Origin of the sequence: Prescottella subtropica, assembly GCF_005434945.1 — a bacterium.
GTDB lineage: Bacteria > Actinomycetota > Actinomycetes > Mycobacteriales > Mycobacteriaceae > Prescottella > Prescottella subtropica.
The window spans coordinates 1-57,266 of the sequence record NZ_SKCH01000024.1 but is presented as its reverse complement, the minus strand read 5'-3'; the positions used below and the strand labels follow the sequence as shown (position 1 = coordinate 57,266).

Here is a 57,266-nt window from a genome sequence, read left to right as displayed (position 1 = left end):
AGAGTTACGGCGGCCATAGCGGAGGGGAAACGCCCGGTCCCATTCCGAACCCGGAAGCTAAGCCCTCCAGCGCCGATGGTACTGCACTCGACAGGGTGTGGGAGAGTAGGACACCGCCGAACACCTTTTCAGTGAGGGCCCCCACCAATAGGTGGGGGCCCTCACTGCTTTCTGTACCCCTTTTTTTGTGGTGGGCCCGGAACCCGCCGGCGGCATCTACGGAGAAAGCAGCATCATCGACACCGATCGCAAGACATCAGACGTCTGATGATTGTAGAATTTCGACAGTGGAGGTGAGTTCGATGATCGAACCGGGGTTGCGGAGGGGTCCGTTGGTTCCGCAGGTGGAGGCGCTGTTTCGGGGGCGGATCGAATCGGGTGACTGGGCCCTGGGTGATCGCCTGCCCAGTGAGACGGATCTCGCCGTCGAGCTGGGTGTCGGACGGTCCTCGGTGCGGGAAGCGGTGCGACTGCTCGTCCGGGACGGGCTGCTCGACGTACGGCACGGCGTCGGGACCTTCGTCGTCGAGGCTCTCGACGACGCGACCCTGGAGCGGACGTTGCGGCGGGCTCGGCTTCTCGAGGTGCTGGAGGTGCGGCGCGCGCTCGAGGTCGAGGCGGCCCGGTCGGCGGCCGAACGGGCGCGACCGGAGGATCTTGCCGATCTCCGCCGGCAGGTAGCCGAGCGGCATGCGCGTCGGGAATCCGGGGCCGAGGCATTCGTGACCGCCGACCTCGACTTCCACCGGTCGGTGGTGGCGCTGGCCCGCAACTCCGTCCTCACTGCGTTGTTCGACACCGTCCGTCCGATATTGCACAGCGCCCTCGTCGACATGGTCGTGGGCGAGCCACACGTCCCGGACACCAGCCATTCCCACGACGTCCTCGTCGACGCCCTCGAATCCGGTGACGGTGCGGCCGCGGTGGCGGCGACCGTCGCGAACCTCGACCCGATGATTGCGTCGTTGCACGGCGGAAGGAGAGGCACGTGACCTCCACGATCGACGATGCGCCGGTATTGCGCACCGACGGCGTCCACCTGGTGCGGGACGGGCGAGCAATCCTGAGCGACATCGACATTCGCGTCGAGCGTGGTCAGCACTGGGTGCTGCTCGGCGCCAACGGCGCCGGCAAGAGCACGCTGCTGGGATTGCTGGGAGCGGTCACCCATCCCACCCGCGGTACGGTCCACGTCCTCGGGCACCGTCTCGGGCGGGTCGACATGCGTGAGCTGCGGGCACACATCGGGCACGTGAACCCGCGGCACGCGATCGACCGTCCGTTGACCGTCCGCGACGTGGTCCTGACCGGGCTGACGAACACACCCGAGTTCGTGCAGCGGTGGCAGCCGTCGGACACGGACCGTGCCCGGGCGGCGGAGCTGATCGCGATGATGGGGATGTCGTCGCGCATCGACGCCCGCTGGCCGGTGCTCTCCCAGGGAGAGCGGGGACGGGCACTCATCGCGCGGGCCCTCATGCCGCAACCACCGGTGCTGCTGCTCGACGAGCCGGCCACCGGACTCGACCTCGCGGCCCGCGAGCAGCTCCTCACCGCGCTCGACGACATGCGGGCGCAGCATCCGGAGATGGCCAGCATCCTCGTCACCCACCACATCGAGGAGATCCCGACCACCACCACGCACGCGGTACTGCTGCGGGACGGGCGGGTCACCGCGCAGGGGCGGGCGGTCGAGGTGATCACCACCGAACGCATCACGGAATGCTTCGATCACCCGATCGACATCGTCTGCCACGGCGGTCGGTATGCGGCGCGGTCCCGTCCCGCACCCACGAACCCCGAGGTGTGAGACGAACCTCACCCGTGTACATACCGGCCGCGCAGCGTATAAATACATCTTGTGTCTAAGGTGTTGTCCGCGGCGGAGTCGACGTACCGCGAGGTGAAGGAACTGATCCTCTCGGGCGAGCTGCCCGGTGGGGAGCTGATCAGTGAGGGCGAGATCGCGTCGCGCATGGGCGTCAGTCGCACGCCGGTACGCGAAGCCTTCCTCCGACTCGAAACCGAAGGGTGGATGCGGCTGTATCCGAAGCGCGGTGCGCTCGTCGTGCCCGTCGCCGAGGGTGAGGCCGAGCACGTCGTCGACGCGCGTCGGCTCGTCGAGACGCATGCCGCCGAGGCCGTCGCCGCCGATCCGCGTGCCCGGGACGCACTTGTCGCGGCCCTGCGGGAGAACCTCGACCGGCAGCGGGAACTCGTCGGGGCCGGCGGGGACGCTGCGGCGTTCAGCCTGCTCGACGCCGATTTCCACCGCACGCTGGTGCGGGCGGGCGGCAACCCGCTGCTCGAATCGTTCTACGACACTCTGCGGGAGCGGCAACGCCGGATGACCGCACACTCGCTGGCCCGCGACCCCGAACAGATCACCAAGATCGTCGACGACCATGCGCGTCTCGCCGACCTCATCGCGGCCGGGGACACGACCGCGTTCACGACGGCCGTCCGCACCCACATGCGTGAGGTGCATGCACTCGGGCAGGGAGGCCGGCGATGACCACGACCCGCGACGACACCGCCGCCGCGACCACCACCGCCGCACCGAGGTCGTCCGTCCGGCCCTGGATGCTGGTCGCGGCCGGCATGTTCGTGGTCGCGTGGGGCGGCAACCAGTTCACGCCGCTGCTGGTGATGTACAAACTCGACCACGGTTTCACCCAGGTCGTGGTCGACACGTTCCTGTTCGCGTACGTGTTCGGTATCGTCCCGGCCCTGCTGGTCGGAGGCCCGCTGTCCGACCGGCTGGGGCGTCGTCCCCTGATGCTGCCGGCCCCGTTCGTTGCCGCGGCGGGATCGCTCGTCCTGGCGGTCGGGGCGGACTCCGCGCTGGGGCTCACCGTCGGGCGGGTACTGTCCGGGACGGGCCTCGGACTCGGTATGGCTGTCGGGGGCAGTTGGCTCAAGGAACTGTCGATACGCCGATACGACCCGTCGGCTCGTGCGGGAGTCGGCGCACGCCGCGCCGCAATGAGCCTGACCGCCGGATTCGGTATCGGCGCCGGCGTCGCGGGCGTTCTCGCGCAGTGGGGGCCGTGGCCGAGCGCTCTCGCGTACGGCATCCACGCCGTGCTGGCGCTCACGATCGGCGTCGCGCTGCTGCGGGTTCCGGAGACCCGGTCCGCGACACCGAAGTCCCGGCGGCAACCGCTGCGCGACGACCTGAAGATCCCGGCCGCCGGGCACCGGCGGTTCCTGTACGTCGTCGTGCCCGTCGCCCCGTGGGTGTTCGGGTCGGCGGCCTCCGCGTACGCCGTCGTCCCGGCCCTCATGACCAGCCGCGCCGGTGACGCGCCGGTCGCCTTCTCTGCGCTGCTGTGCATGGTCGGACTCGGCTCGGGGTTCGCGATCCAGGCGCTCGGACGTCGGATCGACACCCCGCGCAACGCGCGCGCCGTCGCGGTGGCACTGGCCGTTCTGGTGCTGGGGATGACGATCGCGGCGATCACCGCGAACGTCCTGACGATCCCGATGGCGATCCTGGCGTCCGCCGTCCTCGGTTGCGGCTACGGCCTGGCCCTGGTGTCCGGGCTGCAGGAGATCCAGCGGATCGCCGGGCCCGACGACCTCGCCGGACTCACCGCCGTCTTCTACTCGCTCACCTACCTCGGCTTCGCCGCGCCCGCGGTGATGGCGATGATCGTCGAGATCGACCCCACCCTCACCTACCCGACGATGTTCGTCGTCGGGGCGATCGCGGCCGCCGCGTGCCTGCTGCTCGTGCTCGTCGCATGGCGTCGGCACCTGCCGGAGCCGATCGAGGCTGCGTCAGAGCGGCGGTAGCGCCGACGCCGACAGCCACGCGTCCCACAGCGGGCGCAGTGGCTCGTCGGTGAAATGCGCTGCCAGATCGGTGAATTGCTCGGTGGACACCGTCGCATGCCGGTACCTGGTGGTCCAGTCGCGCAGCAGCGAGAAGAACGCGTCGTCGCCGATCCGCCGCCGCAGCACGTGCAGGGTCAGGGCGCCGCGCTTGTAGATGCGGTCGTCGAACATGTCCCGCGGCCCCGGATCGCCGAGCACGATGTCCTGTGGTTTTCCGGCCAGCCCGCGATACGCCGCCAGGGCGTGGGTGTGGGCATCGGGCCCACCGGAATGCTCCGACCACAACCACTCCGCGTAACACGCGAAGCCCTCGTGCAGCCAGATGTCCTTCCACGTCCCGAGCGTGAGACTGTTGCCGAACCACTGGTGGGCGAGTTCGTGCGCGACGAGACGCTCCGAACCGCGTCGGCCGTCGCAATGATTGGCGCCGAAGATCGACAGGCCCTGCGCCTCGATCGGAATCTCCAACTCGTCACCGGTGACGACCACCGAATAGTCGTCGAACGGGTACGGGCCGAACAGCTCCTCGAAGACATCCATCATCTGCGGTTGGCGGGCGAAATCGTGGTCGAACGGCTCGCGCAGCTCGGCGGGATGAAGCGCGTGCACCGGGACCCGGGAGCCGTCCTGGCGTCGTCGTACGTACGGGCCGATCTGCACGGTCGCCAGATACGTGGCCATCGGCTCGGACTGCTCGTACACCCACGTGGTCTGGCTGGCCTTGGTCTGCTTGCGGACCAGCTCACCGTTCGCGACCGCATGGTACGGCGAGTCGGTGGTGATCGAAATCCGGTAGCTTGCTTTGCAACTCGGGTGGTCGTCGCACGGGAACCACGACGGCGCCCCGTTCGGCTGGCTCGCCACCAGGGAACCCTCGGACAGCTCCTCCCAGCCGACCTCCCCCCACATGCTCGTCACCGGCTGCGGATTGCCCGCGTATTGGACGGTGATCGCCAGCGCCCCACCGGCCGGGATCTTCTGCGGTGGGGTGATCGTCAACTTGCCGTCGCGGTGCGCATACTTCGCGCCGCGCCGCCCGTTCACCGACACCTTCGCCACCTGCATCGTCTGTGCGAGGTCGAGGGAGAAGCGGCCCCGGACGTCGGTGGTGGTCGCGGTGATCGACGCCTTCCCGGCAAGCCGGTTGCTGTGCACCTTGTACGTCAGCTCGAGGTCGTAGCGGGACACCCGGTAGCCGCGGTTCCCGGACCCGGGCAGGTACGGGTCGATCGGCTCGTCCACCTTCATCGGGCACCGCCGTCCGCGGTGTTCCCCGACACCGGATCATTCCAGGGCGCAATGGGATTGCCCTGCCAGCGGGTCGACGCCGGGACGACGTCGCCGCGCATGACGAGGGACGCCGGACCCACGGTGGCACCGTCCCCGAGTCCGGCCGCGGGCAGTGCGACGCAGTGCGGGCCGAGGGTGGCGCCGGCGCCGAGGGTGACGGTGTCCATGGACATGATCCGATCATGGAACAGATGCGTCTGCACGACGCATCCCCGTTCCACCGTCGCACCGTCCCCGAGCGTCACCAGGTCCGCCTCGGGCAGCCAGTACGTCTCGCACCAGACGCCGCGGCCGATCGTCGCGCCGAGACCGCGCAGCCACACGTTCATCACGGCCGTGCCGTTCGCGCCGCGCGCGAACCACGGGGCCGCGACGGTCTCGACGAACGCGTCGGACACCTCGTTGCGCCACACGAACGAACTCCACAGCGGATGTTCGACGACCCCGATCCGGCCGACGACGAGCCACTTCGCGGCCACCGAGATCAGGCCGGCGACTGCACCCGCCACCATCAGGACCAGGCCGGAGGCGACCGCCGCGAGCTCGAACCCGCCGACCGCCACCAGTTGAGCCAGCGCGAACAGCACGGACAGGCCGATCCCGAACGTCACCGCCACCGGGATCAGCCGGCAGGTCTCGACGACCGCGCGGGCGATCTTCAGCCGCAGCGGCGGGGCGAACGTGCGGGACGCGTCGGACTCGCTCGCGGCGCGGCGCAACCGGACCGGCGGGCTGCCCAGCCACGACGACCCCGACTTGGCCTTGCTCGGCGCCGCAGACAGCACCGCCACCAACCCGTTCTTCGGGACTCGTCGTCCCGGACCGGCCATCCCCGAGTTGCCGAGGAACGCGCGCTTGCCGATCTTGGCTGGTTCGATGCGCATCCAGCCGCCGCCGAGTTCGTAGCTCGCGACCATCGTGTCGTCGGCCAGGAACGCGCCGTCCGCGACCGTCGTGAACTTCGGCAGCACCAGTGCCGTGGAGATCTCGGTGCCGCGGCCCACCTTGGCGCCCAACAGTTTCAGCCACAGCGGTGTCAGCAGGCTCGCGTACAGCGGGAACAGGAACGTGCGGGCCGAGTCCATCAACCGTTCGGTGGCCCAGGCCTGCCACCCGACCCGGCTGCGGACCGGGTGGTAGCCCTCGGTGAGCCCGATCGACAGCAGGCGCACCGCGATCACCGTCAGCGCCGCGAACACGAACAGGCTCAGCACGGTTGCGGCCGGCAGGACCGTCAACGCCCGCCCGAACGCGTCACCGAGACCGTCGGCGCCGCGCACCCGCCACCCGACCACGGCGAGACCGGAAGCCAGACCGAAGATCGGCATGCCCGCCAACAGCACGGACGTGACACCGAAGATCGGCACCCACTGCGTGGCCCGCGGTGGTGTCTCGGAGGGCCACGGATGCGTCGCCTTGCCGATCTTGACGGCGGGGGAGCCGGCCCAGTGCTGGCCGGCCTTGACCTTCCCGAACACCGCCGACCCCGGCGCCACCTCGGCGCCGCGGCCGATCCGGGCGCCCGGCAGCAGCGTCGACCGGGCCCCGATCGCGGCACCCTCACCGATCCGGATCGCGCCGATGTGCACGACGTCGCCGTCGATCCAATGCCCCGACAGGTCCACTTCGGGTTCGACGGAGCAGCCGTCGCCGAGTTCGAGCATGCCCGTCACCGGGGGCAGGGTGTGCAGGTCGACGCCGCGTCCCACCTTCGCGCCGAGCGCGCGGGCGAAGTACAGCATCCACGGCGCCCCGGACAGGTTGTCGGCGCCACTCGCCTCGACCAGGCGCAGCGCGACCCACAACCGGAGATGCTCCGGCCCGCCGCGCGGGTACGTGCCCGGTTGCAGGCGTCGGAGCAGCAGTCGGGCCCCGGCGACCGCGATCGTCATGCGGCCGATCGGGGTGATGAACGCGACGAAGGCGAGCGCCACCCACCACCACGACAGGGTGGGTGCCCAGTCGACGTCGAACCACGACAGCACGTTCCCGGCGATCGCCAGCCACGTCACCCACTGCAGGCCGGTCAGTGTCATCAGCGGCACGGTCGCCGCGATCTGCGCGGCCTGCGCCCGGCGGGGTACCGGGGCGACGCGGCGCGGCGCGGAGGTCACGGTGGGGGACAGTTCGTCGAGGAACCCGGCGAGCGACGCCAACCGCGGACGGTCGTACAACTGTGCGACGGTCACCTCCGGGAAGCGTTCCCGCAAGGCGGTGACGAGCTGCGCCGCGGACAGCGACCCGCCGCCCATCTCGAAGAAATCGGCGTCCGGGCCGCGGACGGCCGCGCCGAGGATCGACGACCACAGGCCCGCGACCCACGCCGCGGTGCCGTCCAGGCCCAGCGTCTCCGGATCCTGCTCGGTGCCCGGCAGCGGCCACGGCAGCGCGCTGCGGTCGACCTTGCCGGACGTGCGGGTGGGCAACTCGTCGACCAGCGCAAGTCGCGGCACCAGAGCGGCGGGTAGCTGTTCGGACAGCTGCTCCCGGGCGGCGTCGACGTCGAAGTGCGGGTCGGTACTGGCCAGATAGCCGACGAGGATCGCGGTGCCGGCGGGGGTGCGCCGGACCGCGGCCGCCGCCCCCGCGACACCGGGCAGGTTCTGCAGCGCGTTGTCGACCTCACCGAGCTCGATGCGCCGGCCGCCGATCTTGACCTGGTCGTCGGCGCGGCCCTGGAACAGCAGGCCCGCGGTGTCGAGGCGGACCAGGTCGCCGCTGCGGTAGGCGCGGTCCCAGCCGAGAGTCGGCATGGGAGCGTACTTCTCGGCGTCCTTCACCGGATCCAGATATCGCGCCAGGCCGACACCGCCGATGACGAGTTCCCCGACCTCACCCTCGGCGACCGGTTCCCCGGACGCGTCCACCACCGCGAGATCCCAGCCGTCGAGCGGCAACCCGATCCGCACCGGACCGGTGCCGTCCATCAGGGCGCCGCACGCGACGACGGTGGCTTCCGTGGGGCCGTACGTGTTCCACACCTCGCGGCCCGGCACCGCGAGCCGTTCGGCCAGCTCCGGCGGGCACGCCTCACCGCCGAAGATCAACAGCCGCACCGCTTCCAGCGCCTCCGCCGGCCACATCGCCGCGAGGGTCGGGACCGTCGAGACGACCGTGACGTCCCGAGAGACCAGCCACGGACCGAGATCCATGCCACTGCGTACCAGCGAGCGCGGCGCGGGCACCAGCGTCGCGCCGTGCCGCCACGCCAGCCACATCTCCTCGCACGACGCGTCGAACGCCACCGACAACCCGGCCAGCACCCGATCGCCGGGACTCAGCGGACTGTCCTGCAGGAACATTCGCGCCTCGGCATCGACGAACGCGGCCGCGTTACGGTGCGTGACCGCCACCCCCTTCGGGGTGCCCGTCGACCCCGACGTGAAGATGATCCAGGCGTCGTCGTCGAGTGTCGGACGGCGCACCTCGGCGGCACCGGTGCGGGCCGGGGCCGTACCCGGTCGAATCCCGTCGCCGGTGAGGATCGCGGCCACCCGGGCCTCCCCGAACACCAGTTCCGCCCGCTCGTCCGGGTCGTCGGCGTCGACGGGCACGTACGCGGCCCCCGCCGCCAGCACCGACAGGATCGCGACGTACAGCTCGCGGGAGCCGGACGGCATCCGCACCCCGACCCGGTCACCGGCGCCGACCCCGGCGGCGGCGAGTCGTTCTGCACCGGAAGCGATCTCGCTCAGCAGTTCGCGGTAGGTGAGCGGCGCGTCACCGTCGTCGACCGCGATCGCGTCGGGATGCGCCGCGGCTGTCGCCTCGAGGATGTCGACGAGCGTGCGCGGCGCGGGCGCGTGCGGCGACCGGAGGAACACCTCGGGGATCGCCGAACGTCGGCCCGTGTCGGAAGCGGAGCGGAGGGGCACGGCTGAAGTCCTGTCCTGCTGGTCTGTATCGATGCTGCTGTCGCGCAGTTGTCTCATCTCCGGGTTGCCGTTCGGTGAACGGGCCCGTCACCAGTATCCGGGTTGACAGCCCCCGAAACGTTCTGCCATTCTCGTCGCCAGGTCACGAGTACCAGCGTCAAGCCCCGGCTAGCTGGTCGGCAACCCTCCAACCGCGGTGGGGTGCTCCGGGTGACGACCAGGCCATCGTCCACGAGGACATGGCAAGCGCGGACTCCGATGGCGTCTCACAGCCGACGGGCCCCGGGACTCGAAGGATGTTGTGATGACCGCTGTACTGGCCGCTACCTGTTCCACCGCCCCGCTCGCCCGGGTGTCCGGCTGTGACACGCAGGTTCCGCTGATCGGCGGCGGCACCTGCACCTACGCGAACTTCGACTACGCGGCCAGCGCCCCCGCCCTCGCGCAGGTCACCGACCGCCTCCAGGAACTGCTGCCGTTCTACGCCAGCGTCCACCGCGGCGCCGGCTACGCCTCCCGGGTGAGCACCGACGCCTACGAGAGTGCCCGCGGATCCGTCGAACGTTTCGTCGGCACCGACACCGACCAGGTGGTCGTCTTCACCCGCAACACCACCGACTCGCTCAACCTGCTCGCGAACTGCGTGCCCGGCGACGTCGTCGTCCTGGACATCGAGCACCACGCGAACCTGTTGCCGTGGAAGAACTCCCGTGTCGTCGAGGCCGCGGACACCGTCGCCGAGACCATCGCCCGGATCGACGCCGAACTGTGCGCCGCCCCCGCCGCCCTGCTCGCGGTCACCGGCGCGTCGAACGTCACCGGCGAGGTGCTGCCCATCACGGAACTCACCGAGATCGCGCACCGCCACGGCGCACGCATCCTCGTCGACGGCGCCCAGCTCACCCCGCACCGTCGCGTGAACCTCGCCGCGACCGGCGTCGACTACCTGGCCTTCTCCGGCCACAAGCTGTACGCGCCGTTCGGCGCCGGTGTCCTCGTCGGCCGCCGCGACTGGCTCGACGCCGCCGAGCCCTACCTCGCCGGTGGCGGCGCGGTGCGCGAGGTGACCCTCGACGAGACCGTGTGGGCGCAGGCCCCGGCCCGGCACGAGGCCGGCAGCCCCAACGTCCTCGGTGTCGCCGCGCTCGCCGCCGCATGCGATGCGCTGGCCGCGTTGGACTTCGGGCAGGTCGTCGAGCACGAGCGGGTGCTGTCCACGCGCCTGACGGACGGACTCGCCGAGATCGACGGCGTGCACCTGCTGCGGCTGTGGGCGGACGCCCCCGACACCGTCGGCATCGTCACGTTCACGATCGACGGCTACGAGCCCGGCCAGATCGCCGCCTACCTGTCCGCCGAACACGGCATCGGTGTCCGCGACGGCCGCTTCTGCGCGCACCCCGTCCTCAACCGGATCGGTCTCGGTGGCGGCGCCGTCCGCGCCAGCCTCGGCCTCGGCACCGGCTCCGACGACGTCGAACGTCTCATCGCCGCCGTCCGGCAGCTCGCCGCCGGCCAGGCCACCTGGAACTACGGCAAGACCGACGGCCTGTGGAACCCGGTCCCCGAGACCCGCGGCTTCTCCACCGGCACCGCCGGTGCCGCCGAGTGCGTCTGACCTGCTGACTACCGGTCGAGAGGGGTCGGCCGGTGGTAGCCGCCCTCGTGGTAGAGCAGCGGCGCCGACGCGGCTTCGTCGTCGTTCTCGTTGTGGAGGCGGGTGACCAGACCGATCACCAGCGTGTGATCGCCCGCGGGAATCAACTGGTGCACCGTGGCACGCATCCAGATCGGGGTGCCGTGCAGCACCGGCTCACCCGTCTCGAGCCGCGCCCACAGTGATTCGTCGCTGAACCGTTCGGCGGCCGTGCGGGAGAACCGCTGCGACAGGTGCTGCTGGTGCTCACCGAGCAGATGCACGACGATCGAGTCGGCCGCGTGCAGCGCGTCGATACTCGACGAGTTCAACGCGATGTTGAACGAGATCAGCGGCGGATTCATCGACAGCGACGCGAACGACGTCGCCGTGAAACCCACCGGACCGTTCGGTGAATCGAGCGTGACGATCGTGACACCGGCCGGATGCCGCCGCATCGCCGCCTTGTACTCGTCGTTGCCGATCCCGCCCTCGGCGGGGACGACGGTGAGGTCGGGGGTGTTCTCGACAGGCTGTGACAAGACAATTCTCCGATTCGAACCAGGTTGCGGCTGCCCGCCACTATAGGGGCGGGCCCATCGGTCAACCAGGGTTGTGCTCACTGAGCGGACCGGGTTTTCCCACGTCGACGGCGAGCCCCGCAGTGACCCGCAGCAACTCCGGAAACGTCGTGCGGAACACCGTCTCGGGATGCCCCGCCGAGGCCCACAGATCCGGGAACTCGGCGAGCTTCTCGTCGAGATACGTCGGCAGATTGGTGGGATGCCCCAGCGGGGCGACCGCGTCGAGAGGCTGACCCGTCACCTCCGCCGCGACGTCGGGCGGCGCCGGCACCAGCGTGCCCTGCAACCGCTCGCCCGTCGCCGCGATGTCCACCGCGTGCGTCCCGGACACCAGCAGCAGCACCGGTTCGTCGTCGAGCAGGAACACCCGCGCGTCGACGACGGACCCCACGTCGACACCCAGCGCCGCCGCGACTTCCGCCGCGTTACGTGCCACCGGCCGGCTGACGATCACCCCGTGATGGCCGCGCGCGATCAACGTGTCGGCGACGTGCGCCGCACTGGGATGCAGCAGCCTGGGCATGCACTCAGAGTAGGACTAGTTCGCGTCGACGACAGGCGTATCGACAGCCGACTTCCGGGACCGCCAGGCCGTGCAGCCGAGCAGCAGGGCCGCACCGATCGCCGTGTAGAGCGCCAGCGCCGCCGCCGGCTGGCCGAGCCCCACGTTGTGGAAGTACACGATCGACCGCACACCCTCGGTGCCGGCTCCCGGCGTGATCCACTTGCCGATCGCCGCGTAGAAACTCGGGATCACGTTCGCGCCGAACGCGCCACCGGCACTCGGGTTGCCCAGCACCACGAACACCGCGATCGCGAGCGGCACCGCGACGACACCGACCGCCGCCCGCAGACCCATCGTGAACAGGCCGGTCGCGAACACCACGCCCGTACCCAGCAGCCACAGCGGGAACCAGTGTCCGGCGAACGTGCCCAGCAGATGCGTCGTGATGAGCGCACCGAACGCACCCGAGACGGCCGAGTAACCGAACATCACCGCGATGTGGGTCCACGCCTGCCGACGCGTCGACGGGGCCCCCAGGAACAGGCCGATCGCCGCCGCCAGCAGGTAGCCGCCGACGACCCAGCCGATCGACAGGTAGAATCCCGACAGACCGCGGTTGTCGTGCGCGCCGACCGGGATCTCGTCCCGCACGATCAGCTGCCGGTCCTGGTCCGCGGTCACCTCCGTGAACACCGCCTCGAGCGCCGACGCGATGGAACTGCCGCCCGCACTCGCGGTGAACAGGGTGTCCGTGCCGTTCGCCTCGAGCACGTACGCGCCCTGGATCTCCCGATCCCGCAGCAGTTGCCGCACCTCGGCGGTGCCGGTCACGGTGCGGGCGTCGAGCGGATGCCCGTCGATCGTGTCGAGCCTGTCGACGGCCTGCTCGGCGACGGTCGCGGGCACACCGGGACCGGCGACGACCGCGACCGCGATGTCGCGTGGCGTCGGCTGATGGAACGCCGCGACGTAACTGAGGATGAACCCGAGTTGCAGGGCCAGCACCCCGGCGACCAGTACGGCCATCACTGTGCGGCGGCCGTAGCGGTCGACCAGGTTCTCGGGTGCCTGCGCGGCGGCCGGGGTGGGGGCCGTCTCGGTTGTCGTCGTGGTCACGCGTGTCCTCGATGTCGTCTTCGTGGATGTCGTCCGGGGTCGTGCGGTTTCGACCGATCTTGTCGATACCGCGGGTATTGAATACCGTAGGTATCGTGACTGGGAGTCGTCAAGACGAAGTGACCGTGTCGGTGCGTCCGGGACGGGACGTCGTCCGCGCCCGACTCCTCGAGGCGGCGGCCGAGGAATTCGCCGAACAGGGATTCGCCGGGGCCCGGCTCGCGGAGATCGCGCGCCGCGCCGGCTTCACCAAGGGCGCCGTGTACTCCAACTTCGAGTCGAAACAGGACCTGTTCGCCGAACTGTTCGCGCAGCGCTCCCTCGACCTCGCCGGACGGGTCCTCGCCGAGATCGCCGGCCTCGCCCTTGCCGACGCCGTCGGCAAGGGCGGCGCCACGATCGCCTCCGCGCTCATCGCCGACTCCGAATGGTCGCTGCTGGTCCTCGAGTTCGGCGTCCAGGCGGTGCGTGACCCCGTCGTCAAACAGGCCTACCTGCGTGAACGGCGTTACCTGCGTGGGCAACTCGTCGAACTCATCGCGGAGAAGGCCCGCGAATGGGACGTCGACCTCGACGTCCGGACCACCGCGCTGTCGCTGACCGCGCTCATCTCGGGTCTCGTGCTCGAGCACACCGTCGACCCCGAACAGGTCGACCAGCAGGCCATGGGAGCGGCGGTCACCGCACTGTTCGCGGGGGCTGTCGCACGGGCGCAGCGGAAAGCTACTCTCGGGTAATGACGGAGCAGCAGAGCTGGAAGGCGTTCGCTGTCGAACGCAAGGACCACGTCGTGCAGGTGACGTTGACCGGCCCCGGCAAGGGCAACGCGATGGGCCCGGACTTCTGGGAGGAACTTCCCCGGGTGTTCGCCGCTCTCGACGCCGACCCCGACGTGCGGGCCGTCGTCCTCGCCGGCTCCGGCAAGCACTTCTCGTTCGGACTCGACCTGCCCGCGATGAGCGGCGAGTTCGGCGCCGTCCTCGCCGACAAGGCACAGGCCGGTCCGCGCACCGACTTCCACAACCTGATCAAGCGGATGCAGGCGGGCGTCAACGCCGTCGCCGACTGCCGCAAACCCGTCGTCGCGGCGATCCAGGGCTGGTGCATCGGCGGCGGCGTCGACCTGATCTCGGCCACCGACATCCGCTACGCGAGCACCGACGCGAAGTTCAGCATCCGCGAGGTCAAGGTCGCGATCGTCGCCGACATGGGCAGCTTCGCCCGACTGCCCGCGATCATCGGCGACGGGCACCTGCGGGAACTCGCCCTCACCGGCAAGGACATCGACGCCGCCCGCGCCGAGAAGATCGGCCTCGTCAACGACGTGTTCGACGACGCCGACGCCGTCCTCGCCGCCGCACACGCCACCGCCGCCGAGATCGCGGCCAACCCGCCGCTCGTCGTACACGGCATCAAGGACGTCCTCGACCACGGCCGATCCGCCGCGGTGCACGACAGCCTCCGCTACGTCGCCGCCTGGAACGCGGCATTCCTGCCGTCGGAGGACCTCACCGAAGCGATCACCGCCGTCTTCCAGAAACGTCCGCCTGAGTTCCGGGGGCGCTGACCGGACTCCCCATACGGCGGAGCGCCCTCGACCGAACCCGGTTCGGTCGAGGGCGCTCTCGTCGGTGCGTCAGTTCTCGGGCCAGACCATCGAACCGCCGAGCACGTTCTTCAGCAGATCGCCGATCACGGGGATCAGCGTTTCGACGACGTCGAAGGAATCGGAGAGCGAACCCATGAATACTCCTGAATTTCGTTGTGGTGGGGGATGGTCCGGTACTACTGGCCGGGATTGGAGCTCTGCGCGTCCGAGCTGATGCCGGACAGCGAACCGCTCTGCACGCCGCTGAAGAATGCGTGCAGGGCATTGAGGAACGTGGTGAGGTTCTCGGCCGAGGTCATGGGGATTCTCCTTGTCGAACAGGGGGTGCGGCGCGGATCGCGCTGCACGGGAGGGGGAACGGCGTCAGTTGCCGACGCTGAGGGTGTCGAGCGCGAGCATCGCCTTGAGGACCGGCATCAACTTCGTGAGTCCGAGTGAGAAGTTCGCGTTGTTCATCTCGAGCAGTTTTTCGACGGAACCCATCCGGGCGCCTCCTTCGTCGGTGATGTGGGAAGAGTCGACCGCGGACGGGTCAGCTGAGGCCGAGCGAGCCGAGCGAGCCGGCACTGAGGCCGTCGAGTTGCTTGATGGCGTCGAGCAACGGCTTGAGGACCAGGAACTTCATCTGGTTGCCCGGGTCGGTGACGCCGTTCTGCTGGAGCAGGTTGGTGAGGGATCCCATGCCGCTTCTTTCTTCGTCGAGCTAACGGTGATGATCGATTTGTAACAGGTTCTAACGCTTGTTCGGGGTGAAACGAGCGAAAAATCCCGATCGGTATCGAACCGGTGGCGTCCGGCGTGGCGTCGGGCGCAAGCCGTGGACTGCTGCGAGGATCGCACCCGCCACAGAATGCGGCACACGATCACGAGGTGGGGGCCGATGTGACGACTGCAGAGAACTCGGAGAAGACGACCCGGACGATGGCGTTGCCGACGCTGTCGGCGATGGTGGTCGGGTCCATGGTCGGGGCGGGCGTGTTCTCGCTGCCCCGCAACTTCGGCCAGGCCACCGGCGGACTCGGCGCACTGATCGCCTGGGCCGTCGCCGGCACCGGAATGCTGATGCTGGCGTTCGTGTTCCAGTCGCTCGCCGTCCGTAGACCCGACCTCGACGCCGGTGTCTACGCCTACGCGAAGGCCGGGTTCGGCGAGTACCTCGGCTTCTTCTCGGCATTCGGATACTGGGCCAGCACGTGCGTCGGCAACGTCAGCTACTGGGTGCTCATCAAGTCGACGCTCGGCCAGGTGCTGCCGATCTTCGGGGACGGCAACACGATCTGGGCGGTGCTGCTGTCGACCGTCTGCATCTGGGCGTTCCACTTCATGGTGCTGCGCGGCGTCCAGGAGGCCGCGACGATCAACAAGATCGTCACGGTCGCGAAACTGGTGCCGATCCTGTTCTTCATCGTCGTCGCACTGTTCTTCTTCGACGCCGGAATCTTCGCCGACAACTTCCTGGGCGGCGATGCCTATTCCGAGTCGCTGTTCGAGCAGGTGCGTGCCACGATGCTGGTGACCGTGTTCGTGTTCCTCGGCATCGAGGGTGCCAGCGTGTACTCCCGCTACGCCCGCAAACGCGAGGACATCGGTCGCGCCACGGTGCTCGGATTCCTCAGTGTGCTGGCCATTTTCGCGTCGGTGACGATGGTCGCGTACGGCATCATGCCGCGCGACGACCTCGCGGCACTGCAGCAGCCGTCGATGTCGCAGGTGTTCGAGTCGATCGTCGGCACCTGGGGTGCCTGGTTCATCAGCATCGGTCTGATCGTCTCGGTCCTCGGCGCCTACCTGGCGTGGACACTGATGGCCTCCGAGGTGCTGTTCGTCGCCGCGAAGGACCGCGACATGCCGTCGTTCCTGTCCCGGGTCAACGACCGCACCGTCCCGGTGGTCGCCCTGCTGTTCACCACCGTCCTCATCCAACTGGTGCTGTTCACGACACTGTTCTCCGACGACGCGTTCACATTCACGCTCAAGCTGTGCAGTGCGCTGTCACTGGTGCCGTACCTGCTGGCCGCCGCGTACGCGCTCAAGCTGGGTTGGACCCGCGAAACCTACACCGACATCCAGCCCGAGCGGCGCACCCGGGAACTGGTGTTCGCCGGGATCGCCACCTTTTACACCGCATTCATGATCGTCGCGGCCGGGCTCGAATTCCTGCTGCTCTCGTGCATCGTCTACGCCCCCGGCACCATCCTGTTCGCTCTCACCCGACGCGAGGCGGGCAAGCGCCTGTTCTCACCCTGGGAAGCGGCACTGTTCGTGGCCGTGACCCTCGGCGCCATCACCGGAATCGCCGGTCTCGCGACCGGTGCCATCACGATCTAGGAGTAGCGAAACGATGTCTGCACCCGCAACCTTCGGCGTCCACTCGGAAGTGGGCACCCTGCGTAAGGTCCTCGTCTGCGCGCCCGGTCTCGCGCACGAGCGGCTCACCCCGTCCAACTGCGACGACCTGCTGTTCGACGACGTGCTCTGGGTGCAGAACGCCAAGCGCGACCACTTCGATTTCGTCACGAAGATGCGGGACCGCGGCATCGAGGTCGTCGAACTGCACAACCTGCTCACCGAAACCCTCACCGAAACCCTCGCCGTCCCCGGCGCGAAGGCGTGGATCCTCGACCGCAAGATCGTCGCCAACGAAGTCGGCCTCGGCCTGGTCGACGACGTGCGCGCCTACCTCGACCAACTCGACGACCGCACCCTCGCCGAATACCTGATCGGCGGTCTCGCCGTCGCGGACCTGCCCGCCGACTTCCGACCCGCCTACATTTCCCTGGCCCGCGAGCAGACCGGTGTCCGTGAATACCTGATGCCGCCGCTGCCGAACACCCTGTACACCCGCGACACCACGTGCTGGCTGTACGGCGGCGTCACCCTCAACCCGCTCTACTGGCCGGCCCGGCACGACGAGACGCTGCTGATGAAGGCGATCTACCGGTTCCACCCGGACTTCACCGGCGCGAAGATCTGGTGGGGCGACCCCGAACAGGACTGGGGCCAGGCCACGTTCGAGGGCGGCGACGTCATGCCGATCGGCAACGGTGCGGTCCTCGTCGGCATGAGCGAGCGCACCTCCCGGCAGGCCGTCACCCAGGTGGCGCAGTCACTGTTCGACGCCGGCGCCGCCGAACGCGTCATCGTCGCCGGCATGCCGAAACTGCGTGCCGCGATGCACCTGGATACCGTCTTCACGTTCGCCGACCGCGACCTCGTCACCGTGTTCCCCGACATCGTCGACGGCATCCACACGTTCTCGCTGCGCCCCGGCGACAAGGGCGTGCCCGAGGTGACCGAGGAATCCAAGCAGTTCGTCGACGTCGTCGCCGAGGCCCTGAACTTCGACAAACTGCGCGTCGTCCCCACCGGCGGCGGCTTCTACGCCAACGAGCGCCAGCAGTGGGACAGCGGCAACAACCTCGTCGCCGCCGAACCGGGCGTGGTGTTCGCGTACGACCGCAACACCCACACCAACGCGGCGCTGCGCAGGGAGGGCGTCGAGGTCATCACCATCGTCGGCGCCGAACTCGGCCGCGGCCGCGGCGGCGGACACTGCATGACCTGCCCGATCGTGCGTGACGAAGTCGAGTTCTGAGATACCGGCGGTCGGTGTTGCGCCGTCAGATACGGCGCAGCACCGACACCACCTTGCCGAGGACGACGGCGTTGTCGCCGTCGATGACCTCGTAGGCCGGGTTGCGGGGCTCGAGGAACACGTGACCGCTGCGGCGCCGCAACACCTTCACCGTCGCCTCGCCGTCGATCATCGCGGCCACGATCTCCCCGGACTGCGCCTCGTCCTGCCGGCGCACCACCACGGTGTCGCCGTCACAGATCGCGGCGTCGATCATCGACTCGCCGCGCACCCGCAGCGCGAACACGGTGCCCGACCCGGTGAACTCCCGCGGCAGCGCCAACATCTCGTCGGCATGCTCCTCCGCGAGGATCGGTGCGCCCGCCGCGATGTCGCCGACCACCGGCACCGGCACCGAACTCTCCGACGCCCGGCCCACCCCGGAACCGGCGAGGAACGGGCGCACATCCAACTGGCGGGCCATCGCCGTGCCCCGGCGCAGGAAACCCTGCTCCTCGAGGCTCCGCAGATGCCGCGACACCGTCGACGTCGACCGCAATCCCACCGCGTCCGCGATCTCCCGGGTACTCGGCGGGCACCCGTGCCCTGCCACCCAGTCCCGGATCGCCAGCAGGATCCGCTGCTGACGGGGCGGCAGGGCGTTGGCGTCGAGGCCACCGAACATCTCGAGATCGTCGTAACCGGTCACCCGGCGAATCGTAGTGCGGGCCGCCGACACGCCCGAAATACGGAAAGGGCGGGGCCGACGATCGTCGGCCCCGCCCTTTCTCGGGAAGTACGTGCGGCTCAGTGACCGCCGTTGGTCTTCAGCCGCTCGACGGCCTCCGCGATGACCTTCTCGGCCTCGGCGCGGCCGACCCAGTCTGCACCGGTGACGTGCTTGTTCGGCTCGAGATCCTTGTAGTGCACGAAGAAGTGCTTGATCGCGTCCAGTTCGAACTGCGAGACGTCCGCGAGATCCTGGACGTGGTCCCAGCGCGGGTCGCCCGCGGGAACACACAGCACCTTGTCGTCGCCACCGGCCTCGTCGACCATCTTGAACATGCCGACCGGGCGGGCCTCGACGATGACACCGGGGAACACCGACTCGGGCAGCAGCACCATCGCGTCCAGCGGATCGCCGTCCTCGCCGAGCGTGTTCTCGATGTAGCCGTAATCGGCCGGGTACCCGAACGAGGTGTAGAGGTAGCGGTCCAGCTTCACGCGGCCGGTCTCGTGATCGACCTCGTACTTGTTGCGCTGGCCCTTGGGGATTTCGATGGTGACGTCGAACTCCACGTCGTGTCCTCCACTGTCTGAGTCTTCCGGCTGTCGCCGATGCCCCGCCCGGGTAGACGGTTCGGGAAAAGGTTAGCGGGTCGGCGATACTGTGTGATGCGGGTGCTGGATGCTGCCCGGTTCGGTGAGATGCGGTTCGGTGGGATTCGGAGGGACGTTGGCGACCGAGGCAAAGAAGAAGATCGGCATCCTGGCCGGACGCCGCCGCCGCCACGTCCGGATCCTGCTGGCACTGGCCACGGCCGCAGTCGTCGCCGGCGCGGGCACCACGATCGTGCTCACCCAGCGCGGCACCGCGACCGCCGCGCAGGACGCCGCCACACTGCCACCGCAGCCGGCGCTCGTCACCGCGACACCGCAGGTCGCACCGCTGTCCGAGGACGCCCCCGCCCCCACACCGCAGGCGCTGGCCGCGGCACTCGACCCGGTCGCGGCGAACCCGGCGCTCGGCAACTTCACCGGATCCGTCACCGACGCCCGCACCGGTGCCGTGTTGTGGAGCCGAGGCCCCGACACCCCCATGACACCGGCGTCGACCACCAAGATCCTCACCGCCGCCGCGGCGATGCTGAGCCTGCCGCCGGACCACCGCGTCACCACCGAGGTGGTGCAGGGGTCACGTCCCGGGGAACTCGTCCTCGTCGGCCACGGCGACCCCACCCTCACCGCGCAACCCGTGGGGCAGCCCGGCTACTACCCGGGCGGCCCGCGCATCGTGGACCTCGCCGACCAGATCCGTCGTTCCGGTACCGCCGTCGACAGCATCGTCGTCGACACCGGCGCCTACACCGGGCCGGCGCTGGCGCAGGGCTGGATTCCCGACGACGTCGCCGCCGGCTACATCGCCCCGATCGAACCTGTCATGCTCGACGGCGCCCGATCCGATCCGCTCGCCGACGAACCCCCGCGCAGCGCCACCCCGGCCCTCGACGCCGGCCGCGCGCTCGCCCAGGCTCTCGGCGTCGACCCGGCCCGCGTCACGCTCGGCACCGCCACCCCCGACACCGACCGCGTCGCGAGCGTGCAGTCCGCACCGCTGCGGGAACGCCTCGGCGTGATGATGCGCCGCTCCGACAACATCCTCGCCGAGACCATCGCCCGCGAGGTCGCCGCCGGGAAGAACGCCGAACGCTCGTTCGCCGGGGCCACCGAAGCGGTCGTGCAGGTCCTGTACGACGCCGGATTCAAGACCGACGGGGTGACACTGCACGACGGCAGCGGCCTGTCCGTCGACGGACGTATCCCGGCCCGTCTCCTCGACGCCGTCCTGGCCGCCGCGGCCGGAGAGTCGGAGCCGCGGTTGCGGCCGATGCTCGACGACCTGCCCGTCGCGGGCGCCACCGGCACCCTGTCCGACCGGTATGCGACCGGGGACCGGGTCGGTGCCGGCTGGGTGCGCGCCAAGACCGGCACACTGTCGGTGGCGAGCGCGCTGACCGGGTACGTCGTCGACGTCGACGGCCGGGTCCTGACATTCGCATTGATGTCCAACGACCGTCCGCCGGGGGAGAGTCGGCCCGCGCTCGACGCGGTCGCCGGCGCCCTGCGGCTGTGTGGGTGCAGGTGAAGTGAGGTGACGGTGTCGGAGTCGGACAGCGGATTCGGCGGCGCGGTGGACTGGCGCCTGGCCGCGCGGACCGGTGCCCGCCTGGCTCCCGCCGCCCCCGCCACGTCGCGGTACACGGCGGAGACGATCGTCACCGCCCTCGAAGACGCGTCGGTGCGCGCCGAAGGCCCCGTCCGGGACGTCACCGGCCTCGCCGACGGGCTGCCGATCCCGCCCGCCCGCGTCGTCGACCGAGCCGGCTGGATCCACGCGGCCGCACAGTCCATGGCGCACCTGACCGGCACCGACATCGATGCCGCATCGCGCACACTGCTGTCCGGGAAACCGGGCGGGGTGCAGGCCGGGGCGATGCTCGCGTACCTGTCGTCGGCGATCCTCGGACAGTACGACCCGTTCACCGGCGAGCACGGCACGCTGCTGCTCGTCGCCCCCAACGTGCTGCAGGTGGAACGCACCCTGAAGGTGCCGCCCGCCGACTTCCGGTTGTGGGTGTGCCTGCACGAGGTCACCCACCGCGTCCAGTTCTCGTCCGCCCCCTGGATCGGCGACCACATGCGCGCATCCGTCGCCACGCTCGGAGAGGCGACCGACGAGCCGATGACCGAGTTCGTCTCCCGGCTGTCGGGGGCGCTGCGGGAACGGCGCCGCGGGGAGGATCTGCCCGCCGACCAGCGCGGCATCATCGGCCTGATCCGGGCCACGCAGGCGCCGCCGCAACGCGACGCGCTCGACCGGATGCTTGCGCTCGGCACCGTCCTCGAGGGGCACGCCGACCACGTCATGGACGCCGTCGGCCCGGCCGTGGTGCCGTCGGTGACACGGATCCGGGCGGCGTTCGACGCCCGCCGGCAGCGTCGCACCAATCCGGTGCAGCGACTGTTGCGGGCCCTGCTCGGCATGGACGCCAAGATGGCGCAGTACGTGCGCGGCAAGAAGTTCGTCGACACCGTCGTCGACCGGGTGGGCATGGAGCGGTTCAACACGATCTGGACCGGACCCGACACACTGCCGACGCTCGACGAGATCGAATACCCCGACGCCTGGATCGCCCGGGTCCTCGGGTGACGCTGCTGCCCGAGACGCCCGCGATCCTGGAGGTGCGCCGCGCAGTCCGCGGGTGGCTGGCCCGGCACGCCCCGGCCGGGACGGTCGTCGTCGCCCTGTCCGGTGGCGCCGATTCCCTCGCATTGACGGCGGCCACGGTCGCCGAGGCTGCTGCGGTGCGGGCCCTCGTCGTCGACCACCGACTCCAGGCCGGATCGGGGGAGGTGGCCGCCGCGGCGGCGGCCCGCGCGCTGGCCCTCGGCTGCGCTGCCGCCGATGTGGTCGGGGTCGACGTCACCGGTACGGGCGGGCTCGAGGCCGCCGCTCGCACCGCCCGGTACGCCGCCCTCGACACCGGCCGCGACGGCCGGCCCGTCCTGCTCGGACACACCCTCGACGACCAGGCCGAGACGGTGCTGCTGGGACTGGCCCGCGGCTCGGGCAGCCGGTCGATCCGCGGCATGGCCGACTACACCGCCCCGTGGGGTCGGCCGCTGCTGGGGGTGCGGCGGTCGGTGACCCGGCAGGCGTGCCGCGAACTCGGACTCGCCCCGCACGAGGACCCGCACAACGCGGATCCGTCGTTCACCCGCGTCCGGTTGCGCACCGAGGTGCTGCCACTGCTCGAGGACGTCCTCGGGGGCGGGGTCGCGTCCGCGCTGGGGCGCACGGCCCGGCAACTCCGCGAGGACGGCGACGTGCTCGACGCCCTCGCCGGGCAGGCGTACGCGGCAGCACGCGTCGGAGACGGTGGCCCCGGCGAACTCGCGGTCGAGCGACTCCACGAGATCCCCGTCGCGGTCCGGCGCCGGGTGTTACGGTCGTGGCTCCTGGACTGCGGCGCAAAAGCCTTGACCGACAAGCAGTTACGGTCTGTCGACGATCTCGTCGGCCGCTGGCACGGGCAGGGCGGGGTCGCGGTCGGCGGCGGCCGGCCGGGAGTCAGGTTGGTTGCATCCCGTCGGCGTGGCAGGCTGTCGACGGGGTTCGTGAACGACTGAGAGGAATGCTCCGTGTACGAGGGCGACATCGCATCGGTACTCATCTCCGAGGAGCAGATCAAGGAGCGGACGGCCGAACTGGCCGCGGCGATCGCCGAACGCTATCCGGTCGGAGCACCCGAGGGCGATCTGCTGCTCGTCGGTGTCCTCAAGGGCGCGATCTTCTTCATGACCGACTTCGCGCGGGCGCTGCCGATCCCCACCCAGATGGAATTCATGGCGGTCAGCTCCTACGGATCGTCGACGTCGTCGTCAGGTGTCGTGCGGATCCTCAAGGACCTCGACAAGGACATCGCCGGCCGCCACGTCCTCATCGTCGAGGACATCATCGACTCCGGGCTGACGCTGTCGTGGCTGATGCGCAACCTCAAGACCCGCAACCCGGCGTCGCTCGAGGTCGTCACGCTGCTGCGTAAGCCGGAGGCCGTCAAGGTCGACGTCGAGGTCGCGCACGTCGGCTTCGACATCCCCGACGAGTTCGTCGTCGGCTACGGCCTCGACTACGCCGAGCGCTACCGCGACCTGCCCTACATCGGCACCCTCGAACCCAAGGTGTACGGCGGATAGCCGCTGCCGGACACGACCCGTTCGAGTGCCCGCAGATCCTCCTCCAGCAGGCGGAACAGCCAATACACGAACACGAACGCGGCCACCCCGCCGACGCACAGCACCCGCACCGCGTACACGACGAGGGAGATCTCGTCGGGGGACAGGAACGTCACCCCGGCCACCCCGACGAGCGGCACCGACGCCGCGACCGCGAGGTACATGGTGCTGCGGCGGTCCAGGCCGCGTAGCCGACGGTCGTCGCTGCTGCTGGTGATGCCGTGCGGCAGCAGCGACGGGTACAGGCAGCGCACCGCGTAGAACGTGACCAGGAAGAACGGGTACGCGACCGCGACGGCGCCGCACACGATCTGCGACCCGAGGAAATGCACGTACGCGCCCTGCGGCAGCCCGCCGGCCGCGATCTGCAGGGACACCGGGAACGCGACACCGGCGATCAGCCACAGCGCGAACACCACCGCGACGATCCGGTCACCCATCAGCAGTGTGTCGGCGCGGGCCCGGGCCAGGGCGGTGGCGTCGTAGCCGCGGCCGCGCCGCAGACCACGGGGCACCGTGACGACGTTCCGGAGGAAGTACAGGCACACCACGATCCCGAGCGGGAACACGATCGAGTTGATCACCTGCGAGATCTCGCCGAACCGCTGCTGCGCCTCCGCCGACAGCTCGTCGATGATCAGCGTCTTGTTGTGGTGGTAGTTGTACAGCGCCGCCAGCGTGTTCGGGACGCCCACCCCGAGCGCGACGATCGGCACCATCCACGGCCGCAACCGGTACCGCCAGCTGCCGCGGGGCGGGTCGACGAGGTCGCGGGCCCGCGCGTCCAGGCACAGGTCGAACTGCTGGGCCAGCTCGGCGCCCGTCGACCAGCGGTCGGCAGGGTCCGGGGCCAGACAGGTGAGCAGGACCCGGCGCAGCGCCGCCGGGCAGTCGTCGGGCAACGCGTCGACCAGCGCCGGGGCGACCGGGCGCCGGCGCAGCGCCAGCATCCGCCCGAGCGACGTCGCGGACTCGCCCGCGTCGGGCTCGTCCGTGAACGGCCGGCGTCCGGTCAACAGTTCCCACAGCATCACCCCGAGCGCGAACAGGTCACTGCGGACGTCGAGGTCCCCGGCCGAACCCGGAAGACCCGGATGGCACGCCTCGAGCTGCTCGGGTGACATGTACGCCAGCGAACCCCCGAAGTAGGCGACCGGGCTGGTCCCGACGACCCGGTCGCTGAAACTGATGTTGAAGTCGGCGAGCTTGGGCACCCCCTCCGCGGTGAGCAGCACGTTCGCCGGTTTGATGTCCCGGTGCAGGACGCCGCGGCCGTCGGCGTAGTCGAGGGCGGAGGCGAGCCGCCGGCCCAGCCACGCGACCGTCTCGGGCCACGACAGGGCCGCCACCTCGGCGCGGACACTCGAACCGCTCGGCCGCAGCTCCCCCTTGCGTTCGAGCACCGCATCGACCGACTCGAGCAGGAACCGGCCCGAGTCGGGGCGGTCGTCGCCGTGCAGGTCGCGGAGCCGGTGGACGACGTCGAGCAGCGTGCCGCCCGGCACGTACTGCATGTACAGCAGCTTGAGGGAACTGTCGGGAAGCCGCCGCTGATCGAAGACCCGCACGATGTAGTCGTGGTCGAGTTGGGCGAGGGTCTGCGGTTCGGTGCCGTGATCGTGGGAGATCTTCACCGCCACGATCCGCTGCATCGACCGCTGCCGAGCCAGGAACACCCGCGCGAACGACCCACGTCCGAGCGCGGTCACCAGATCGAACTCGTCGACCCGGTCGCCGACGTCCACCCGGTCGAGCGTCTGCCGCACCCCCGGCTGCGCGACGAGCGTGCTGCGGTAGGTGTCGGTGTCCGCGCCCTCGATCAGTCCCGTGTGCTCGGGGAACTCGCGCAGCAACGCGTCCGTGTCGACCGGATGCCCGCCGCGTCGGCGCAGGTGCATGTCCTCGTAGACGAGGTCCGGCGGGAGCGGCGTCAACTCCGGGAATTCGTCCCGATACGCCGTCAACGGCTTCTGCCGGTTCGCGTGCAGCAGCCGATATTCGAGATCGACCTTGACCAGTTCGACGAGCGCGGCCCGCCGCAAGGCGTCCCCGGCGGGCAGCCCACCCGGCAGGAACGCCTCCAGATCCGGGCCGGGATCGTCGGCGCCGACCGAGTCCCACGCGGTCGCCAGGCGCGCGACGACGTCGGCGAGGAAGGACACCGTGCGAGAACCGTCCATCACTCGTCACCGTCCGGGGAAGGGGAGCGCGGTGGGGTGGGCGGGACTCACCCCTCGGGTTACTCGAAATACTATCGCCGGCCGCGGCATACTCGGCAGGTGCGAGATCCCGACAAAACTGCCGGTGACGACCTCACCGCCACTGCCATCGCCGCCCGGGTCCGGGCCGGAACGCTGTCCCCGGTCGACGTCGTCGACGACGCACTGCGCCGCATCGAGCAGCGGGACCCGCCGATCCGGGCGTTCGTGCGCGTATTCGGCGACCGTGCCCGCGCCGAGGCCGCGGCCCTCACCGACCGCGCCGACCTCGCGGACCTGCCGCTGGCCGGGGTGCCCGTCGCGATCAAGGACAACGTCCCGGTCCGCGGCGAACCGATGCGCGACGGCTCCGCCGCCACCGACCCGACCCCGTCCGCCCGCGACCATCCGACCGTCGCCCGGTTGCGGGCCGCCGGTGCGATCCCGGTCGGGCTGACCGCCGTCCCGGAACTGTGCGTGTGGGGGTCGGCCGACTCCCCGGGCGTGATCACCCGCAACCCGTGGAACCCGGACCTGGTGCCGGGCGGCTCGTCCGGCGGATCCGCGGCCGCGGTCGCCACCGGCATGGTCCCGATCGCGTTGGCCGCCGACGGCATGGGATCGATCAGGATCCCGTCCGCCGCGTGCGGTGTCGTCGGCCTCAAACCCGGCCGCGGACTCGTCCCCGCCGAACTGGGCGCGCACTCGTGGTTCGGACTGTCGGAGAACGGGCCGATCGCCGCGACCGTCGAGGACACGGCCCTGATGCTGTCCGTGCTCGCCGCGGATCCGGGGCTCGCCCGCACCTCGCCGCCGCGTCCGCTGCGGATCGGTGTCGCGGTGGGGACCCCGTCCCCGATCGTCCGCGTCGACCGGGAATGGGCCGACGGGACGCGGGACGCCGCCGGCGCCCTGGCCGAGGCCGGGCACCACACGACGGCCACCCGCATCCCGTACCCGCCGACGATGGCCGTCGCCTTCACCCGGTGGCTGGCGGGCACCGCGTCCGACGCCGCCGGCCTCGACCCGGCGCTACTGCAGCCGCGTACCCGCCGGCACGCGGCGATCGGGCGGGCTGTCGAACGCGCCGGACTGGTCCGCGACGGGCAGGTCCGGCGACTGCAGCAGCGGATGCTGCACTTCTTCGCGGACTTCGATGTGGTGTTGACACCGTCGCTCGCGCAGCCCCCGATCCCGGCGCTCGCGTGGAGCGAGAAATCATGGGCGGCCAACGTCGCCGCGAACGTCCGCTACGCCCCGTTCAGTGCGCTGTGGAACGTCCTCGGCTGGCCCGCCGCGACCGTGCCGGCAGGGATGCACTCCCACTCACGGACACCCCTCGGTGTGCAGGTCGTCGCACCCCCGGGCGGCGAGACCACGGTCCTCGCCGTCGCCGCCGAACTCGAGCGCCTCCGACGGTGGCCACGACACTGTCCGATGTGACATCCGGCACGAACAGTGCCGCCCGGCCACGATTCGCGCCGCGGCGGGAACCGAACCGGGGTCGTCGTGCGTTGAAAACGGTGACGTCACCCGTCGGGGACGGTCGGCCGCGGACACGCGTCGAGCGTCGTCGTCACGGTAATCTGAGGTGTCCGGACTGCCGGGCCCGTGCTACCGAGTTGCCCGCACTACCGAAAGGACCGGCCACCCGGGCCGAACCTGTATGAACCGCAAGACAGTGTTCCGCAATGTGGCGATCGTCGCCGGCGTCCTGCTGGTGATCTACGCCTTCAGTTACTTCGGCAACGACACCCGCGGCTTCAAATCGGTCGACACCTCGGTGGCGATCGCGCAACTCGACGCGAAGAACGTCGACAAGGCGCAGATCGACGACCGCGAACAGCAGGTGCGGTTGTGGCTCGACAACGGCAACGACGCGACCGGTGGTCAGAAAGAGATCATCGCGAAGTACCCGGCGGCGGCGTCCGAGCAGATCTTCGACAAGGTCGCCGCGTCCGGCGCGGAGAAGTTCAACACCAGCGTCACGCAGGAGAGCTGGCTGACGTCGATCCTGCTGTTCGTGCTGCCGATGATCATCCTGCTCGGCATCTTCTACTTCGTGATGAGCCGCATGCAGGGAGGCGGCCGCGGCGGCATGATGGGCTTCGGCAAGTCGAAGGCCAAGCAGCTGTCGAAGGATCTGCCGAAGACGACGTTCGCGGACGTCGCCGGCGCCGACGAGGCCGTCGAGGAACTCTACGAGATCAAGGACTTCCTGCAGAACCCGTCGCGCTACCAGGCGCTCGGCGCGAAGATCCCCAAGGGCGTGCTGCTGTACGGCCCGCCCGGCACCGGTAAGACGCTGCTCGCGCGGGCCGTCGCCGGCGAGGCCGGGGTCCCGTTCTTCACGATCTCCGGCTCCGACTTCGTGGAGATGTTCGTCGGTGTCGGCGCCTCCCGCGTCCGCGACCTGTTCGAACAGGCCAAGCAGAACAGCCCGTGCATCATCTTCGTCGACGAGATCGACGCCGTCGGCCGCCAGCGTGGCGCCGGCCTCGGCGGCGGCCACGACGAGCGCGAGCAGACTCTCAACCAGCTGCTCGTCGAGATGGACGGCTTCGGTGACCGCACCGGCATCATCCTGATCGCAGCCACCAACCGCCCCGACATCCTCGACCCGGCACTGCTGCGGCCCGGCCGATTCGACCGGCAGATCCCGGTCGGCAACCCCGACCTCGCGGGTCGCCGCGCGATCCTGAAGGTGCATTCGCAGGGCAAGCCGCTGGACCAGCACGCCGACCTCGAAGGGCTCGCGAAGCGCACCGTCGGCATGTCCGGCGCCGACCTGGCCAACGTCGTCAACGAGGCCGCGCTGCTCACCGCCCGTGAGAACGGCGCCGTGATCACCGAGGCGGCGCTCGAGGAGTCCGTCGACCGGGTGATCGGCGGACCGCGCCGCAAGAGCCGGATCATCTCCGAGCACGAGAAGAAGATCACCGCATACCACGAGGGTGGGCACACGCTCGCCGCGTGGGCGATGCCGGACATCGAACCGATCTACAAGGTCACGATCCTCGCGCGCGGTCGCACCGGCGGCCACGCGATGACCGTCCCCGAGGACGACAAGGGCCTGATGACGCGGTCGGAGATGATCGCCCGCCTCGTCATGGCGATGGGTGGCCGTGCCGCCGAGGAACTGGTGTTCCACGAGCCCACCACGGGTGCGTCGTCCGACATCGACCAGGCCACCAAGATCGCCCGCGCGATGGTGACCGAGTACGGCATGAGCGCCAAGCTCGGCGCGGTCCGCTACGGGCAGGAACAGGGCGACCCGTTCCTGGGCCGGTCGATGGGCATGAACTCCGACTACTCGCACGAGATCGCCCGCGAGATCGACGAGGAGGTGCGCAAGCTCATCGAGGCCGCGCACACCGAGGCGTGGTCGATCCTCGACGAGTACCGGGACGTCCTCGACGAACTCGCCCGCGAACTGCTCGAACGCGAGACGCTCACCCGCAAGGATCTCGAGCAGATCCTGTCGACGGTCGTGAAGCGCCCGCGGATCACCGAGTTCAACGTGTTCGGCGACCGGACGCCGTCGACCAAGCCGCCGATCAAGACGCCGCGGGAGTTGGCGACCGAGCGCGGCGAGACGTGGCCGCCGGAACCGGTGTCCCAGCCGGCACCGCAGCCGACGTTCGCGGAGCATCGTGCGGCGCCGCCGGTCAACGGACATACCGCCCCCGAGCCGTTCGGGCGGCCCGCCCCGCATCCGGGTGCGCCGCAGCCGCAGCCGCAGCAGCCGCCGGCACCGGGCACCCGTCCCGACTACGGCGCCCCGGCCGGCTGGTCCGCTCCGGGCTGGCCGCCGCGCGAACCGGCGGACCCGGGCCAGGGTCAGGGCCAACCGCAGGGCAACTGGCAGCACTACCCGCAGTGGGAGCCGCCGCGTCCGCCGGCCGGACCGCAGAGCGGTTCCGGTCGCCCACCCGGCGATCCGGGGACCGGGCGGGCCGGTGACGACCGGCCCGGGCAGCACGAGGGCGATACGCCGACCCAGGCATGGGAGGGGCCGACCGGTCCTCAGTAGTCCGCTCGCAATTAGGCTTGCCCTGGCCCACCCGGTGTGGGCCAGGGCATTCAGCCCCGATACTGGAGGTACGGTCGGTTGTCGGTGAATCAGTTGGGGAGTGAGTCCGCGCTCATGACGGGAAGGCCGTTCGACCAGGACCGCGCCGAGGCTGCGGTGCGGGAACTGCTGATCGCGGTCGGTGAGGATCCCGATCGTCCCGGACTGCTCGATACCCCGGCCCGTGTCGCACGCGCCTACCGCGAGGTGTTCGCAGGGCTCTACACAGACCCGGACGACGTCCTGAACACGACGTTCGACGAGGGCCATCAGGAACTCGTCCTGGTCCGGGACATCCCCATGTACTCGACGTGCGAGCACCACCTGGTGTCGTTCCACGGTGTGGCGCACGTCGGTTACATTCCCGGCGAGACCGGCCGGGTGACGGGGCTGTCGAAGCTCGCCCGCCTGGTGGACCTGTATGCGAAGCGCCCGCAGGTGCAGGAGCGGCTCACCAGCCAGGTCGCGGATGCGCTCGTCCGCAAGCTCGATCCGCGCGGCGTGATCGTGGTCGTCGAGGCCGAGCACCTGTGCATGGCGATGCGCGGCATCCGCAAGCCCGGCGCGAGCACGACGACGTCGGCGGTGCGTGGGCTGTTCCAGTCGAACTCCGCTTCCCGCGCCGAGGCGCTGGATCTGATCCTGCGCAAGTGATCGCCCTGCCCCGCCCCGGACGCCCCGTCGTGATGGGTGTCCTCAACGTGACCGCCGATTCGTTCTCCGACGGCGGCCGGTACCTGGACCGGGACGCCGCCGTCGAACACGGCCTGCACCTGCAGCGGCTCGGAGTCGACATCGTCGATGTGGGCGGGGAGTCCACGCGGCCGGGCGCGTCCCGCGTCGACCCGGACGTGGAGGCCGCTCGGGTCGCCCCGGTGATCGCGGACCTCGCGGCCGAGGGAATCGCCGTCAGCGTCGACACGATGCGTGCGTCGGTGGCCCAGGCCGCGATCGACGCGGGTGTGTCGATCGTCAACGACGTGTCCGGTGGCCGTGCCGACGCGGACATGGCGCGGGTCGTCGCCGACGCGGGGGTGCCGTGGGTGCTCATGCACTGGCGTCCGGCGGGCGCGTTCGTGCACGCGGGCGGGTCCGCGCACTACGGCGACGTGGTCCGTGACGTGAGCGACGAACTGATGGTGCAGGTCGATGCCGCGGTCGCGGCCGGGGTGGATCCGCGGGCGCTCGTGCTCGATCCGGGACTGGGTTTCGTGAAGGATCCGGACCACAACTGGCAGCTGCTGCACCGGCTGTCGGAACTGAACGATCTCGGATTCCCGGTGCTGATCGGGGCGTCCCGGAAGCGGTTCCTCGGGTCGCTGCTGGCCGACGCCGACGGCACCGTCCGGGCACCGGACGGCCGTGAGGTGGCGACCGCGGTGATCTCGGCGCTCGCCGTGACACACGGCGCGTGGGGGGTACGGGTACACGACGCGCAGGCGTCGCTGGACGCGATCGCGGTGGCGGGCGCGTGGGCACGGGGCAGCCAGGAGGTGCCGGGTGAATGAGTTCGACCGGATCGAGTTGCGGGGGCTGCGGGTCCGCGGCCACCACGGTGTGTTCGACCACGAGAAGCGGGACGGCCAGGACTTCCTCGTCGACGTGACCCTGTGGATGGATCTGGCGCCGGCGGCCGCGTCGGACGATCTGCGGGACACGTTCGACTACGGCGAACTCGCCCAGCGGGCCGCCGCGATCGTCGCGGGACCGGTGCGCGACCTCATCGAAACGGTGTCGGCGGAGATCGCCGACGACGTCATGCGTGATCCGCGGGTGCGACGGGTCGAGGTGGTGCTGCACAAGCCGTCCGCGCCGATCCCGTTGACGTTCTCCGATGTCGCGGTGGTCGCCGTCCGGTCCCGGACCGGTACCGGGGACGCGGGGTGAGCCGCGCGGTCCTGTCGATCGGTTCCAACATCGGCGACAGTTTCGGGCACCTGCAGGCGGTTGTGGACGGTCTGCGGGAGTGGATCGTCGCTGTCTCACCGGTCTACGCGACGGCGCCGTGGGGCGGCGTCGAGCAGCAGGACTTCCTGAACGCGACGGTGATCGTCGACGATCCGGGTGCCGACAGCCGGGAATGGTTGCGTCGCGGGCAGCGGTTGGAGGCGGAGGCCGACCGGGTGCGGGAGCAGCGGTGGGGGCCGCGGACCCTCGACGTCGACGTGGTGACGTGCGACGACATCCGCAGCGACGACCCGGAACTGACGTTGCCGCATCCGCGGGCCCACGAGCGGGCGTTCGTGCTGGTGCCGTGGCTCGCCGTGGAACCGGACGCGGTCCTCGTCGTCGACGGCCGTCCGGCGCGGGTCGACGACCTGCTCACGGGTCTCGATGCGGCCGACATCGCCGGAGTACGCCGGACGCCGCGGTCGCTGGAACTACGGTAGCCGGGATGAAGCCGACACGGATCTGGGACGTGCTGTCGTTGGCGCTGCTCGCCGCCGTCGCGACCTGGCTGCTGGTCCGTGTCTCGTACGGGTCCCTCCCCCCGATCCCGGTCTATGCGGGTGCCTCGCTGTACCCGGTCGCGGTGATCGAGACGGTACTGGCGTTCGTGATCCGGGCGCGGGTCCGTGATCATGCGATCGGGACCGGCCCGCGGCAGCTGCATCCGATCACGGCGGCCCGCGCGGCCGCCCTGGCGAAGGCGTCGGCGTTGGTGGGGGCCGCGAGCGCCGGGGTGTGGACCGGTTTCCTCGTCTTCCTGTGGCCGCAGCGGTCGCATCTGCGGGCGGCGGTGTCCGACAGCCCCGGCGTCATCATCGGACTGATCGCGGCAGTCGTGCTGGTGGGGGCGGCCCTGTGGCTCGAACACTGCTGCCGCACCCCCGACGACCTGTCGGATCGACCCGCCCACTGAGCGTGTCCGAAATGTCGCCGAATCAGGTTCGTCCGGATCTGCCGCTACCCTGAAATACATGACGGTTCCGGGTCGCGCCAAGCCAGTACGCCGCAACCGCCGCAGCACGAGCCAGATGGTCGTTGCCGGGCTGGTGGTGCTCGCCGTGGTGGCATCTCTCTTTCTCATCTTCAGCGAGAGTGTCCAACTGCTCCGAGTGGGGTTGGTCGTCGCATTGTGGGCGGCGACGTTGGGTGCCCTCGCCATGACGAAGTACCGCCGGGAATCGGCGCTCGAGAAGGCGAAGGTCCGGGACCTGCAGAAGGTGTACGAACTGCAGCTCGAACGGGAGATCACCGCCCGCCGCGAGTACGAACTCGGGGTCGAGGCGCGGGTACGCGGCGAACTCGGCGCCGAGGCCGAGACACTGGCGGCGCTGCGGGACGAACTGGCCGCACTGCGCCGCAACCTGGAGGTCCTGTTCGACGGCCGGCTGCCCGAGGACCGGGTCGCGCTGCGCGCCGAGTCGACGCGGGTGCAGGAACTGGCCGGCGGTTATCAGCCGGCCGCGTCGGGCCTGTTCGTGCCCGGCCGTCCGGGGCCGGACCCCGATCGTGAGGCGTCACCGACACCGAGCGGCCCCGGTTTCGCCACCCCGTACGACGCCCCGGTCACCGCGGAGACGACGGTGATCCCGCCGATCGAGGCCGAGGACGTGGTCGAGTCTCAGGACGTGGTCGAGGACGCGGTCGCGGTCGAGTCGGAGCTTGCCGTGGACGTGGCCCCGGTCGACGAGACGGAACCGGAACTCGAGATCGAACCCGAGGCCGAGGCCGAGACCGAACTGGAGGACGAGTTCGACGAGCCGCGTCCGGGTTCCCGTCGCTCCCGCCGACTGGCAGAAGACCCCGACAGCGGTGCGCACGCGAACGGGCTCTCGGTCGCCGAGATCATGGCGAATCTCGAGTCGCGGCAGGCCGCGGACGCGGGGCCGAGGCGGCGTCGTCGCGCCGAGTGAGCTGCAGATCACGTCGACCGGCCGTGGCGACGTGACTTCGTGCGGGGCTATCCTCTCCGCAGGACGTCTGGTACCCGCCGAGCGGGACTGGAACGAACGAGAGGACGACAGTGGCCTCCTTGGGGACCTCTTTCGGGATCACCAACGGTCCCGCGCCCGCACGATTGACGGTCGGTATCGTCTCGGCGGGACGAGTCGGGACAGCGATCGGTGCCGCGCTCGAGCGCGTCGGCCATCTGGTCGTCGCCTGCTCCGCGGTGTCCGACGCCTCGATCCACCGCGCCGAGACGCGTCTTCCCGACGCCGAGATCCTGCCGGCGGACGATGTCGCGGCCCGCGCCGAACTGCTCGTGCTCGCCGTCCCCGACGACGAACTTGCCGGTCTGGTCAGGGGCCTGGCCGCTACCGAGTCCGTGCGCCCGGGCACGATCGTCGTACACGTGTCCGGAGCCAACGGTATCGGCATTCTCGCGCCGCTCACCTCCCACGGCATCGTTCCGCTCGCGATCCATCCCGCGATGACCTTCACCGGTCACGCCGAGGACACCGTCCGGTTGTCGGACGCGTGCTTCGGCATCACCGCGGCCGACGACATCGGCTACGCGATCGGCCAGTCGCTCGTCCTCGAGATCGGTGGCGAACCGGTCCGGGTCCGGGAAGATCTCCGGTCGCTCTACCACGCGGCCCTCGCACACGGCAGCAATCATCTGGTGACGCTCGTCGTCGACGCCGTCGAAGCACTGCGCGTCGCGCTCGAGGGGCAGGAACTGCTGGGGCAGGAACTCGTCGGCGACGACCCGAACGGGTTGCCGGAGCGCGTGCTGCGGCCGCTGTTGGCAGCGGCCCTCGACAACGCGCTGCGACGCGGCCAGGCCGGCCTGACCGGGCCTGTCGCACGGGGCGACGCGGCCGCCGTCGCGAAGCACCTCGACGTCCTCACGGACGTCGACCCGCAGTTGGCCGCCGGGTACCGGGCCCTGTCGCTGCGGACCGCGCAGCGCACCGCGGCGAAGCCGGAACTGATGGATGTTCTCGAAGATCGGGATTGAGCAGAAAATGAGCAAGGAATGAGCACGGTGACCGAAACGTCTGCACTGCAGGGCGGATACAAGCGCGGCGAACTGACCGTGCACCACGACCCGGCGATCCTCACGCGGGTGTCGAAGGCACTGCGGGGCGTCGGCCGCCAGGTGGCGCTCGTCCCGACGATGGGCGCACTGCACGAGGGGCACCTGGAACTGGTCCGGCAGGCGAAGCTGTCCGGTGCCGTCGTGATCGTGTCGATCTTCGTCAACCCGCTCCAGTTCGGTGCGAACGAGGACCTCGACGCCTACCCGCGCACCCTCGACGCCGACCTCGACCTGCTCCGCGAGGCCGGTGTCGAGTTGGTGTTCGCGCCGAACGCGGCCGCGATGTACCCGGCCGGGCCGCGCACCACCGTGCAGCCGGGCCCGCTCGGCGCCGAACTCGAAGGGCAGAGCCGGCCGACGCACTTCGCAGGCATGCTCACCGTCGTCGCGAAGCTGCTGCAGATCGCCGCACCGAACGCCGCGTTCTTCGGGGAGAAGGACTACCAGCAGCTCACGCTCATCCGGCAGATGGTCGTCGACCTGAACTTCGACGTGCGGATCTTCGGGGTCCCGACCGTGCGCGAGCAGGACGGACTGGCGCTGTCGTCACGCAACCGCTACCTGGACACCGAGCAGCGCGGACTCGCCACGACCCTGTCCGCGGCGCTCGTCGCGGGCGCGCACGCCGCTGCGGGCGGCGCCGACGCGATCGTCGCGACCGCGCGTGAGGTGCTCGCGACCGTGCCCGCGATCGAGGTCGACTACCTCGAGGTGCGCGGTGTGGACCTGGGCCCGGCGCCCGAGCGCGGTGACGGGCGTCTGCTCGTCGCCGCCCGCATCGGATCCACCCGGCTGATCGACAACGTCGGTGTCGCGGTCGGTACCGGATTCCTCGAACGTGACACGCAGGCGGGCGATCCCACCGCCCCCGACATCTTCTGATCTCTTCCCGACGACTACCGAAGGACCGAACATGTTGCGCACCATGATGAAGTCGAAAATTCATCGGGCCACAGTCACCCACGCCGACCTGCACTACGTCGGCTCGGTGACGATCGACCAGGACCTGCTGGACGCCGCGGATCTGCTCGAAGGGGAGCAGGTCACGATCGTCGACATCGACAACGGTGCCCGCCTCGAGACGTACGCGATCGCGGGGGAACGCGGCACCGGCGTCATCGGAATCAACGGCGCTGCAGCGCATCTCGTCAACCCGGGTGATCTCGTCATCATCATCGCGTACGGCGTGATGAACGAGGCGGAGATCCGCGAGTACGCCCCGAACGTCGTGTTCGTCGACGGCGACAACAAGCCGGTCGAACTCGGCACCGATCCGGCACACGCCCCCGAGGGGTCGGGTCTGATCACGCCGCGGATGCTCTCCAGCCTGGTGTAGAGCGGTGCTCCTCACCGTCGACGTCCGGAACACCGACATCGTTCTCGGACTCTTCACCGGCGCAGGCTCCCATGCGAAGCTGGTGCGGGACTGGCGCATGCGGACCGACGCGCGGATGACCGCCGACGAACTGGCGCTCACCTTCCGGGGACTGCTCGGCGCCCACGTCGAGCAGATCACCGGTGTCGCCGCGCTGTCGACGGTGCCGTCGGTGCTGCGGGAGATCCGCGTGATGCTCGGCCGCTACTGGGACCATGTCCCGCACGTCGTCGTGGAACCCGGAGTGCGTACCGGGGTGCCGCTGCTCGTGGACAACCCCAAGGAAGTGGGCGCCGACCGGATCGTCAACAGCCTTGCCGCGCACCACTTCTACGAAGGCCCATGCATCGTCGTCGACTTCGGGACGTCGACGTGCGTCGACGTCGTGTCGGCGAAGGGCGAGTTCCTCGGCGGCGCCATCGCGCCCGGACTCGAAATCTCCACCGACGCGCTGGCATCGCAGTCCGCGGCCCTGCGCATGGTGGAACTGGTCCGGCCGCGATCGGTGATCGGCAAGAACACCGTCGAATGCATGCAGGCCGGTGCCGTCTTCGGATTCGCCGGCCTCGTCGACGGCCTCGTGAACCGAGTTCGCCGGGAACTCACCGCATTCGGCGGATCCGACGTGTCCGTGATCGCGACCGGCGAGAGCGCACCACTGATCATGCCGGAATGCGAGACCGTCGAACACCACGAACCGGACCTGACACTCGAAGGCCTGCGGTTGGTGTACGAACGCAACCTCGCCCGGCGCGGCGCCAGGCGCACGGAGATCTGAAGACTCGAAGCGCGACCGGCAAGCGCCGATTCGGGGAAGTCGGGATGCTCGTCGTGAGCGACGTCGCGTTCGGAGCGGCGAAGGAACTGGCCTGCGGCGTGACCGCAGCCGACCTGCCGGAGGCGTCGAAGCATGCCCTACGGATCGTCGGCGTGGACCCGGACCGGCACGAGACCTGGCCGGTGCACGCATCCGGGTGCGACGGTAGCGGCGATTCCTGCGGGTAGGGACGCGTCGTCGCAGTCGAACGAGATTCGTTCGGGTACTTCCGCGGCCGGTCTCGGTGTGGCACACTGTTCGACGTGTTCCGTTGCATGAGTGCCCAGGAGTGTTGTCGAGGCTGACCGCTGCCTCGATCAATTTTCACTTTCCTGGAGTTTCGACTCATGCTTTCTGCTTTTTCTGTCGACGCATCTGCGTCCACTTCCGCCGCGCTGCGGCCGGCGGATCTGCTGCGTATCACCGACCAGGGTGCGTCGGATGTTCTCGACGGCCGCTACGACCACTTGCTGCCGTCAGCGTTCCCGGTGCGGGAACTGTGGTCGGTGCGGCTGCGCAGCGATGATGCCGTCGATGTCTGGCTGGTCAGTCGCCCCCGCGGTCGTCGTATCGAATTGCACGGCCGCGCAAGCACTTCCAGTGCCCTGACGGTGCTCGGCGGCAGCCTTTCCGAATACCGTTGGGTGGACGGGGAACTGCGCCACCGCACTCTCGAATCCGGTGATCAGGCCGCGTTCCCTGCCGGCTGGGTGCACGACGTCGTCCGCACGCCCGGAACCGTCGCCGAGCCCGCGCTGAGCGTGCACGCGTATTCGCGGCCGCTCACCACCGTGTCCTACTACGAGGTCACCGATTCCGGGTCGCTGCGACGCACCCGCACCGAGCTGACCGACCTGCCCGAAGGAGACCTCGCATGACCACCGCTACGTTCGCTGCCAGTGTCGACCGGCTGACCGTGTTCGAGGTCGGGGAGACGGTGCGCCGCGGCGCGATCTTCGTGGACATCCGCCCGCAGTCCGTGCGGGTGCTCGAGGGCACGCTGCCCGGTGCCCTCGCGATCGAGTCGGACGTCCTCGAGCAGCGTGTCGATCCGGCCGGTGCCGGGCGTCTCGCGCTCGCCGTCGACCACGATGTCGAATGGGTGATCGTGAGCTCCGACGGGGCGGCGTCCGATGCTGCGGTCGCGTCGTTGCGGCGGATCGGACTGCACCGGACGAGCGGACTGGCCGGCGGCTACCGGGCACTGAAGGCGGCCGGTCTGCTCGGTGTCCTGATCGGCCAGCGGCACTGCGTCCGTGAACTGGCCGCAGTCGCCGCGCACTGAACCCCCGATTCCGTGGCCGAATGTCACATCGGTTCAGTCCGACTGAACGCATGTGACATTCGGCCGAAGAGGAGTGGTTCACGCCACCGGGAACACATCGTCCGGCTACGGCCCTATAGTCTTGGTCCCCGTGAGTGAAGCACCAGTTCAGCCTGTCGACGACACCCCCGAGCAGCTCCGGATCCGCCGCGAGAAGCGGGAGCGTCTGCTGGACGAGGGCCGGGAACCGTACCCGGTGTCGGTCCCGCGCACTCATTCCCTCGCGGAGATCCGCGCGCAGTACCCCGAGCTCGAGCCCGACACCGCCACCGGCACCGTCGTGGGTGTGGCCGGACGTGTCATTTTCGTCCGCAACACCGGCAAGTTGTGCTTCGCGACGCTGCAGGAGGGTGACGGCACCCAGTTGCAGGCGATGCTGAGCCTCGCGAATGTAGGCGAGGATGCGCTCGCGGCGTGGAAGTCCGACGTCGACCTCGGTGACTTCGTGTTCGTGCACGGTGAGGTGATCAGCTCGCGGCGCGGTGAGTTGTCGGTGATGGCCGACGAGTGGCAGATGGCGGCCAAGTCGCTGCGTCCGCTGCCCGTCGCGCACAAGGAGATGAGCGAGGAGTCCCGCGTCCGGCAGCGGTACGCCGACCTCATCGTGCGTCCCGAGGCCCGGGACAATGCCCGTAAGCGTGTCGCCGTCGTGCGCGAGCTGCGCAACGCACTCGAGCGCCGCGGCTTCCTCGAGGTCGAGACGCCGATGCTGCAGACCCTGCACGGTGGCGCGGCCGCGCGCCCGTTCGTGACGCATTCGAACGCCCTCGACATCGACCTGTACCTGCGGATCGCGCCGGAGCTGTTCCTCAAGCGTTGCGTCGTCGGCGGTATCGAGAAGGTCTTCGAGATCAATCGCAACTTCCGCAACGAGGGTGTCGACTCGACGCACTCGCCGGAATTCGCGATGCTCGAGACGTACGAGGCGTACGGCACGTACGACGATTCGGCGACGATGATCCGCGAACTCGTCCAGGAGGTCGCGCAGAACGCGTTCGGCACCCAGGTCGTCACTCTCGCCGACGGCACCGAGTACGACCTGAGCGGCGAGTGGAAGACGATGGAGATGTATCCGTCGCTGTCCGAGGCCATCGGTGTCCCGGTGACCCCGGACACGTCGGTCGAGGAGCTGCTGGCGCTCGCCGCGAAGGTGGGCCTCGAGGTTCCGAAGGACAAGGGTTACGGCCACGGCAAGCTCGTCGAGGAGCTGTGGGAGCACCAGTGCGGCGATCAGCTGTTCGCGCCGACGTTCGTGCGGAACTTCCCGGTCGAGACGTCGCCGCTGACACGTCAGCACCGTGATCTGCCGGGTGTGACGGAGAAGTGGGACCTCTACATTCGCGGATTCGAACTCGCGACCGGCTATTCCGAACTGGTCGACCCGATCATCCAGCGGGAAAGGTTCGTCGATCAGGCGCGCCTGGCGTCGGCCGGCGACGACGAGGCGATGGTTCTCGACGAGGAGTTCCTCGCCGCGATGGAGCAGGGGATGCCGCCGACAACGGGTACCGGTATGGGAATCGACCGTCTGCTGATGGCGCTCACCGGATTGGGAATCCGTGAAACGATCCTGTTCCCAATTGTCCGTCCGTCGGCGCGCTGACCGGGGATTTCATTCACCGAATATTGCCGAGTCATCATTGTCGATGATTCGGGGGTAGTATCGCTTTCGAGTTAGCGTCTGGAACCAATCGGTCCAGGTAGCGGCGCGTCATTCGGAAGGGAATTGACCCATGGCAAAGAAGGTCACTGTCACACTCATCGACGACGTCGATCAGGACGCCACCGCCGATGAAACTGTCGAGTTCGGCCTGGACGGTGTCCTGTACGAGATCGATCTGTCGTCGGATAATGCGGCCAAGCTGCGTGAGCAACTCGATCTGTGGGTTTCCCATGCGCGGAAGGCGACCAACCGCCGGCGTGGCGGCAAGGTGACGTCGACGGGTTCGACGTCGTCCGCCCGCGGCACGGTGGATCGCGAGCAGAGCTCGGCGATTCGTGAATGGGCACGTCGGAACGGGTACACGGTGTCGTCGCGGGGACGTATCTCCGCGGAGGTCACCGAGGCGTACAACAGCGCGCACTGATCGGGGCCACACCGAGACACGACCGGATTGACGATATACGGACCCTCGTAAAGTCGAGCTGCTAGTGTCCGCGGTGTGCAGCTGAGGCGATTCATCGCAGGCGTGTCCGTATCGATATTGTCGTTGCTTTGCGTGACCGTGCCGGCATCGGCACAGGAGGCGCACCCGGTGTCCTACAACTTTCTTGCGGGAATCCCGCTGGAATTGGGCAATCCGGGTGGGTCTGCGCCGGGTGCCGACGACTGGTCCTGCCGGCCGTCGCGGGAACATCCGAATCCTGTCGTCCTCGTGCACGGGACCGGCGGAAACCGTCAGGATAATTGGGCGACATACGCTCCGCTTCTCGCGAACGAGGGATATTGCGTCTTCGCGCTCACCTACGGGGCATTCGACGACCTGCCGTGGCCGATTTCCGCGATCGGGGGAATGAAACCCATCGAGGACAGTGCCGAGCAACTGCGTGATTTCGTCGACCGTGTTCTGCAGGAGACGGGCGCGCGGAAGGTCGATCTCGTCGGGCATTCGCAGGGCACGATCGTGCCGGCGTACTACGTGCAGCGACTCGGCGGCGCCGACAAGGTCGACAGGTACGTGTCGCTGGCACCACTGTGGAACGGGACGAACGTGGCCGGAGCGGCCGGTCTGGTCGATGCGGTCCGCGGATTCGGGGCCGGTTCGCTCGTCGACGACGGACTCGCGGCGCTGTGCGCGGCCTGCCCTCAGATGGTGACGGGATCGGATTTCCTGACCGACCTGCGCGCCGGCGGTCTCCACGCGCCGCAGATCACCTACACCAACATCATGACCCGCTACGACGAACTGGTCGTGCCGTTCACCAGCGGGTACGTCGAGGCCCCCGACACGACCAACGTCGTCGTGCAGGACGACTGCGCCACCAACTACGGTGAGCACGCGGCCATCGCGGCGGAACCGGTGGCCGCGGCGTATGTCCTCAATGCGCTGGACCCGGAGCATCCGCGACCGGTGCCGTGCCAGTTCGTCGCACCCATCACGGGCGGCTGACGCCCCGCCGGCCGAGAGAAGGAGTGGTGCGTGCGCGTAGCGGCAGCGGTACTCGTCGCGCTGCAGGTACTCGTCCGCGGACGGGTCGCGTTCACCGGTGACTTCTACTGGGACGATCTGATCCTGATCAGCCGGGCCGGGCACTACCCGGCGCTGTCGGGGGAGTTCCTGCTCTACGACCACGACGGGCATTTCATGCCCGCGGCGTTCCTCGTCGCCTGGCTGTCGACGGCGGTGGCACCGCTGGACTGGCTGGTGCCGGCGCTGACGCTGCTCGGGTTGCAGGTCCTCGCGTCGCTCGCGGTGCTGCGGGTCCTGCGTCTGCTGCTCGGGGACCGGCCGCTGCTGCTGGTGCCGCTGGCGTTCTACCTGTTCGCGCCGCTGACCCTGCCGTCGTTCGCGTGGTGGGCGGCGGGACTGAACTCGCTGCCCATGCAGATCGGCCTGGCGTGGGTGGCGGGCGACGCGATCCGGCTGTGCCGCACCGGGCGCATCCGGTACGCGGTGTCCGGCACGGTGGTCGCGGCGGTGTCGCTGACTTTTTTCGAGAAGTCGGTGCTGGTGCCGATCGTGGCGTTCGCGGTCGTCGCACTGATGTTCCGGGTGGACGGGATCGCTCGCCCGGTCCGGGCGGCGTGGGCGCGGGGGCGGGCGCTGTGGATTCCGCTGGCGGCGGTCCTCACGGTGTGGGCGGGCACGTACCTGTTCTTCACGCAGTCCCGGCTGGTGCTGCCGTCCGCGGCGCAGACTGCGGGCCTCGTACACCACGGCACGTCGCTGGGGCTGGTGCCGACGATGGTGGGCGGGCCGTGGTCGTGGGACCGCTGGCCCCCGAGCCCGCCGTGGGCGACGCCGCCGCTCGTGCTGGTCGTGCTCGGGTGGGTCGTGGTCGCCGCGGCGACCACCTGGTCGGTCCGGTACCGGCAGCGGACGGTCGGGGTGTGGCTGGCGATGCTCGGCTACGTCGCGGCGTCCGAGGCCGCGATGGTGCTGACCCGGTCCGGGCCCGACACCGCGTACGAACTGGCGCAGACGCTCCGGTACGTCGCCGACAGTGCCGTCGTCATCGTGATCGGCTGGGCGCTGATCGTGCGTGCACCCGCCCGCCCCGGGATACGTCCACTGCCGAGTCCGCGTCCGGTGCTCGTCGCGGCCGGGGTCGCGGCGTTCGTCGCGAGCAGCCTGTGGTCGACAGTCGCGTTCGTCGAACGGTGGCGCGACAATCCGACGGTCGACTATCTCGCGAACGGCCGGGCGGCACTGGCCGCGGACCGGGACACCCCGATCCTCGACCAGGCGGTGTCGCTCTACGTGTTGTTGCCGGTTGCGTACCCGCACAACACGACGAGCCGCATCTTCGGACCGCTGCGGGACCGTCCCGAGTTCGCGCGGTCCACGGGCCGGCTGCAACTGTTCGACGACACCGGGCACCTGGTGCCCGCGGTGGTCACCCCGACCCGCCGGATCGGTCAGGGACCGGTGCCCGGATGCGGCTACCGGAGCGAGGCCGATCCGGTCGACCTGCCGCTCGACGGTCCGCTGCTCGACTGGGAGTGGACGGCGGCCCTGAACTATTTCGCGAGCGTCGACGGCGTCGTCGAGGTGTCGTTGAACGGGGGCGGCGACACCGTGTCGGTGCCGGTCCGGGCGGGCCTGAACCAGGTGTTCGTGCGGCTGATCGGCTCGGGTGACGCGGTGCGGGTGCGGGCGGTGACGCCGGGCCTGGCCGTGTGTGTCGGTGCCGGTCCCGTCGGATCCGTCGTTCCCGCAACCGAGGAGGTCCCGTGACGGCACCCGCCGCGGTATCCGGCCACATCCGGGCACTGACGGGGCTGCGCGCGGTCGCGGCACTGCTCGTCGTCGGCGCGCACGCCGCGTTCTGGACGGGCCGCTACACGAACGACCTGGCCGGGACGGCGCTGTCCCGGCTCGAGATCGGGGTGCCGGTCTTCTTCGCCCTGTCCGGGTTCCTGCTGTTCCGGCCGTGGCTGGCGGCCGCGGCGGGCGGGCAGGCGTTGCCGTCGACGCGGACGTATCTGTGGCATCGGGCCCGGCGGATCCTGCCGGCGTACTGGATCGTCGTCGCCGCGACGTACGTGATCTACCTGTTCCGGGACGACGCGGGGGAGACGGGCCGCGGCTGGCCCGGGTTCTGGCGGAACATGACGCTCACCCAGATCTACGGTCCCGGGCATCTGCACGACGGGCTCACCCAGACGTGGAGTCTCGCGGTGGAGGTCACGTTCTATCTGCTGTTACCGGTGATCGGGTGGGTGCTCGTGGTGGGGGTGTGCCGGCGGCGGTGGCATCCGGTCCGGCTCGCGGCCGCACTGTCGGTGCTGGTGGCGGTCACGCCGCTGTGGACGCTGATCACGCACCACACCGACATCACGTTCACGGCCCGGCTGTGGCTGCCGGGATTCGTGGCCTGGTTCGCGGGTGGCATGCTGTTGGCGTTGGCGTCCGTGACGATCCGGCACTGCAATCCGTATGTCGCGGGTCTGCTGGCGCTGTACTTCCTGCTGCTCGCGTGCACCCCGCTGGCCGGGGAGGCGACGATCGTGCCGTTGGACGCCACCGATGCGGTCGTCAAGTCGATGCTGTTCCTGCTGTTCGCGGTGTCGCTGATGGCGCCGCTGGTGATCGGGGACCGGCCGGGCCCGTTCGGGCGGCTGTGCGCGTCGACGCCGATGGTGTGGCTCGGGGAGATCTCGTACGAGCTGTTCCTGGTGCATCTGGTGGTGATGGCGTTCGTCCTCGACATGCTCGGTTACCGCACGTTCCAGGGGTCGACGGTCGGCGTCTTCGTGGTCACGACGGTGTTCTCGATTCCGGTCGCGTGGGCGCTGCACCGGACACTGCTGCGGGTCGTGCCCGACGGGCCGCGCGCCGGGATGTTCGCCCTAGGCGTACAGCGACCGGGAAACGTTTCGACGACCTGCGGCGTTGATGAATTCGTGCAGGTCGGCTCCGCTCGTTCACCGGGTGGAGAAGCGGCGGTCGGGAAGGGCGCCCACTAGAGTGTGAAGTGGGGTCGTGGAACTTTCGGTTCCGGAGGCCGTCAGCCTGTTGTGCCGGAGCGAGACGCAGCGGAAGGGCAGGAGATCGCGGGACGCGATGCTCTGCCCGGACCGTTGGAAAATGTGAGGGAGAGCGATGTTCGAGAGGTTCACCGATCGCGCGCGGCGCGTCGTCGTCCTGGCTCAGGAAGAAGCCAGGATGCTCAACCACAACTACATCGGCACGGAACACATCCTGCTCGGCCTCATCCACGAGGGTGAGGGTGTGGCGGCGAAGTCGCTGGAGTCGTTGGGTATCTCCCTCGAAGGTGTCCGCAGCCAGGTCGAGGAGATCATCGGCCAGGGGCAGCAGGCCCCGTCCGGTCACATTCCCTTCACTCCCCGTGCCAAGAAGGTCCTCGAGCTCAGCCTGCGTGAGGCGCTGCAGCTCGGACACAACTACATCGGCACCGAGCACATCCTGCTCGGCCTGATCCGTGAGGGCGAGGGCGTCGCCGCCCAGGTCCTGGTCAAGCTGGGTGCCGATCTCAACCGGGTGCGTCAGCAGGTGATCCAGCTGCTGTCGGGTTACCAGGGCAAGGAGCCGGCGGAGGCCGGTGCGAGCCGCAGCGAGGCGGGTACCCCGTCGACGTCGCTGGTCCTCGACCAGTTCGGCCGCAACCTCACCCAGGCTGCCCTGGAAGGCAAGCTGGACCCGGTCATCGGCCGCTCGAAGGAGATCGAGCGGGTCATGCAGGTGCTGTCCCGCCGCACCAAGAACAACCCGGTCCTCATCGGTGAGCCGGGTGTCGGCAAGACCGCCGTCGTCGAGGGTCTCGCGCAGGCCATCGTCAACGGCGAGGTGCCCGAGACCCTCAAGGACAAGCAGCTCTACACCCTCGACCTGGGTTCGCTGGTCGCCGGTAGCCGCTACCGCGGTGATTTCGAGGAGCGCCTGAAGAAGGTCCTCAAGGAGATCAACACCCGCGGCGACATCATCCTGTTCATCGACGAGCTGCATACGCTCGTCGGTGCCGGTGCCGCCGAGGGCGCGATCGACGCGGCCTCGATCCTCAAGCCGAAGCTGGCCCGCGGCGAGCTGCAGACCATCGGCGCCACCACCCTCGACGAGTACCGCAAGTACATCGAGAAGGACGCCGCCCTCGAGCGCCGGTTCCAGCCGGTGCAGGTCGGTGAGCCGACCGTCGAGCACACCATCGAGATCCTCAAGGGTCTGCGCGACCGCTACGAGGCGCACCACCGTGTCTCGATCACCGACGGCGCGCTGGTCGCGGCGGCCACCCTCGCGGACCGCTACATCAACGACCGCTTCCTGCCGGACAAGGCGATCGACCTCATCGACGAGGCCGGCGCCCGAATGCGCATCCGTCGGATGACCGCACCGCCGGACCTGCGCGAGTTCGACGACAAGATCGCCGACGCGCGCCGCGAGAAGGAGTCCGCGATCGACGCGCAGGACTTCGAGAAGGCCGCGAACCTGCGCGACAAGGAGAAGACCCTCGTCGCGCAGCGGGCCGAGCGGGAGAAGCAGTGGCGCTCCGGCGACCTGGACGTCATCGCCGAGGTCGACGACGAGCAGATCGCCGAGGTGCTGGGCAACTGGACCGGCATCCCGGTCTTCAAGCTCACCGAGGAAGAGACCACGCGTCTGCTCCGTATGGAGGAGGAGCTGCACAAGCGGATCATCGGCCAGGAGGACGCCGTCAAGGCGGTTTCCAAGGCGATCCGTCGTACCCGCGCCGGTCTGAAGGACCCGAAGCGTCCGTCGGGCTCGTTCATCTTCGCCGGCCCGTCCGGTGTCGGTAAGACCGAGCTGTCGAAGGCGCTCGCGAACTTCCTGTTCGGTGAGGACGACGCGCTCATCCAGATCGACATGGGCGAGTTCCACGACCGGTTCACCGCGTCGCGGCTGTTCGGGGCGCCTCCCGGCTACGTCGGTTACGAGGAGGGCGGCCAGCTCACCGAGAAGGTGCGTCGCAAGCCGTTCTCCGTCGTCCTGTTCGACGAGATCGAGAAGGCCCACCAGGAGATCTACAACACGCTCCTGCAGGTCCTCGAGGACGGCCGTCTCACCGACGGTCAGGGTCGTACGGTCGACTTCAAGAACACCGTGCTGATCTTCACGTCGAACCTGGGTACCGCGGACATCTCGAAGGCCGTGGGTCTGGGCTTCACGCAGGGGTCGGGCAGCGAGTCGAACTACGAGCGCATGAAGCTCAAGGTCCACGACGAGCTCAAGAAGCATTTCCGTCCCGAGTTCCTCAACCGTATCGACGACATCATCGTCTTCCACCAGCTGTCCCAGAACGAGATCATCCAGATGGTGGACCTGATGATCGGCCGTGTCGCGACGCAGCTGAAGAACAAGGACATGGGCATCGAGCTGTCCGAGCAGGGCAAGTCCCTGCTCGCCAAGCGCGGCTTCGATCCGGTGCTCGGTGCGCGGCCGCTGCGTCGCACCATCCAGCGTGAGATCGAGGACCAGCTGTCGGAGAAGATCCTCTTCAACGAGCTGACCCCGGGCCAGATCGTCCACGTGGACGTCGAGGGCTGGGACGGCGAGGGTGCCGGCGAGGACGCGAAGTTCACGTTCCGCGGTGAGGACAAGCCGGTGACCGTGCCGGACGAGGTCCCGATCGACCTGGCGAAGTCGGGAGCAGCCGACTCCGAGTAGGGTCCATGGGCATCGACGACGCCTCGCACACAGCAGTGTGCGGGGCGTCGTCGTGCGTCAGCCGGACACGACGGGCCGATCTATCCCGTTGCGACCGTGAGGTGTGCGGCGCGCCGCGTCCGGTCGGGCCCGAACAGTGCCGCCTCCTGCCGGGCCCAGCGATCCCAGTGCGGCCGGAACATGTCGCCGTCGCGCAGTAGGGCACGTCGCATCCGCTCGCCGGCCGAGGCGTCGACGAACACCCGGACCGTGTAGTACCTGCGGGCGGGACCGCAGGTCGATCCGGCGCCCTCGACGATCAGGTAGCGGTGGCGGCGGACCGCGTGCCACTCCGTGTAGGCGCGGCGATGCCAGTCGTAGCGCCGGTACCGCGGAATCCGGCCGTGCGCGGCGGGGGCGAGAACCCATCGGGTGAGAAGTGGCGCCGACGCGGCCAGCCCGTCCCAGCCGGGGTACAGGTCGTCCATCCGGACGATCGGCGCGTCGTCGAGTGCCGCGGAGACCCGGTCGGCCAGGGTCGATTTTCCGCCCCCGGAGGGGCCGTCGATACCGATCAGGATCGGTCCGCGGCCGCGGCGGCTGAGACGGCGTCGATGTGCGGTGCGTGCGAGCGCGACGATCCGGGCGGCACTCTCGGCGAGTGTCGGGAGAGTCCGATCGGTGTCGGCGGTCATGATCGGTACGACTATGCCAGTCGCCGGGTGTGCGCCGGGCATCCGGTGGACCGGACCCCGGCCGACGGTGTTTCCGCGTACGGTCGGAGTCGGAACCGTCCACTACTGCCAGGAGGATGACGTCATGCCGACACGGACCGCACGCACCGCGTGGACCGGGACGCTCGAACAGGGTTCGGGCCAGGTCGAGTTCACCAGTTCCGGGGTGGGAACGTACGAGGTGTCGTTCCCGAAGCGCGCGGCCGACGACGCGGGCGGCACCACCAGCCCGGAAGAGATGATCGCGGCCGCGCACTCGTCGTGCTTCGCGATGCAGTTGTCGGCGCTCATCGCCGAGGCCGGCGGCACCCCGCAGAGCCTCGAGGTGCGCGCGGACGTCTCGCTCGGCCCGGACGATCCGGGTTTCAAGCTGACGGGGATCGCGCTCACGGTGCGCGGTGAGGTCGACGGTCTGGATGCCGAGGGGTTCGCGCGGGTCGCGCAGGCGGCGAAGGAGTCGTGCCCGGTGAGCAAGGCGCTGACCGGCGTCGCGATCACCCTCGACGCCGCACTCGACTAGCATTCGACGGGCGCACAGCTCTGACTCTCGACGACGCCGTCCTCCGGAAGAAGGACGGCGTCTCGTCGTTTCGGCGGATCGGTCCGCCGGCTCCTCCTCCGGTCGGATGCCGCCTCCTGCGTTCGACGGATGCCGACTTGTCGGTGCCGGTGCGTACGGTGCATCCGTATCGGGTTCTCGCCGCGGGGTCGGCGGGGACATTCGTCGAGGGAGGGGACGGTTCTCACGATCCGCGCACAGAAGCCCGAGGGGGGCGTGCTGGAACAGTACGATGTGGCGCTCTGGATTCCGTGGTCGGTGGCCGCGGTCCTGTTGGGAGCGGTGGTGGCTCTCGCGGTGCTCGCGCGTATGCGCGGCGGCGTCCGCGACGAGATGATCCGGGCCGAGGAGCGGGCCCGGATCGCGCGCGACATGCACGACACGCTGGCGGCGGGTCTGAGCCGAATCTCGTTGTTCGCGAGCGCATTGCAGGTCAATGCCGACGATTCTCCGGAGAAGGTGGCGAACTCGGCGGCGCAGATCCGGGCGGCCGCCCACGATGCGCTCGACGAGCTGAAGAGCATTGTGGGTGTCCTGCGCGGAACCGCGGAGGCACGGGAGCGGGTGGGGCACCAGGGGATCGACGCGGTGCCGGAGTTGGCGCAGTCCGCCCGCGCCGCCGGGTTGCACTGCACCCTCTCGACGGATCTCGCGCCGGGTGATGTCGGGACGTTGGCCGGGCACGTCTGTTTCCGGGTGGTTCAGGAGGCACTCACCAACGCCCAGAAGTATGCGCACGATCAGGTGGTCGAGGTCGTGGTCCGCGGCGCCCCGGAGTGCGGCATCCGCATCGATGTGCGCAATGCGATCAGTGCCGAGCCCAGTCGGTTCGACGGGGGTTCCCGGATGGGCCTGCAGGGGCTCGGGGAACAGGCACGGGAAGTGGGGGGCGCACTCGAGGCAGGCTTGGTGGGCGACGAATTCGTGGTGAGTTGCTGGGTGCCGTGGTCGGGCTGACCCGGTGAACCTGTCGGTGCCGGAACATATCCTGTTCGGACCATGACAGATTCCGGTGTGATTCCCGTATTGATCGTCGACGACGATCCGTTCGTCCGCCGCGGCCTGGCCGACATCTTCCGTCCCGTCCCCGACATCGTCGTCGCCGGTGATGCGACCGACGGCGACGAGGTGCTGCCGGCGGTCGAGCGGTGCCGTCCCCGCGTGGTGCTGATGGATCTGAAGATGCAGCGGGTCGGTGGGCTCGAGGCGACCCAGACGTTGATGCGCCTGCCGAATCCGCCGCGGGTGGTGACCATGACGTCGATGGACGTCGACGATCTGGTCGTCCGTTCGGTCGCGGCCGGTGCGCACAGTTTCCTGAGCAAGGACGCGTCCCCGGGCACGTTCCATCAGTCGGTGCGCGCGGTTGCGGCCGGAAACGCCCTGTTCAGCCGGGAGTCGTTGCGCCGCATCATTGCCGCGGTGTCCACGCCGCGACGGTCGGGCCCGGATCTGGGGTGTCTGACCGAGCGGGAGCGGGACGTTCTGACGGTGCTCGCCGGGGGCGAATCCAATGCGGAGATCGGTAGGCAGCTGTATCTGAGCGAGACCACCGTGAAGTCGCACGTGTCGGCGATCTTCGGGAAGCTGGGGGCGCGTAACCGGGTGGAGGCGGCACTGCTGGCGTTCCGGGCGGGTCTGGTGACGTGACACCCCGGCCGTCACTATAGGCCGCACCGTGGTACATATGGTGATGCAGATCACATTTCGGTCCGGTGGTGGGTGCTGCCGTCGGACGGGCAGAAGGGACGACGCATGGGGAGTCTGAAGATCCACCCACAGGAACGGGTCGCCGAGTACACGGCCCGGGGGTCGTGGACCCGGGACACCGTCCAGGGTCTGTTCGCCGACCGGGTCCGGGAACGCGGCCCCCACCTCGCGGTGGTCGACCCGGTCGACAAGGCGGCGTTCGTGGACGTGTCGGCGACCCGCCTGACCTGGATGGAACTGGGCTCCGAGGTGGACCGGGTGGCGGTCGCGCTGTTCGATGCCGGGGTGCGTGCGGGGGACGTCGTCGCGGTCCGACTGCCCAACACCGTCGAACAGATCGTCGTGTTCTTCGCCGCGTGGCGGATCGGCGCGATCGTCGCACCGTTGCCGATCGGGGCGGACGATCCGCTGGTTCTCGACGCCTGCAACGAGGCGTGCGCGGGTGCGTTCGTCACGGCGGCCCGGATCGGGGACGAGCGCGCCGCGGACCGGGTATCGGCGCTGCGCCCCGGGATCCCGACCCTGCGCACGATCCTCGCGTTCGGTGACGGTCTGCCGGACGGGGTCGTCCGACTCGACGGCGCCGGCGCGGATCCGGCCACGACGAGCGCGGTCGACGCGGACAGGGTCGCTGCGTACGCGGCCGCACGCACCGTCGACCCGGACGACTGTGTGGCGATCTGCTGGACGGCGGGAACCGTCGGGCCGCCGAAGGGGGTGCCGCACGCGCACTACGAATCCCTCGCGCTCGCCAGGTCCGTCGTCGTCGATGCGTCCCTGACAGCCGATGACGTGATGCTCAACCCGGTGGCGTCGTCGACGGCGACGGGGGTCACCGGCACGCTGCTTCCGTGGCTGGTCGCGGGATGTGTTCTCGTGCAACACGAGCCGTCGGATCCGGATGCGCTCGCATTCCGGATCGCCGACGAGAAGGTCACCTACACGGTGGCCCGGCCGTCGATGCTCACGGCGCTCGAGGCACGGCGATCGGAGCTGGCGACGCTCACCCGGATCGGGGTGGGCGCGGGGCCTCTGGAGCCGGCGACCGCCCGCCGGTGGCAGGAGCAGTACGGTATCGAACTGGTCGGCCACTTCGGCACGGTCGAGGGCGTCGTGCTGCGGTCGGATCCGGGCGCGCCGCTGGGGACGCAGACGGTGCTGTACTCGAGGACCGGGTACGCCGACGGCACCGCGCTGAAGCTGGTCGGGCTCGACGGGACCGGTGAGATCGACATCCCGGGTGTTCCCGGCGAACTGCACGTGAAGGGGCCGACGGTGTTCGTGGGCTACCTGAATCCGGCGCGGGACGGCGATCCGTTCGATTCTGCGGGCTTCTTCGCGACGGGGGAGGTGTTCACGATCGACGGTCCGGAGGACGAATACCTGCGGTATGTCGGGCGTCTCCGCGGTCGTCGCGACTGAACATCACGGGCCGCCGGAACAATCGGGTGCCACCGCGTGTTCGAATGCGTTGTGCCGAACGAGAACGATGCTGCCCTGTCCGGAACCGACCTGCCCGTCGTCACGATCGAGGTGTGGTCCGATATCGCCTGCCCGTGGTGCTACATCGGCAAACGCCGATTCTCGGCCGCGCTGGACGCGTTCGCCCGGCGTGATCGAATCGAGGTGGTGTGGCGGTCGTACCAGCTGGCACCCGACACCCCGGTCGGCGCGCGACGCGGTGAGCTCGAGGCCCTCGTCGAGCACAAGGGCATGCCGGCCGAGCAGGTGCGAGCCATGTTCGCGCACGTCGCGGCCACCGCGGCCGGGGACGGTCTCACGATGGACTTCGACACGGTGATCGCGGCCAACACGTTCGACGCCCACCGACTCCTGCACCTGGCGGGGGAGCGGCGGGATGTGCTGCTCGAGGCACTGTTCCGGGCCCACTTCACGGAGGGTCGGGTGATCGACGACCGCGCGGTGCTGGTGGAGATCGCGGTTGCGGCCGGCCTGGACGCAGTCGTCGTGGCGGCCGCTCTCGACGGGGACACCGCCGCCGACCTGGTGCGGGCCGATCTCGACGCGGCCCGTCGGCTGGGGGTGTCGGGTGTGCCGTTCTTCGTCGCGGACCGGCGGATCGCGGTGTCGGGTGCGCAGTCGGTCGAGGTGTTCGCCGAACTGTTGCGCCGGGCACTCGGGGACGTCGACGGGACTGCCGCGAACGGTGGCGCCCCCGGCACGACGGCCGGGGGCGCCACCGTCGACGGGTGTGCGATCTAGCGGTTCACCGGCCGGTGCGCGCGTTCGGTGAGGAGCGCGAACATCAGTCCCAGCGCGAGCCACAGGGTGGCCTGCGTGGCGAGCGACGAGACGCGGAACTCCCACAGCAGGGTGGCAGGGAAGTCGTCGCCGACCTCGTTGATCGTCGGCAACGCGAGGTAACCGATCGCGACGATCGCGAGGAACGCGGCGACCCGCCCGATCACCCGGACGGACACCAGGCCCTGGCCGAGCAGTCTCCGTCCGACGTACACGGCAGCCGCGACGGCGACCAGCCCGAGGGCCACGGTGGCGAGCCACAGCAGGGTCCGTTCGTCGATCGTGTCCGGATCGCCGACGGCGGGCGGGTTCGCCGGATATTTGAAGAACGGGACGGCTTCGACTGCGAGCCAACCGCTTCCGGCGACCGAGGCTGCGAGCAGCGGTCCGGGTAGGGTGGTGAACCGCCGCGCGTAGTGGACGACGACGGCGACGATCGCCCCGAGGGCCAGTCCGGCGAATCCGGTTGCGAGGAACAGCCCGAACCGCTGCCCGGTGCGGCTGACGAGGGCGTCGTCGCCGTGCGAGTGTGCCTCCGACTCTGCAGTGGGTGCGGAGGCAGTGGGTGCGGAGTCGGCGTCGTGTCCGTGCGGCGCGACGTCGGCGGCCCCGGCTGCCTCTTCGATTTCGATCGCGGCCTGTACGTGCGGTTCCCCGAGCGTGAACGCGACGGCGCCTGCCAGGAGTCCGGCGATCAGGCCGGCAAGCAGGCCGCGGAACAGGAGGGTCTTGAACGTGTCGGTGGTGACGGTCAGTGGCACGGCACGCCCAGCAGGTGCCGACCGTCGTGCATCAGTTCGTGCATGTACATGCCGCTGCGGGAGATAGCGCCCTGATCGAATCCGACCAGGTAGAGGGCGAGCATCGCGAGCAGCACCACGGCTGCGGCGACGAGGGCGACCGCGGCCGAGTGGGCCGACGTGTCGGGGGAATAGGTGAGTGCCATCGGTGCCTCCTGGGATTTCGCGTCCCGTCCAGGTTGTCGCGATGGCCGGGGTGTCTGGCTCTCGAAGTGATCCCTCGAACACAGTGGCGCGACCGCTCCGGAATGATGCACCGGATTACCGTCGACCATCGCTCTGTCGAGCGAACTCTGGCATCCCGTCGGGCGCGGTGTCAATCGGCCGATCGACACCGCGCCCGAAAAGTCGGAAATTATCGATTTCCTCCGAACGTCGTGGGACAGATCAGGATTCGGACTTCGCCGGCACGTCGAGCACGACCTCGAACTCGAGCAGGGACGCGCCGGTCGCGACCGGCTTGCCGCGCTGGCCGGCGTGCGCGGCGCGGGCATCACCGTCACGCCAGGCCGCGAACGCCTCCTCGGACTCCCACTGCGTCACCACGAAGTAGCGGTTCTCGCCCTGGACCGGGCGCAGCAACTGGAATCCGAGGAAACCGGGGGAGTTCTCCACCGCGCCCGCACGGGCGGCGAACCGCTTCTCCAGTTCGGGGCCCGCACCCTCGGGGATCTCGATTGCGTTGATCTTCACGACTGCCATGGGCGCGACGGTACTCCGGCACGGTCGGCGGTGGGCTACCGTCGGTGCCGTGTTGCACGACGAGGGTGGGACCGGACGGCCGATACTGCTGCTGCACGGATTGATGGGTAGTGCGCGGACGTGGGCGCGGCACGTGTCGTGGCTGCGCGGGCACGGGCACGTCTACACGTTCGACGCGGCCGGGCACGGACGTCCGATCGACGGGGCGCCGACGACGGAGTTGTTCGTCGAGGATCTGGCGTCGGCGCTGGGTGGTATCGACGAGCCGCTCACGGTGATCGGGCATTCGATGGGCGCCCTGCACGCGTGGTGTTTCGCGGCCGCGTATCCGGAGCGGGTCCGTGCGCTGGTGCTCGAGGACATGGCGCCCGACTTCCGAGGACGCACCGCGAAGGACTGGGCGACAATGGTTTCCGGGTGGCCGCAGCCGTTCCCGACGGAGGCGTCGGTGCTCGACTACTTCGGCGAGGTCGCCGGCCGGTACTTCCTCGATTCGTTCGAGCGGCGCCCCGACGGCTGGTATCTGCACGGGGATGTCGCGACGTTCCGGGACATCTCCGAGGAGTGGGGGACCCGCGACTTCTGGGTGCAGTGGGACGCCGTCCGCGCCCCGGCGCTGCTCATCGAGGGCGAGTTCACGATCACCCCGGAGGGGCAGATGCGCCGGATGCTCGACGGCCACGACGCCCGCTACGTATGGGTGGAGCGGGCCGGGCACCTCGTCCACGACGATCAGCCGCAGCGGTACCGCGAGGCCGTCGAGGGGTTCCTCCGCTCCCTGCCCTGACCCCTCCCGTAGCCCGCGTTTTGCGCACTTGTCGCGGTCCGCGTGCCGGGAAATCGAGCGACAAGTGCGCAAAACGCAGGTCAGGAGCCTTCGCCGGCGAGGGCGAACAGTCCGTCGTCGGTCTGTTCGACGAGTCCGTCGACGAGCAGGGAATGCAGTGCCCGGTCGCGTTGCCCCGGATCGCGCAGCCACACCAGGTCCAGTTCGGCGCGTTCGACGGGTCGGGTGCTCGCGCGCAGCACGTCCATCAGTTTGCCGCGCACCTGACGGTCGGTGCCGGCGAACTTCTGCACCTTGCGAGGCTCTCCAGTGGTGGCGGGCCGGCCGGCCGCGATCCACGCGCAGCGCGGCAGCGGGCACGCGTCGCAGTCCGGGGTGCGGGCCGTGCACACTGTTGCGCCGAGTTCCATCAGGGCCGCGGAGAACCGGGCGGCACGGTCGCGGGTGCGGGGCAGCAGTGCGTCGACGTCGGCCATGTCGCGTCTGGCAGACGGGTTGCCCTGGTCGGCGCGGCCGTGCACGACGCGGGCGACGACGCGTCGAACGTTGGTGTCCACCACGGGGACTCGCTGACCGTATGCGAAGCAGGCGACGGCACGGGCGGTGTAGTCGCCGATGCCGGGCAGGCCCAGCAGGACGTCGACGTCGGCGGGGACGACGTCGCCGTGTTCGGCGGCCAGCACGCCCGCGCACTCGTGCAGGCGCAGCGCCCGCCGCGGGTAGCCGAGTTTGCCCCACGCGCGTAGCACGTCCGCCTGGCTCGACGCCGCCATCGCCGACGGCACCGGCCAGCGCTGCACCCACTCCTCCCAGATCGGGGCGACCCGGACGACGGGCGTCTGCTGCAGCATGATCTCGCTCATGAGGATGTGCCAGGCACTCACGTTCTCGCGGCGCCACGGCAGGTCCCGGGCCTGCTCGTCGTACCACCGCAGCAGAGCGGCGGTATCGACCGGTTGATCTGACGGCACTGAAACTTCCATCCTTACTCCGTGTCCCACAGGGTCGTTCGATCAGGGGGGGCGATTCAGGTCCCGCCGATCCGGTGGACCCGCCCGGGTGCAAAATGAGGTCATGCCCAATTCGAATCCGATTTCTGCATGGAACGCCCTCAAAGAGGGTAACGAGCGCTTTCTCAACGACGCCCCGATCCACCCGAACCAGGGGATCGAGGACCGTGCGAAGCTGGTCGACGGTCAGCATCCGACGGCCGTGATCTTCGGGTGCGGTGACTCTCGCGTCGCCGCCGAACTCATCTTCGACCAGGGGCTCGGCGACTCGTTCGTCGTCCGCACCGCCGGTCACGTCGTCGACTCCACGACCCTCGGCTCCATCGAGTTCGGCGTGGAATTGCTGAACACGCCGCTGATCGTCGTGCTCGGCCACGACAGCTGCGGCGCGGTCAAGGCGACCCTCGACGCCCTCGACAACGTCAACATCCCGGGTGGTTTCATCCGGGACATCGTCGAGCGGGTGACCCCGTCGATCCTCAAGGCCCGCCAGGACGGTGTGACCGAGGTCGACGAGTTCGTCGGCCGGCACGTCATGGAGACCGCGGAACTGCTGATGCAGCGGTCGCGGATCATCGCCGACGCGGTCGAGGCCGGGAAGTGCGCCATCGTCGGTGTCACCTACAAGCTGGCCGACGGCGGCATCAAGCTGCGCGGCGTCATCGGCGACATCGGCGAAACCGTCGCCTGACACCCGTCCGTCCGGTGCGCCGCCGCGGATGTCCGGGGCGGCGCACCCGGCGACACGCCGACACCGCTGAAGCGAAGTCGGCCGCAGGGAATTACGGTTGAGTCGTGCTTGAACCGAACGGACCTCTGCCCCGGGAGATCTACTGGCGCCGCCGCATCCTCGCGGCAGGCGTGATCGTGGTGGTGATCGCGCTGGTGGTGTGGATCATCTCCGCGGTCGCGGGCGGGGATTCCGGTGACTCTCCGGAGTCGGCGGCCGCCGGCCGGTCGTCGGAGCCCACCGAGACGAGCGCGCCGCCCACGTCGACCGGTGACGCGTCGGGAACCTCGGCCGCGACCGGCACCTCCGGGGCGGCGACGTCGACGACGGCCGCGGCGGCGGAACCGTGCGCCGACCAGTCCCTCGCGATCAAGGCGACACCTGACCGGCCGCAGTACCGGATCGGTGACGAGCCGAGTTTCACGATCGCGATCACCAACATCGGGACCGCCGCGTGCGAACGCGATCTGGGTTCGGGCCTGCAGCGGGCGCTGGTGTACAGCCTCGACGGCAGCAAGCGGCTGTGGTCGAACGTCGACTGCTACCCGGACGCCGATCCCGCGGTGCAGGTCCTCGAGCCCGGTGGACAGGCCCGTTTCACCGTCAAGTGGTCGGGCAAGACGTCCGACGCCGGGTGCACCACCACCCGTAACCAGGTTCCGCCGGGCGCCTACACGCTCGTCGCGCAGATCGGTGAGCTCCGCAGCGCGCCGGAACCGTTCAACTTCGCCTGACGGTTCGCCGCTAGTGGTCGTCGGCGTTAGTTCGTCGGGGGTCAGGCGGCCTCCCCGAGTTCCGGAGCAGGCGCGTCCGGTTCGTGGCGCCGGAGCCGCGCCAAGTAGTCGTTGAGATCCGCGCGGGTGTACC

At 69.6% G+C, this 57,266-nt stretch carries 56 protein-coding genes, 1 rRNA gene, 1 pseudogene and 1 riboswitch; of the genes and pseudogenes, 43 read left to right on the top strand and 15 right to left on the bottom strand.

Annotated features, from left to right (window positions below; all coding sequences use genetic code 11):
* Positions 1-5: 5 nt before the first annotated feature.
* The 5 genes from rrf (at position 6) to E0497_RS17240 (ending at position 3,798) form a co-directional block, all read left to right on the top strand.
* Positions 6-122, top strand: a 5S ribosomal RNA gene (rrf, locus tag E0497_RS17260).
* A gap of 180 nt (positions 123-302) precedes the next feature.
* Positions 303-992 (top strand): FadR/GntR family transcriptional regulator, encoded by a 690-nt coding sequence (locus E0497_RS17255; RefSeq protein WP_137726025.1) that lies wholly within the window; start codon positions 303-305, stop codon positions 990-992.
* Entirely contained in the window at positions 989-1,810 is an 822-nt protein-coding gene (locus E0497_RS17250) for an ABC transporter ATP-binding protein (protein WP_137726024.1), read from the top strand. The genes E0497_RS17255 and E0497_RS17250 overlap by 4 nt, the downstream gene beginning before the upstream one ends.
* 51 nt (positions 1,811-1,861) lie before the next feature.
* Positions 1,862-2,515 (top strand): GntR family transcriptional regulator, encoded by a 654-nt coding sequence (locus tag E0497_RS17245; protein WP_137726023.1) that lies wholly within the window; start codon positions 1,862-1,864, stop codon positions 2,513-2,515.
* Positions 2,512-3,798, top strand: coding sequence for an MFS transporter (locus tag E0497_RS17240; RefSeq protein WP_137726022.1), 1,287 nt, complete (start codon positions 2,512-2,514; stop codon positions 3,796-3,798). Before E0497_RS17245 ends, E0497_RS17240 begins: the two co-directional genes overlap by 4 nt.
* On the opposite strand, the gene E0497_RS17235 is transcribed toward E0497_RS17240, so the two are convergent.
* Together E0497_RS17235 and E0497_RS17230 are read right to left on the bottom strand one after the other, a co-directional pair.
* Positions 3,784-5,088 (bottom strand): M1 family metallopeptidase, encoded by a 1,305-nt coding sequence (locus tag E0497_RS17235; RefSeq protein ID WP_137726021.1) that lies wholly within the window; start codon positions 5,086-5,088, stop codon positions 3,784-3,786. The two genes, E0497_RS17240 and E0497_RS17235, sit on opposite strands and share 15 nt — an antisense overlap.
* Positions 5,085-9,005 carry a Pls/PosA family non-ribosomal peptide synthetase gene (locus tag E0497_RS17230; protein WP_137726020.1) on the bottom strand — a complete coding sequence of 1,307 codons (3,921 nt, stop codon included), beginning with the start codon at positions 9,003-9,005 and terminating at the stop codon, positions 5,085-5,087. The genes E0497_RS17235 and E0497_RS17230 overlap by 4 nt, the downstream gene beginning before the upstream one ends.
* Before the next feature lie 140 nt (positions 9,006-9,145).
* Positions 9,146-9,260: riboswitch (SAM riboswitch) on the top strand.
* A 49-nt stretch (positions 9,261-9,309) separates the two neighbouring features.
* On the opposite strand from E0497_RS17230, the gene E0497_RS17225 reads away from it, so the two are divergent.
* Positions 9,310-10,623: an aminotransferase class V-fold PLP-dependent enzyme gene (locus E0497_RS17225; protein ID WP_137726019.1), complete on the top strand. Its 1,314-nt coding sequence runs from the start codon at positions 9,310-9,312 to the stop codon at positions 10,621-10,623.
* 8 nt (positions 10,624-10,631) lie between these two features.
* Here E0497_RS17225 and E0497_RS17220 read toward each other — a convergent pair whose 3' ends face one another.
* From E0497_RS17220 to E0497_RS17210, 3 genes are all read right to left on the bottom strand, one after another.
* A complete protein-coding gene (locus tag E0497_RS17220; protein ID WP_137726030.1) occupies positions 10,632-11,099 on the bottom strand; it encodes a flavin reductase family protein in 468 nt (155 codons plus the stop codon).
* A 145-nt stretch (positions 11,100-11,244) separates the two neighbouring features.
* The gene (locus tag E0497_RS17215) at positions 11,245-11,748 is read right to left on the bottom strand and encodes a YbaK/EbsC family protein (protein ID WP_137726018.1); all 504 of its coding nucleotides are present in this window, start codon (positions 11,746-11,748) and stop codon (positions 11,245-11,247) included.
* 15 nt (positions 11,749-11,763) lie between these two features.
* Positions 11,764-12,756, bottom strand: coding sequence for an ABC-2 transporter permease (locus tag E0497_RS17210; RefSeq protein ID WP_241665944.1), 993 nt, complete (start codon positions 12,754-12,756; stop codon positions 11,764-11,766).
* A 185-nt stretch (positions 12,757-12,941) separates the two neighbouring features.
* Here E0497_RS17210 and E0497_RS17205 point away from each other — a divergent pair, with 185 nt between their 5' ends.
* Positions 12,942-13,583 carry a TetR/AcrR family transcriptional regulator gene (locus tag E0497_RS17205; protein WP_421958357.1) on the top strand — a complete coding sequence of 214 codons (642 nt, stop codon included), beginning with the start codon at positions 12,942-12,944 and terminating at the stop codon, positions 13,581-13,583.
* Positions 13,583-14,413 (top strand): crotonase/enoyl-CoA hydratase family protein, encoded by an 831-nt coding sequence (locus E0497_RS17200; protein ID WP_137726016.1) that lies wholly within the window; start codon positions 13,583-13,585, stop codon positions 14,411-14,413. The genes E0497_RS17205 and E0497_RS17200 overlap by 1 nt, the downstream gene beginning before the upstream one ends.
* A 218-nt stretch (positions 14,414-14,631) precedes the next feature.
* Here E0497_RS17200 and E0497_RS21015 read toward each other — a convergent pair whose 3' ends face one another.
* A complete protein-coding gene (locus E0497_RS21015) occupies positions 14,632-14,754 on the bottom strand; it encodes a hypothetical protein (RefSeq protein ID WP_277751692.1) in 123 nt (40 codons plus the stop codon).
* Between the two features lie 233 nt (positions 14,755-14,987).
* On the bottom strand, positions 14,988-15,137 hold the full coding sequence (locus E0497_RS20460) for a hypothetical protein (RefSeq protein ID WP_161987437.1): 150 nt from the start codon (positions 15,135-15,137) through the stop codon (positions 14,988-14,990).
* Positions 15,138-15,337: 200 nt separating this feature from the next.
* Here E0497_RS20460 and E0497_RS17195 point away from each other — a divergent pair, with 200 nt between their 5' ends.
* On the top strand, positions 15,338-16,783 hold the full coding sequence (locus tag E0497_RS17195) for a basic amino acid/polyamine antiporter (RefSeq protein WP_277751691.1): 1,446 nt from the start codon (positions 15,338-15,340) through the stop codon (positions 16,781-16,783).
* Between the two features lie 13 nt (positions 16,784-16,796).
* Positions 16,797-18,050, top strand: coding sequence for an arginine deiminase (locus tag E0497_RS17190; RefSeq protein WP_137726015.1), 1,254 nt, complete (start codon positions 16,797-16,799; stop codon positions 18,048-18,050).
* 25 nt (positions 18,051-18,075) lie between these two features.
* Here E0497_RS17190 and lexA read toward each other — a convergent pair whose 3' ends face one another.
* A complete protein-coding gene (gene lexA, locus E0497_RS17185; RefSeq protein ID WP_170313002.1) occupies positions 18,076-18,714 on the bottom strand; it encodes a transcriptional repressor LexA in 639 nt (212 codons plus the stop codon).
* Between the two features lie 122 nt (positions 18,715-18,836).
* Positions 18,837-19,328 carry an inorganic diphosphatase gene (locus E0497_RS17180; RefSeq protein ID WP_137726013.1) on the bottom strand — a complete coding sequence of 164 codons (492 nt, stop codon included), beginning with the start codon at positions 19,326-19,328 and terminating at the stop codon, positions 18,837-18,839.
* A gap of 157 nt (positions 19,329-19,485) precedes the next feature.
* On the opposite strand from E0497_RS17180, the gene dacB reads away from it, so the two are divergent.
* The 4 genes from dacB to hpt are packed head-to-tail and all read left to right on the top strand — an operon-like array spanning position 19,486 to position 23,507.
* A complete protein-coding gene (dacB, locus tag E0497_RS17175) occupies positions 19,486-20,895 on the top strand; it encodes a D-alanyl-D-alanine carboxypeptidase/D-alanyl-D-alanine endopeptidase (RefSeq protein WP_241665942.1) in 1,410 nt (469 codons plus the stop codon).
* Positions 20,896-20,907: 12 nt separating this feature from the next.
* The gene (locus E0497_RS17170; protein WP_137726027.1) at positions 20,908-21,960 is read left to right on the top strand and encodes a zinc-dependent metalloprotease; all 1,053 of its coding nucleotides are present in this window, start codon (positions 20,908-20,910) and stop codon (positions 21,958-21,960) included.
* The gene (gene tilS, locus E0497_RS17165) at positions 21,957-22,940 is read left to right on the top strand and encodes a tRNA lysidine(34) synthetase TilS (RefSeq protein ID WP_137726011.1); all 984 of its coding nucleotides are present in this window, start codon (positions 21,957-21,959) and stop codon (positions 22,938-22,940) included. Before E0497_RS17170 ends, tilS begins: the two co-directional genes overlap by 4 nt.
* A gap of 12 nt (positions 22,941-22,952) precedes the next feature.
* Complete coding sequence (gene hpt, locus E0497_RS17160; protein WP_137726010.1) at positions 22,953-23,507, top strand: hypoxanthine phosphoribosyltransferase; 555 nt, start codon at positions 22,953-22,955, stop codon at positions 23,505-23,507.
* On the opposite strand, the gene E0497_RS17155 is transcribed toward hpt, so the two are convergent.
* Positions 23,468-25,726 (bottom strand): serine/threonine-protein kinase, encoded by a 2,259-nt coding sequence (locus E0497_RS17155; RefSeq protein WP_137726009.1) that lies wholly within the window; start codon positions 25,724-25,726, stop codon positions 23,468-23,470. The genes hpt and E0497_RS17155 overlap by 40 nt on opposite strands.
* Before the next feature lie 99 nt (positions 25,727-25,825).
* Between E0497_RS17155 and E0497_RS17150 the strand changes: the two genes are divergently transcribed.
* The 21 genes from E0497_RS17150 to E0497_RS17050 all read left to right on the top strand — a co-directional run bounded on the left by E0497_RS17150 (position 25,826) and on the right by E0497_RS17050 (position 47,126).
* Positions 25,826-27,187 carry an amidase gene (locus E0497_RS17150; RefSeq protein ID WP_241665941.1) on the top strand — a complete coding sequence of 454 codons (1,362 nt, stop codon included), beginning with the start codon at positions 25,826-25,828 and terminating at the stop codon, positions 27,185-27,187.
* Between the two features lie 223 nt (positions 27,188-27,410).
* Positions 27,411-29,777 carry an ATP-dependent zinc metalloprotease FtsH gene (gene ftsH, locus E0497_RS17145; protein WP_137726007.1) on the top strand — a complete coding sequence of 789 codons (2,367 nt, stop codon included), beginning with the start codon at positions 27,411-27,413 and terminating at the stop codon, positions 29,775-29,777.
* A 78-nt stretch (positions 29,778-29,855) separates the two neighbouring features.
* Entirely contained in the window at positions 29,856-30,470 is a 615-nt protein-coding gene (gene folE, locus E0497_RS17140) for a GTP cyclohydrolase I FolE (protein ID WP_137726006.1), read from the top strand.
* A gap of 32 nt (positions 30,471-30,502) precedes the next feature.
* Positions 30,503-31,324, top strand: a complete 822-nt coding sequence (gene folP, locus E0497_RS17135; RefSeq protein ID WP_137726026.1) for a dihydropteroate synthase — start codon at positions 30,503-30,505, stop codon at positions 31,322-31,324.
* Positions 31,317-31,703, top strand: a complete 387-nt coding sequence (gene folB / locus E0497_RS17130) for a dihydroneopterin aldolase (RefSeq protein ID WP_137726005.1) — start codon at positions 31,317-31,319, stop codon at positions 31,701-31,703. Before folP ends, folB begins: the two co-directional genes overlap by 8 nt.
* Positions 31,700-32,206 carry a 2-amino-4-hydroxy-6-hydroxymethyldihydropteridine diphosphokinase gene (folK, locus tag E0497_RS17125; RefSeq protein WP_137726004.1) on the top strand — a complete coding sequence of 169 codons (507 nt, stop codon included), beginning with the start codon at positions 31,700-31,702 and terminating at the stop codon, positions 32,204-32,206. The genes folB and folK overlap by 4 nt, the downstream gene beginning before the upstream one ends.
* 5 nt (positions 32,207-32,211) lie before the next feature.
* Positions 32,212-32,679 carry a DUF3180 domain-containing protein gene (locus E0497_RS17120; protein ID WP_137726003.1) on the top strand — a complete coding sequence of 156 codons (468 nt, stop codon included), beginning with the start codon at positions 32,212-32,214 and terminating at the stop codon, positions 32,677-32,679.
* Between the two features lie 58 nt (positions 32,680-32,737).
* Complete coding sequence (locus E0497_RS17115; RefSeq protein WP_137726002.1) at positions 32,738-33,676, top strand: DUF6779 domain-containing protein; 939 nt, start codon at positions 32,738-32,740, stop codon at positions 33,674-33,676.
* 119 nt (positions 33,677-33,795) lie between these two features.
* Positions 33,796-34,725: a Rossmann-like and DUF2520 domain-containing protein gene (locus E0497_RS17110; protein WP_137726001.1), complete on the top strand. Its 930-nt coding sequence runs from the start codon at positions 33,796-33,798 to the stop codon at positions 34,723-34,725.
* 18 nt (positions 34,726-34,743) lie between these two features.
* Positions 34,744-35,688, top strand: coding sequence for a pantoate--beta-alanine ligase (gene panC, locus E0497_RS17105; RefSeq protein ID WP_137726000.1), 945 nt, complete (start codon positions 34,744-34,746; stop codon positions 35,686-35,688).
* A gap of 31 nt (positions 35,689-35,719) precedes the next feature.
* Entirely contained in the window at positions 35,720-36,142 is a 423-nt protein-coding gene (gene panD, locus E0497_RS17100; protein ID WP_137725999.1) for an aspartate 1-decarboxylase, read from the top strand.
* Positions 36,143-36,146: 4 nt separating this feature from the next.
* The gene (locus tag E0497_RS17095; protein ID WP_137725998.1) at positions 36,147-36,959 is read left to right on the top strand and encodes a type III pantothenate kinase; all 813 of its coding nucleotides are present in this window, start codon (positions 36,147-36,149) and stop codon (positions 36,957-36,959) included.
* Positions 36,960-37,003: 44 nt separating this feature from the next.
* Positions 37,004-37,186 (top strand): hypothetical protein, encoded by a 183-nt coding sequence (locus E0497_RS17090; RefSeq protein WP_137725997.1) that lies wholly within the window; start codon positions 37,004-37,006, stop codon positions 37,184-37,186.
* Between the two features lie 159 nt (positions 37,187-37,345).
* Positions 37,346-37,876, top strand: coding sequence for a cupin domain-containing protein (locus E0497_RS17085; protein WP_137725996.1), 531 nt, complete (start codon positions 37,346-37,348; stop codon positions 37,874-37,876).
* Positions 37,873-38,283, top strand: coding sequence for a rhodanese-like domain-containing protein (locus E0497_RS17080; protein WP_137725995.1), 411 nt, complete (start codon positions 37,873-37,875; stop codon positions 38,281-38,283). The genes E0497_RS17085 and E0497_RS17080 overlap by 4 nt, the downstream gene beginning before the upstream one ends.
* A 130-nt stretch (positions 38,284-38,413) precedes the next feature.
* Positions 38,414-39,925 (top strand): lysine--tRNA ligase, encoded by a 1,512-nt coding sequence (gene lysS / locus E0497_RS17075; protein ID WP_137725994.1) that lies wholly within the window; start codon positions 38,414-38,416, stop codon positions 39,923-39,925.
* A 130-nt stretch (positions 39,926-40,055) separates the two neighbouring features.
* Positions 40,056-40,409, top strand: coding sequence for a histone-like nucleoid-structuring protein Lsr2 (locus E0497_RS17070; protein ID WP_137725993.1), 354 nt, complete (start codon positions 40,056-40,058; stop codon positions 40,407-40,409).
* A gap of 81 nt (positions 40,410-40,490) precedes the next feature.
* Positions 40,491-41,432, top strand: a complete 942-nt coding sequence (locus E0497_RS17065) for an esterase/lipase family protein (protein WP_421958358.1) — start codon at positions 40,491-40,493, stop codon at positions 41,430-41,432.
* A 30-nt stretch (positions 41,433-41,462) separates the two neighbouring features.
* Positions 41,463-43,220 carry a hypothetical protein gene (locus E0497_RS17060; RefSeq protein ID WP_137725991.1) on the top strand — a complete coding sequence of 586 codons (1,758 nt, stop codon included), beginning with the start codon at positions 41,463-41,465 and terminating at the stop codon, positions 43,218-43,220.
* Positions 43,217-44,452, top strand: coding sequence for an acyltransferase family protein (locus E0497_RS17055; RefSeq protein ID WP_137725990.1), 1,236 nt, complete (start codon positions 43,217-43,219; stop codon positions 44,450-44,452). Before E0497_RS17060 ends, E0497_RS17055 begins: the two co-directional genes overlap by 4 nt.
* Positions 44,453-44,588: 136 nt before the next feature.
* Complete coding sequence (locus tag E0497_RS17050; protein WP_137725989.1) at positions 44,589-47,126, top strand: ATP-dependent Clp protease ATP-binding subunit; 2,538 nt, start codon at positions 44,589-44,591, stop codon at positions 47,124-47,126.
* Positions 47,127-47,206: 80 nt separating this feature from the next.
* Here the strand turns inward: E0497_RS17050 and E0497_RS17045 are convergent, their stop codons facing one another.
* Entirely contained in the window at positions 47,207-47,800 is a 594-nt protein-coding gene (locus tag E0497_RS17045) for a nucleoside/nucleotide kinase family protein (protein WP_241665939.1), read from the bottom strand.
* 124 nt (positions 47,801-47,924) lie between these two features.
* Between E0497_RS17045 and E0497_RS17040 the strand changes: the two genes are divergently transcribed.
* The 5 genes and pseudogenes from E0497_RS17040 (at position 47,925) to E0497_RS17020 (ending at position 52,331) form a co-directional block, all read left to right on the top strand.
* Positions 47,925-48,359: an OsmC family protein gene (locus E0497_RS17040; RefSeq protein ID WP_137725987.1), complete on the top strand. Its 435-nt coding sequence runs from the start codon at positions 47,925-47,927 to the stop codon at positions 48,357-48,359.
* A 204-nt stretch (positions 48,360-48,563) separates the two neighbouring features.
* Positions 48,564-49,355 (top strand): annotated as a pseudogene (locus E0497_RS17035) (sensor histidine kinase); the annotation flags it as partial.
* A 42-nt stretch (positions 49,356-49,397) separates the two neighbouring features.
* Complete coding sequence (locus E0497_RS17030) at positions 49,398-50,048, top strand: response regulator (protein WP_137725985.1); 651 nt, start codon at positions 49,398-49,400, stop codon at positions 50,046-50,048.
* Between the two features lie 105 nt (positions 50,049-50,153).
* Entirely contained in the window at positions 50,154-51,530 is a 1,377-nt protein-coding gene (locus E0497_RS17025) for an AMP-binding protein (protein ID WP_137725984.1), read from the top strand.
* Between the two features lie 75 nt (positions 51,531-51,605).
* Entirely contained in the window at positions 51,606-52,331 is a 726-nt protein-coding gene (locus tag E0497_RS17020; RefSeq protein ID WP_170313000.1) for a DsbA family oxidoreductase, read from the top strand.
* Here E0497_RS17020 and E0497_RS17015 read toward each other — a convergent pair.
* The 3 genes from E0497_RS17015 to mhuD all read right to left on the bottom strand — a co-directional run bounded on the left by E0497_RS17015 (position 52,328) and on the right by mhuD (position 53,872).
* Positions 52,328-53,131, bottom strand: coding sequence for a CbtA family protein (locus tag E0497_RS17015; protein ID WP_137725982.1), 804 nt, complete (start codon positions 53,129-53,131; stop codon positions 52,328-52,330). The genes E0497_RS17020 and E0497_RS17015 overlap by 4 nt on opposite strands.
* The gene (locus tag E0497_RS17010) at positions 53,122-53,316 is read right to left on the bottom strand and encodes a CbtB domain-containing protein (RefSeq protein WP_137725981.1); all 195 of its coding nucleotides are present in this window, start codon (positions 53,314-53,316) and stop codon (positions 53,122-53,124) included. The genes E0497_RS17015 and E0497_RS17010 overlap by 10 nt, the downstream gene beginning before the upstream one ends.
* Before the next feature lie 241 nt (positions 53,317-53,557).
* Positions 53,558-53,872, bottom strand: a complete 315-nt coding sequence (mhuD, locus tag E0497_RS17005; protein ID WP_137725980.1) for a mycobilin-forming heme oxygenase MhuD — start codon at positions 53,870-53,872, stop codon at positions 53,558-53,560.
* 49 nt (positions 53,873-53,921) lie between these two features.
* On the opposite strand from mhuD, the gene E0497_RS17000 reads away from it, so the two are divergent.
* Positions 53,922-54,659, top strand: coding sequence for an alpha/beta fold hydrolase (locus E0497_RS17000; RefSeq protein WP_137725979.1), 738 nt, complete (start codon positions 53,922-53,924; stop codon positions 54,657-54,659).
* 80 nt (positions 54,660-54,739) lie between these two features.
* Here the strand turns inward: E0497_RS17000 and E0497_RS16995 are convergent, their stop codons facing one another.
* Positions 54,740-55,630 carry an HhH-GPD family protein gene (locus E0497_RS16995; protein ID WP_421958356.1) on the bottom strand — a complete coding sequence of 297 codons (891 nt, stop codon included), beginning with the start codon at positions 55,628-55,630 and terminating at the stop codon, positions 54,740-54,742.
* Between the two features lie 103 nt (positions 55,631-55,733).
* Here E0497_RS16995 and E0497_RS16990 point away from each other — a divergent pair, with 103 nt between their 5' ends.
* Positions 55,734-56,360 carry a carbonic anhydrase gene (locus E0497_RS16990; RefSeq protein ID WP_137725977.1) on the top strand — a complete coding sequence of 209 codons (627 nt, stop codon included), beginning with the start codon at positions 55,734-55,736 and terminating at the stop codon, positions 56,358-56,360.
* A 104-nt stretch (positions 56,361-56,464) separates the two neighbouring features.
* Entirely contained in the window at positions 56,465-57,133 is a 669-nt protein-coding gene (locus E0497_RS16985; RefSeq protein WP_137725976.1) for a hypothetical protein, read from the top strand.
* The last annotated feature ends 133 nt before the right edge of the window (positions 57,134-57,266 follow it).

Bases quoted from the DNA above. Each gene is read 5' to 3' on its own strand.
- E0497_RS17255 (WP_137726025.1), top strand. From the start codon at position 303: ATGATCGAACCGGGGTTGCGGAGGGGTCCGTTGGTTCCGCAGGTGGAG.
- E0497_RS17240 (WP_137726022.1), top strand. From the start codon at position 2,512: ATGACCACGACCCGCGACGACACCGCCGCCGCGACCACCACCGCCGCA.
- E0497_RS17235 (WP_137726021.1), bottom strand. From the start codon at position 5,088: ATGAAGGTGGACGAGCCGATCGACCCGTACCTGCCCGGGTCCGGGAAC.
- E0497_RS17225 (WP_137726019.1), top strand. From the start codon at position 9,310: ATGACCGCTGTACTGGCCGCTACCTGTTCCACCGCCCCGCTCGCCCGG.
- E0497_RS17220 (WP_137726030.1), bottom strand. From the start codon at position 11,099: ATGCGGCGGCATCCGGCCGGTGTCACGATCGTCACGCTCGATTCACCG.
- E0497_RS17215 (WP_137726018.1), bottom strand. From the start codon at position 11,748: ATGCCCAGGCTGCTGCATCCCAGTGCGGCGCACGTCGCCGACACGTTG.
- E0497_RS17210 (WP_241665944.1), bottom strand. From the start codon at position 12,756: ATGGCCGTACTGGTCGCCGGGGTGCTGGCCCTGCAACTCGGGTTCATC.
- E0497_RS17200 (WP_137726016.1), top strand. From the start codon at position 13,583: ATGACGGAGCAGCAGAGCTGGAAGGCGTTCGCTGTCGAACGCAAGGAC.
- E0497_RS21015 (WP_277751692.1), bottom strand. From the start codon at position 14,754: ATGACCTCGGCCGAGAACCTCACCACGTTCCTCAATGCCCTGCACGCA.
- E0497_RS20460 (WP_161987437.1), bottom strand. From the start codon at position 15,137: ATGGGATCCCTCACCAACCTGCTCCAGCAGAACGGCGTCACCGACCCG.
- E0497_RS17190 (WP_137726015.1), top strand. From the start codon at position 16,797: ATGTCTGCACCCGCAACCTTCGGCGTCCACTCGGAAGTGGGCACCCTG.
- lexA (WP_170313002.1), bottom strand. From the start codon at position 18,714: ATGTTCGGTGGCCTCGACGCCAACGCCCTGCCGCCCCGTCAGCAGCGG.
- E0497_RS17155 (WP_137726009.1), bottom strand. From the start codon at position 25,726: ATGGACGGTTCTCGCACGGTGTCCTTCCTCGCCGACGTCGTCGCGCGC.
- ftsH (WP_137726007.1), top strand. From the start codon at position 27,411: ATGAACCGCAAGACAGTGTTCCGCAATGTGGCGATCGTCGCCGGCGTC.
- folP (WP_137726026.1), top strand. From the start codon at position 30,503: ATGGGTGTCCTCAACGTGACCGCCGATTCGTTCTCCGACGGCGGCCGG.
- E0497_RS17120 (WP_137726003.1), top strand. From the start codon at position 32,212: ATGAAGCCGACACGGATCTGGGACGTGCTGTCGTTGGCGCTGCTCGCC.
- E0497_RS17115 (WP_137726002.1), top strand. From the start codon at position 32,738: ATGACGGTTCCGGGTCGCGCCAAGCCAGTACGCCGCAACCGCCGCAGC.
- panC (WP_137726000.1), top strand. From the start codon at position 34,744: ATGAGCACGGTGACCGAAACGTCTGCACTGCAGGGCGGATACAAGCGC.
- panD (WP_137725999.1), top strand. From the start codon at position 35,720: ATGTTGCGCACCATGATGAAGTCGAAAATTCATCGGGCCACAGTCACC.
- E0497_RS17090 (WP_137725997.1), top strand. From the start codon at position 37,004: ATGCTCGTCGTGAGCGACGTCGCGTTCGGAGCGGCGAAGGAACTGGCC.
- E0497_RS17085 (WP_137725996.1), top strand. From the start codon at position 37,346: ATGCTTTCTGCTTTTTCTGTCGACGCATCTGCGTCCACTTCCGCCGCG.
- E0497_RS17080 (WP_137725995.1), top strand. From the start codon at position 37,873: ATGACCACCGCTACGTTCGCTGCCAGTGTCGACCGGCTGACCGTGTTC.
- E0497_RS17070 (WP_137725993.1), top strand. From the start codon at position 40,056: ATGGCAAAGAAGGTCACTGTCACACTCATCGACGACGTCGATCAGGAC.
- E0497_RS17050 (WP_137725989.1), top strand. From the start codon at position 44,589: ATGTTCGAGAGGTTCACCGATCGCGCGCGGCGCGTCGTCGTCCTGGCT.
- E0497_RS17045 (WP_241665939.1), bottom strand. From the start codon at position 47,800: ATGACCGCCGACACCGATCGGACTCTCCCGACACTCGCCGAGAGTGCC.
- E0497_RS17040 (WP_137725987.1), top strand. From the start codon at position 47,925: ATGCCGACACGGACCGCACGCACCGCGTGGACCGGGACGCTCGAACAG.
- E0497_RS17030 (WP_137725985.1), top strand. From the start codon at position 49,398: ATGACAGATTCCGGTGTGATTCCCGTATTGATCGTCGACGACGATCCG.
- E0497_RS17025 (WP_137725984.1), top strand. From the start codon at position 50,154: ATGGGGAGTCTGAAGATCCACCCACAGGAACGGGTCGCCGAGTACACG.
- E0497_RS17010 (WP_137725981.1), bottom strand. From the start codon at position 53,316: ATGGCACTCACCTATTCCCCCGACACGTCGGCCCACTCGGCCGCGGTC.
- mhuD (WP_137725980.1), bottom strand. From the start codon at position 53,872: ATGGCAGTCGTGAAGATCAACGCAATCGAGATCCCCGAGGGTGCGGGC.
- E0497_RS16990 (WP_137725977.1), top strand. From the start codon at position 55,734: ATGCCCAATTCGAATCCGATTTCTGCATGGAACGCCCTCAAAGAGGGT.